General features: G+C 71.5%; 49 protein-coding genes (1 of these 49 only partly in view). 27 read left to right on the plus strand and 22 right to left on the minus strand.

Features of this window, described 5'->3' with window-relative positions:
• Positions 1 to 178: 178 nt before the first annotated feature.
• The 3 genes from ACLJQF_RS45155 to ACLJQF_RS45165 form a co-directional block, all read right to left on the minus strand.
• Entirely contained in the window at positions 179 to 1996 is a 1818-nt protein-coding gene (locus ACLJQF_RS45155; RefSeq protein WP_410616616.1) for a diguanylate cyclase domain-containing protein, read from the minus strand.
• Between the two features lie 237 nt (positions 1997 to 2233).
• Positions 2234 to 3694 (minus strand): cytochrome P450, encoded by a 1461-nt coding sequence (locus tag ACLJQF_RS45160; protein ID WP_410616526.1) that lies wholly within the window; start codon positions 3692 to 3694, stop codon positions 2234 to 2236.
• Positions 3695 to 3711: 17 nt separating this feature from the next.
• Positions 3712 to 4704: an AraC family transcriptional regulator gene (locus ACLJQF_RS45165; protein WP_410616527.1), complete on the minus strand. Its 993-nt coding sequence runs from the start codon at positions 4702 to 4704 to the stop codon at positions 3712 to 3714.
• A gap of 82 nt (positions 4705 to 4786) precedes the next feature.
• Here ACLJQF_RS45165 and ACLJQF_RS45170 point away from each other — a divergent pair, with 82 nt between their 5' ends.
• Positions 4787 to 5191: a pyridoxamine 5'-phosphate oxidase family protein gene (locus tag ACLJQF_RS45170; RefSeq protein ID WP_410616528.1), complete on the plus strand. Its 405-nt coding sequence runs from the start codon at positions 4787 to 4789 to the stop codon at positions 5189 to 5191.
• Positions 5192 to 5249: 58 nt separating this feature from the next.
• Here ACLJQF_RS45170 and ACLJQF_RS45175 read toward each other — a convergent pair whose 3' ends face one another.
• From ACLJQF_RS45175 to ACLJQF_RS45195, 5 genes are all read right to left on the minus strand, one after another.
• Positions 5250 to 6323 (minus strand): ribonucleotide-diphosphate reductase subunit beta, encoded by a 1074-nt coding sequence (locus ACLJQF_RS45175; RefSeq protein WP_410616529.1) that lies wholly within the window; start codon positions 6321 to 6323, stop codon positions 5250 to 5252.
• 83 nt (positions 6324 to 6406) lie between these two features.
• Positions 6407 to 9310 (minus strand): ribonucleoside-diphosphate reductase subunit alpha, encoded by a 2904-nt coding sequence (locus tag ACLJQF_RS45180; RefSeq protein WP_410616531.1) that lies wholly within the window; start codon positions 9308 to 9310, stop codon positions 6407 to 6409.
• Positions 9311 to 9535: 225 nt separating this feature from the next.
• A complete protein-coding gene (locus ACLJQF_RS45185) occupies positions 9536 to 10120 on the minus strand; it encodes an acetoacetate decarboxylase family protein (protein WP_410616532.1) in 585 nt (194 codons plus the stop codon).
• Positions 10117 to 10956, minus strand: a complete 840-nt coding sequence (locus tag ACLJQF_RS45190; RefSeq protein ID WP_410616534.1) for an enoyl-CoA hydratase-related protein — start codon at positions 10954 to 10956, stop codon at positions 10117 to 10119. The genes ACLJQF_RS45185 and ACLJQF_RS45190 overlap by 4 nt, the downstream gene beginning before the upstream one ends.
• A gap of 191 nt (positions 10957 to 11147) precedes the next feature.
• Complete coding sequence (locus tag ACLJQF_RS45195) at positions 11148 to 12380, minus strand: DUF222 domain-containing protein (RefSeq protein WP_410616536.1); 1233 nt, start codon at positions 12378 to 12380, stop codon at positions 11148 to 11150.
• A gap of 314 nt (positions 12381 to 12694) precedes the next feature.
• On the opposite strand from ACLJQF_RS45195, the gene ACLJQF_RS45200 reads away from it, so the two are divergent.
• The 8 genes from ACLJQF_RS45200 to ACLJQF_RS45235 are packed head-to-tail and all read left to right on the plus strand — an operon-like array spanning position 12695 to position 22556.
• Complete coding sequence (locus ACLJQF_RS45200; RefSeq protein ID WP_410616538.1) at positions 12695 to 13519, plus strand: TIGR03084 family metal-binding protein; 825 nt, start codon at positions 12695 to 12697, stop codon at positions 13517 to 13519.
• Entirely contained in the window at positions 13516 to 15210 is a 1695-nt protein-coding gene (locus ACLJQF_RS45205; RefSeq protein ID WP_410616539.1) for an acyclic terpene utilization AtuA family protein, read from the plus strand. The genes ACLJQF_RS45200 and ACLJQF_RS45205 overlap by 4 nt, the downstream gene beginning before the upstream one ends.
• Positions 15207 to 16355 (plus strand): acyl-CoA dehydrogenase family protein, encoded by a 1149-nt coding sequence (locus ACLJQF_RS45210; RefSeq protein WP_410616540.1) that lies wholly within the window; start codon positions 15207 to 15209, stop codon positions 16353 to 16355. Before ACLJQF_RS45205 ends, ACLJQF_RS45210 begins: the two co-directional genes overlap by 4 nt.
• The gene (locus tag ACLJQF_RS45215) at positions 16352 to 17950 is read left to right on the plus strand and encodes an acyl-CoA carboxylase subunit beta (protein WP_410616541.1); all 1599 of its coding nucleotides are present in this window, start codon (positions 16352 to 16354) and stop codon (positions 17948 to 17950) included. The genes ACLJQF_RS45210 and ACLJQF_RS45215 overlap by 4 nt, the downstream gene beginning before the upstream one ends.
• A gap of 7 nt (positions 17951 to 17957) precedes the next feature.
• Entirely contained in the window at positions 17958 to 19907 is a 1950-nt protein-coding gene (locus ACLJQF_RS45220; protein ID WP_410616542.1) for an acetyl/propionyl/methylcrotonyl-CoA carboxylase subunit alpha, read from the plus strand.
• Positions 19904 to 21070, plus strand: a complete 1167-nt coding sequence (locus tag ACLJQF_RS45225; RefSeq protein ID WP_410616543.1) for an acyl-CoA dehydrogenase family protein — start codon at positions 19904 to 19906, stop codon at positions 21068 to 21070. The genes ACLJQF_RS45220 and ACLJQF_RS45225 overlap by 4 nt, the downstream gene beginning before the upstream one ends.
• A 59-nt stretch (positions 21071 to 21129) precedes the next feature.
• Positions 21130 to 21963, plus strand: coding sequence for an SDR family oxidoreductase (locus tag ACLJQF_RS45230; protein ID WP_410616545.1), 834 nt, complete (start codon positions 21130 to 21132; stop codon positions 21961 to 21963).
• Positions 21960 to 22556: a TetR/AcrR family transcriptional regulator gene (locus tag ACLJQF_RS45235; protein ID WP_285990127.1), complete on the plus strand. Its 597-nt coding sequence runs from the start codon at positions 21960 to 21962 to the stop codon at positions 22554 to 22556. The genes ACLJQF_RS45230 and ACLJQF_RS45235 overlap by 4 nt, the downstream gene beginning before the upstream one ends.
• A 21-nt stretch (positions 22557 to 22577) precedes the next feature.
• Here the strand turns inward: ACLJQF_RS45235 and ACLJQF_RS45240 are convergent, their stop codons facing one another.
• From ACLJQF_RS45240 to ACLJQF_RS45250, 3 genes are all read right to left on the minus strand, one after another.
• A complete protein-coding gene (locus ACLJQF_RS45240) occupies positions 22578 to 23228 on the minus strand; it encodes a response regulator (RefSeq protein ID WP_410616546.1) in 651 nt (216 codons plus the stop codon).
• Positions 23225 to 24334, minus strand: a complete 1110-nt coding sequence (locus ACLJQF_RS45245; protein ID WP_410616548.1) for a sensor histidine kinase — start codon at positions 24332 to 24334, stop codon at positions 23225 to 23227. The genes ACLJQF_RS45240 and ACLJQF_RS45245 overlap by 4 nt, the downstream gene beginning before the upstream one ends.
• Positions 24335 to 24623: 289 nt before the next feature.
• Positions 24624 to 25943: an alpha/beta fold hydrolase gene (locus ACLJQF_RS45250; protein WP_410616549.1), complete on the minus strand. Its 1320-nt coding sequence runs from the start codon at positions 25941 to 25943 to the stop codon at positions 24624 to 24626.
• 162 nt (positions 25944 to 26105) lie between these two features.
• Between ACLJQF_RS45250 and ACLJQF_RS45255 the strand changes: the two genes are divergently transcribed.
• The 3 genes from ACLJQF_RS45255 (at position 26106) to ACLJQF_RS45265 (ending at position 28876) form a co-directional block, all read left to right on the plus strand.
• On the plus strand, positions 26106 to 26363 hold the full coding sequence (locus tag ACLJQF_RS45255; RefSeq protein ID WP_410616551.1) for a hypothetical protein: 258 nt from the start codon (positions 26106 to 26108) through the stop codon (positions 26361 to 26363).
• 75 nt (positions 26364 to 26438) lie between these two features.
• Positions 26439 to 28220 (plus strand): murein biosynthesis integral membrane protein MurJ, encoded by a 1782-nt coding sequence (murJ, locus tag ACLJQF_RS45260; RefSeq protein WP_410616552.1) that lies wholly within the window; start codon positions 26439 to 26441, stop codon positions 28218 to 28220.
• A 155-nt stretch (positions 28221 to 28375) separates the two neighbouring features.
• Positions 28376 to 28876: a hypothetical protein gene (locus ACLJQF_RS45265; RefSeq protein ID WP_410616553.1), complete on the plus strand. Its 501-nt coding sequence runs from the start codon at positions 28376 to 28378 to the stop codon at positions 28874 to 28876.
• Positions 28877 to 28949: 73 nt separating this feature from the next.
• On the opposite strand, the gene ACLJQF_RS45270 is transcribed toward ACLJQF_RS45265, so the two are convergent.
• Positions 28950 to 29909: a chitinase gene (locus ACLJQF_RS45270; protein WP_410616554.1), complete on the minus strand. Its 960-nt coding sequence runs from the start codon at positions 29907 to 29909 to the stop codon at positions 28950 to 28952.
• A gap of 219 nt (positions 29910 to 30128) precedes the next feature.
• Between ACLJQF_RS45270 and ACLJQF_RS45275 the strand changes: the two genes are divergently transcribed.
• Both ACLJQF_RS45275 and ACLJQF_RS45280 read left to right on the plus strand, forming a co-directional pair.
• Positions 30129 to 31415 carry a diguanylate cyclase gene (locus ACLJQF_RS45275; protein WP_410616556.1) on the plus strand — a complete coding sequence of 429 codons (1287 nt, stop codon included), beginning with the start codon at positions 30129 to 30131 and terminating at the stop codon, positions 31413 to 31415.
• Between the two features lie 49 nt (positions 31416 to 31464).
• Positions 31465 to 32001, plus strand: coding sequence for a hypothetical protein (locus ACLJQF_RS45280; protein ID WP_410616558.1), 537 nt, complete (start codon positions 31465 to 31467; stop codon positions 31999 to 32001).
• A 3-nt stretch (positions 32002 to 32004) separates the two neighbouring features.
• Here ACLJQF_RS45280 and ACLJQF_RS45285 read toward each other — a convergent pair whose 3' ends face one another.
• Positions 32005 to 32967: an isopenicillin N synthase family dioxygenase gene (locus tag ACLJQF_RS45285; protein WP_410616559.1), complete on the minus strand. Its 963-nt coding sequence runs from the start codon at positions 32965 to 32967 to the stop codon at positions 32005 to 32007.
• A 95-nt stretch (positions 32968 to 33062) separates the two neighbouring features.
• Positions 33063 to 33521: a nucleoside deaminase gene (locus ACLJQF_RS45290; RefSeq protein ID WP_410616561.1), complete on the minus strand. Its 459-nt coding sequence runs from the start codon at positions 33519 to 33521 to the stop codon at positions 33063 to 33065.
• Positions 33522 to 33632: 111 nt separating this feature from the next.
• Between ACLJQF_RS45290 and ACLJQF_RS45295 the strand changes: the two genes are divergently transcribed.
• Positions 33633 to 34589, plus strand: a complete 957-nt coding sequence (locus tag ACLJQF_RS45295; protein ID WP_410616562.1) for a helix-turn-helix transcriptional regulator — start codon at positions 33633 to 33635, stop codon at positions 34587 to 34589.
• A gap of 120 nt (positions 34590 to 34709) precedes the next feature.
• Here ACLJQF_RS45295 and ACLJQF_RS45300 read toward each other — a convergent pair whose 3' ends face one another.
• A complete protein-coding gene (locus ACLJQF_RS45300) occupies positions 34710 to 35804 on the minus strand; it encodes a winged helix DNA-binding domain-containing protein (RefSeq protein ID WP_410616563.1) in 1095 nt (364 codons plus the stop codon).
• Between the two features lie 39 nt (positions 35805 to 35843).
• Positions 35844 to 36467, minus strand: coding sequence for a TetR/AcrR family transcriptional regulator (locus ACLJQF_RS45305; protein WP_410616617.1), 624 nt, complete (start codon positions 36465 to 36467; stop codon positions 35844 to 35846).
• A 279-nt stretch (positions 36468 to 36746) separates the two neighbouring features.
• Between ACLJQF_RS45305 and ACLJQF_RS45310 the strand changes: the two genes are divergently transcribed.
• From ACLJQF_RS45310 to ACLJQF_RS45325, 4 genes are all read left to right on the plus strand, one after another.
• Entirely contained in the window at positions 36747 to 37319 is a 573-nt protein-coding gene (locus ACLJQF_RS45310) for a dihydrofolate reductase family protein (RefSeq protein WP_410616564.1), read from the plus strand.
• 82 nt (positions 37320 to 37401) lie between these two features.
• Positions 37402 to 38601, plus strand: coding sequence for an Ig-like domain-containing protein (locus tag ACLJQF_RS45315; RefSeq protein ID WP_410616566.1), 1200 nt, complete (start codon positions 37402 to 37404; stop codon positions 38599 to 38601).
• Positions 38602 to 38948: 347 nt separating this feature from the next.
• A complete protein-coding gene (locus ACLJQF_RS45320; protein ID WP_410616567.1) occupies positions 38949 to 40250 on the plus strand; it encodes a DUF3592 domain-containing protein in 1302 nt (433 codons plus the stop codon).
• A 140-nt stretch (positions 40251 to 40390) separates the two neighbouring features.
• Positions 40391 to 40930: a papain-like cysteine protease family protein gene (locus tag ACLJQF_RS45325; RefSeq protein ID WP_410616569.1), complete on the plus strand. Its 540-nt coding sequence runs from the start codon at positions 40391 to 40393 to the stop codon at positions 40928 to 40930.
• A 4-nt stretch (positions 40931 to 40934) separates the two neighbouring features.
• On the opposite strand, the gene ACLJQF_RS45330 is transcribed toward ACLJQF_RS45325, so the two are convergent.
• Positions 40935 to 44228, minus strand: coding sequence for a hypothetical protein (locus tag ACLJQF_RS45330; RefSeq protein ID WP_410616570.1), 3294 nt, complete (start codon positions 44226 to 44228; stop codon positions 40935 to 40937).
• A 99-nt stretch (positions 44229 to 44327) separates the two neighbouring features.
• Here ACLJQF_RS45330 and ACLJQF_RS45335 point away from each other — a divergent pair, with 99 nt between their 5' ends.
• Positions 44328 to 45149 carry a hypothetical protein gene (locus ACLJQF_RS45335; RefSeq protein ID WP_410616571.1) on the plus strand — a complete coding sequence of 274 codons (822 nt, stop codon included), beginning with the start codon at positions 44328 to 44330 and terminating at the stop codon, positions 45147 to 45149.
• Here ACLJQF_RS45335 and ACLJQF_RS45340 read toward each other — a convergent pair.
• Positions 45130 to 45546 carry a DUF6069 family protein gene (locus tag ACLJQF_RS45340; protein ID WP_410616572.1) on the minus strand — a complete coding sequence of 139 codons (417 nt, stop codon included), beginning with the start codon at positions 45544 to 45546 and terminating at the stop codon, positions 45130 to 45132. The two genes, ACLJQF_RS45335 and ACLJQF_RS45340, sit on opposite strands and share 20 nt — an antisense overlap.
• Positions 45547 to 45610: 64 nt before the next feature.
• On the opposite strand from ACLJQF_RS45340, the gene ACLJQF_RS45345 reads away from it, so the two are divergent.
• The 5 genes from ACLJQF_RS45345 (at position 45611) to ACLJQF_RS45365 (ending at position 49010) form a co-directional block, all read left to right on the plus strand.
• A complete protein-coding gene (locus ACLJQF_RS45345; protein ID WP_410616573.1) occupies positions 45611 to 46099 on the plus strand; it encodes a MarR family winged helix-turn-helix transcriptional regulator in 489 nt (162 codons plus the stop codon).
• Between the two features lie 94 nt (positions 46100 to 46193).
• A complete protein-coding gene (locus ACLJQF_RS45350; RefSeq protein WP_410616574.1) occupies positions 46194 to 46433 on the plus strand; it encodes a hypothetical protein in 240 nt (79 codons plus the stop codon).
• A 75-nt stretch (positions 46434 to 46508) separates the two neighbouring features.
• Entirely contained in the window at positions 46509 to 47708 is a 1200-nt protein-coding gene (locus ACLJQF_RS45355) for a sensor histidine kinase (protein WP_410616575.1), read from the plus strand.
• Between the two features lie 29 nt (positions 47709 to 47737).
• Positions 47738 to 48409 carry a response regulator gene (locus ACLJQF_RS45360; protein ID WP_410616576.1) on the plus strand — a complete coding sequence of 224 codons (672 nt, stop codon included), beginning with the start codon at positions 47738 to 47740 and terminating at the stop codon, positions 48407 to 48409.
• A gap of 157 nt (positions 48410 to 48566) precedes the next feature.
• A complete protein-coding gene (locus ACLJQF_RS45365) occupies positions 48567 to 49010 on the plus strand; it encodes a hypothetical protein (protein ID WP_410616577.1) in 444 nt (147 codons plus the stop codon).
• A gap of 70 nt (positions 49011 to 49080) precedes the next feature.
• On the opposite strand, the gene ACLJQF_RS45370 is transcribed toward ACLJQF_RS45365, so the two are convergent.
• Positions 49081 to 49425: a hypothetical protein gene (locus ACLJQF_RS45370; RefSeq protein ID WP_410616579.1), complete on the minus strand. Its 345-nt coding sequence runs from the start codon at positions 49423 to 49425 to the stop codon at positions 49081 to 49083.
• Between the two features lie 175 nt (positions 49426 to 49600).
• Here ACLJQF_RS45370 and ACLJQF_RS45375 point away from each other — a divergent pair, with 175 nt between their 5' ends.
• Complete coding sequence (locus tag ACLJQF_RS45375) at positions 49601 to 52846, plus strand: family 78 glycoside hydrolase catalytic domain (RefSeq protein ID WP_410616580.1); 3246 nt, start codon at positions 49601 to 49603, stop codon at positions 52844 to 52846.
• Positions 52847 to 52857: 11 nt separating this feature from the next.
• Here ACLJQF_RS45375 and ACLJQF_RS45380 read toward each other — a convergent pair whose 3' ends face one another.
• A complete protein-coding gene (locus ACLJQF_RS45380; RefSeq protein WP_410616581.1) occupies positions 52858 to 54051 on the minus strand; it encodes a hypothetical protein in 1194 nt (397 codons plus the stop codon).
• Between the two features lie 134 nt (positions 54052 to 54185).
• On the opposite strand from ACLJQF_RS45380, the gene ACLJQF_RS45385 reads away from it, so the two are divergent.
• Positions 54186 to 55034: an SCO6745 family protein gene (locus ACLJQF_RS45385; RefSeq protein ID WP_410616583.1), complete on the plus strand. Its 849-nt coding sequence runs from the start codon at positions 54186 to 54188 to the stop codon at positions 55032 to 55034.
• A gap of 9 nt (positions 55035 to 55043) precedes the next feature.
• Here ACLJQF_RS45385 and ACLJQF_RS45390 read toward each other — a convergent pair whose 3' ends face one another.
• Together ACLJQF_RS45390 and ACLJQF_RS45395 are read right to left on the minus strand one after the other, a co-directional pair.
• Positions 55044 to 55403, minus strand: coding sequence for a hypothetical protein (locus ACLJQF_RS45390; RefSeq protein WP_410616585.1), 360 nt, complete (start codon positions 55401 to 55403; stop codon positions 55044 to 55046).
• A 66-nt stretch (positions 55404 to 55469) separates the two neighbouring features.
• Positions 55470 to 56451 carry the 3' portion of a hypothetical protein gene (locus ACLJQF_RS45395; protein ID WP_410616587.1) on the minus strand. 278 nt of this gene lie beyond the right edge of the window, so 982 of the gene's 1260 nt are visible here — the last part of the coding sequence; the start codon falls outside the window, past its right edge — the gene reads right to left on this strand; its stop codon occupies positions 55470 to 55472.

The raw sequence follows: 56451 nt of genomic DNA on the forward strand, positions 1-56451 counted from the left end.
TCGCTGCTGTCGCTGCCCGGCTCAACGACCGTCCCCGCAAGACTCTGAACTGGCTTACCCCGCAGGAAAAGATCAACATGCTACTGTCCGATGTAGAGCATGTTGCAACAACCACATGAATCCACCCGGCCTTCGGTGCGTCTGACGCAACCAAGGCCGCCTTGGGGCGCTGGGGGAGTCAGGTGCGCGGGTGGCGGGCGATCATCTCGTCGACCTCGTCGCCGGTGGCCGAGTCCGACACGAACGGCCCCCGGGCCGCGAGCACGCCCAGCTGACGCAGCCGGGTCGCCTGTTCGTGCGTCCGGACGCCCTCGGCCCCCACGCGCAGGTGCAGCTCGCGGGCCCGGGTGATTAGCTGCGTCAGGTGCCTCAGGTCGGACTCCGCCGGCTCGTCGGTGTCCAGCGCGTCGACCACCGGCCCCGACAGGATCACGTGCCGGACCGGGAGGCGGTGCTGGGGGATCAGCTCCAGGTCCGCCGACCCCGAGATCGTCAGCACCAGCTGCGCACCCAGGTCGGCCAGCACCGCCAGGGAGTCCAGGACCTCGCCGCGTGGGTCGAGCATCGAGTCGCGGTCGGTGCACAGGCGCAACGCCCTGGCCGGGAGCTCGTGCTTGTCCAGCTGCTCCTTCACCAGCAGCACCAGGTCGGGGTCGATCGCCAGCCGGGCCGGGAGCCGCACGCAGACGTCCGGGGCCGCGTCGCCCAGGTGCGTGCGCCAGCGGGCCGTCGCGGCCAGCGATTCGGCGAGCAGCCAGCGGCCGAGCGGCACCGTCATGCCGGTGGTCTGGGCCAGCGGGTAGAACTCCTCGGAGCCGAGCTCGCCCTTGTCCGGGTGGTTCCACCGCAGCCCGGCGTTGACGGCGGCGAGCTCGTCCGGCCGGGCCAGTTTCACCGTGGGCTGGTAGACCAGCGAGAACTCGCCGTTCTCCAGCGCGCCGGCGATCACCGCGCCCAGCTGGTAGCGGCCGCGGTCGCGGGCGTCGAGGTCCGGGTCGAACAGCATCCACTGCGCCTTGCCGGCCTCCTTGGCCCGGTGCAGCGCGATCTCCGCCGCCCGCAGCAGTTCCGCGGCGCCGCCCTCGACGGCCGCGCGCACGACGATGCCCGCGCTCGCGCTGACACCGATGCCGTGCCCGCCCAGGTAGATCGGCTCGTTGAGGTCCTCCAGGGCGCGCTCGACCAGCCCGACGACCTCGGTCGCCGCCAGCTCGCCCCGCAGCAGCACCGCGAAGCCGTCGCCGGACAGCCGGGCGACGAACCCGTCGTGGTGGCCGGTGAACACCGCCGACAGCTTGTTCGCGACCCCGCGCAGCACCTGGTCGCCGACGCCGGCGCCGAGGCCGTCGTTGATCACCTTGAAGCCGTCGACGTCGAGGTAGATCAGCGCGATGTCGTCACGCGCGCCGGCCCCGAGCGCGGCTTCCAGCTTGGTGGTGAACGACGACGCGTTCGGCAGCCCGGTCAGCGGGTCGTGCACGTTCTGGTGCAGCAGCCGCTCCCGCAGCAGGTGCAGCTCGTTCGCGTCCGAGACCATCAGCACCGGGTAGATCGAGCCGGGGCGGTCGCCGGGCAGCCGGGCGAGCGTCACGTCGGTCCAGAGCTGCCCGTCGTCGGTGTGGTCGAGCAGCATCCGCTCCTGGTAGCGGTCGCGCCCCGCGCGCACCTGCTCCAGGCCGGCCGCGAGCCGGGAGACGTCGTGGTCGGTCGAGCCGAGGTCGGTGAGGTGCCTGCCCCGCAACCGATCCGGCGAGCAGCCGAGCAGCTGGCCGAGGGCGAGGTTCGCCTCCACGATGTCGCCGTCGGGGCCGGCGAGCGCGATCCCCATCGGCGACGCGGCGTACAGCGCGGTGAACCGCAGCAGCGCGCCGTCGTGCTGCGAGCCGGCTTGGTCGACGGCGTCGTGCGCGACCTCCAGCAGCAGAGCTTCGAGTTCCTCCGGGGGAAGCGTTACTCCTTTGGTGTCGGCCAACGTCGCCGCCCACCGCCGAGCCACGTCCAGGAGCCCTGACGCGGCACCGGGTTCAGGCACACTCCACCTCTTCACGCACAGGTATGGCCAGGTCGGACACGGTGTCGGGGATCATGAAGCCACACCAGGCAGCCTTCGCCCACGATCGATGCCACGCCATCATGTGCGTCACGGGGTGTCTACCGGCTGAACGAGTGAACGAATCTCCACAAACGGTAACTTTTCGTTACCTTGCGTACGCGGTGGTGGACAGGTAGCGGGTCAGCGCGGGGTCAGGTGCACCGGCAGACCGTCCGCGGGGACCGGGAGCGAGACGTAGTCCCAGCGCGCGGTGTAACTCTCCGGAACCGACCAGCGGTATGCCCGCAGCAGTTCGTGCATCAGCAACTTCACCTCGAGACTGCCGAAGTGCAGCCCGATGCACTTGTGCGCGCCGCCGCCGAACGGCATCCACGCCATCCGGTGCGACTTGTCCTCGCGCCGCGGCTCGGCGAAGCGCTCCGGGTCGAACGTGAAGGGGTTCGTCCAGCACTCGGGCGTGAAGTGGTTGATGGTCGGCGAGACGCCGACGAGCGTGCCCGCCGGGATGTAGTGGCCGAGCACTTCGGTGTCCTTGACGGTCTGGCGGGTCAGCGACGGCACCGGCGCCACCAGCCGCAGCGCCTCCTTCATCACCAGGTCGAGGGTCTCCAGCCGCTCCAGCGCCGCGATGTCGGGCAGGTCGTCGCCGAGGGCCAGGGACTCCGCGCGGGCGCGTTCCTGCCACTCCGGGTGCTTCGCCAGGTAGTAGGCCATGGCGCTGGTGGTGATGGTCGTCGTGTCGTGCGCGGCCATCATCAGGAAGATCATGTGGTTGACGATGTCGGTGTCGGAGAACCGGTCGCCGTCCTCGGTGGTGGCCTGGCAGAGCGCGGCGAACAGGTCGTCGCCGCCCGAACGCCGTTTGGCGGGCAGGGTTTCGCCGAAGTAGCGCTCCAGGACGCGGCGACCGTGCAGCCCGGCCGACCAGCGCCCGCCCGGCACCGGGAAGCGCACGAAGGAGGTGCCGGCCCGCACGCAGCTGACGAACGCGCGGTTGATCCGGGCCGCGTCGTCGCCGCTGGGCATGCCCATGAACACGCGGGTCGCGACGTCGAGGGTCAGCTGCTTGAGGGCCCAGTACAGCCGCGGCCGCTCGCTCGAGCCCCAGCTCGCGACGCCTTCGCGCAGCGCGGGCCCCATTTCGCCGACGTAGCCGGCCAGCCGCGGGCGGGTGAAGGCTTCCTGCATGATCCGGCGGTGCAGGTGGTGCTCGCCGAAGTCCATCAGCATCAGGCCACGCTCGAAGAACTTCTCGATGAAGAACTTCCAGCCTTCCTGGGAAAACGCCTTGTCCTTGTTGACGAGCGCGATCTGGGTGGCTTCGGGCCCGGACAGCGCGACGATCCGGCGGCCGAACCCGCCGGTCCACGACACCGGGCCGTAGAGCTCGTGGCGGCGCAGGCCGAACGCCGGGCCGAACCGCATCATCTCGAGCATGTGCCCGACCAGCGGCGGCCCTTCGTCGCCGAGCACCGGCTTGAGGCCACTGCCCGCGGGCGGCGTCGCGAGTTCCTTGACCGGCCAGCGTGACCGCAGCCAGCGCTCGTCGACTTTCTGCGGCAGGGGGAGCGCGGTCAGCGGCGGCACGCGTTCGCGCAGCGCTTCGGCGGCTCGGCTCACGGTGCCCGGCAAAGTGACCATCTCCCCGTCGAGATCGGCTATCGCTCCACGATGCCCGCTTGTTGACGACCTGACAATACCTCGGCCGCCGTCTTTTCGGGTGGTCCCTGGTGGGTGACGGCCCGCCGGTAGTCGCTCGGCGTGACGCCGCGGACCCGCTTGAACGCCGCGCTGAACCCGAAAGCGTCGGCGTACCCGACGTGGCGGGCGACTTCCGAGACGGTGGCGGTGGTCCGCTCGGCCAGCAGGTCCGCCGCGAGCGCCATGCGGCGGCGGGTGAGGTAGGTCAGTGGCGGCTCGCCGACCAGTTCGGCGAACCGCTTGGCCAGCGTCGAGCGCGACACCCCGGCGCGCGTGGCCAGCGCGGCGACCGTCCACGGCACCGCGGGTTCGTCGTGCAGCAGGCGCAGCGCGGGCCCGGCCACCGGGTCGCGCTGGGCGGTCCACCACGCCGGCGGTTCGCCGCCGGGCCGGTCGAACCACTCGCGCAGCGTGCAGACGAGCATCCAGTCGAGCAGCCGGTCCAGCACGACCTGCTGCCCCGGCGTGTCGGCGGCGACCTCCGCGGCGAGGTGGTCCAGGACGGCGTCCCCGGTGCCGCCGCCGCCGACCCGCAGCACGACGGGCAGAGCGTCCAGCAGTGGACGGCTGACCTCGCCGCCGGCCGGGTAGGCGCCGACGATCAGCGTGGTCGGGCCGTCGCCGTCGTCGCGCCAGCCGCGGCGGTGCCGTGTCCCGCCCAGTTCGGGTGCGGCGCAGTACTCGCCGCACGCGACGGGTCCGGCGACGGTGCCGATCTCGTCGACGAAGGTGAACGTCCCCGGCCCGCGCACGACGACGGTGTCGTAGGCGGTCAGCGGCTCGGGCTCGCCGTGCTCGGGGACGATCCAGCCGCCGCCGGAGAGCACGGTGCACAGGGTCAGCGGCGCGCCGTCGACGAAGTGCAGGGAGAACGGCGGCGACACAGCCGAGCTGCCGAACAGCGAGCCGTGGGCCCGCACACCGCGGAAGAGGTCACCGAAGACGTCCACGATCCCGAGGTTAGACGAACGGACAGGGATCCCGGCGCTTCACCCATGGGATCGTCCGCGCTCGGCCGGTTCAATCGGGGGTATGACCGCACTGACTCCCGATGACCTCGAGCTCCTCCGACGTCCCCTGCACGGCTTCCTGACGGTGTCTGGTGGTGAACCTCGCCCCGTGTGGTTCGAGGTGGCCGCCGACGGCACGATCCAGCTGTTCTCGGAGCCGGACGCGCCCAAGGTGCGGCGCGTGCGCCGGGATCCGCGAGCGTCGATCGTGGTCGCGGCCCCGGCGGGGGAGCGCGAGCGCTGGGTGTCGGTGGCGGGCCGGGTCTCGCTGGAACCCGAGGGCGCCCACGACCTGGCCGCGCGTCTGGCGGCGCGGTACTGGGACCTCGACGACCCGGACCGCGCTGCCGGCCTGAAAGCGACCTTGGCCGCGGACCAGGTGCGCCTGGTGATCCACCCGGAAACCGTGCGCCGCTACGCCTACTGACGTGAAGGCCACCTTGAGGAACTTGAAGTTCCTCAAGGTGGCCTTCACGAACAGTGGGTCAGTCCCAGTCGAGGGCGCCGCCCGACTGGTACTCGATCACGCGGGTCTCGAAGAAGTTCTTCTCCTTCTTGAGGTCCATCGCCTCGGACATCCACGGGAACGGGTTCTCGGTCTCGCCGAAGATCGGCGCCAGGCCGATCTGCTGCGCGCGCCGGTCGGTGATGAAGTGCATGTACTGCTCGCACAACTGGGCCGACAGGCCGAGCATGCCGCGCGGCATCGTGTCGCGCGCGTACTTGACCTCCAGCTCGCACGCCTCCTGCAGCATCCCGCGCACCTCGGCCTGGAACTCTTCGGTCCACAGGTGCGGGTTCTCGATCTTGATCTGGTTGATGCAGTCGATGCCGAAGTTCAGGTGGATCGACTCGTCGCGCAGGATGTACTGGTACTGCTCGGCGATGCCGACCATCTTGTTCCGGCGGCCCAGCGACAGGATCTGCGCGAAGCCGGTGTAGAACCACATGCCCTCGAAGATCACGTAGAACGCGACGAGGTCACGCAGGAACGCCTGGTCGGCTTCCGGCGTCCCGGTCTCGAAGTCCGGGTCTTCCAGGTGCTGCGTGTACTTCAGCGCCCACGCGTCCTTGTCCGAAATGGACGGGACCTCGCGGTACATGTTGAACAGCTCGCCCTCGACCAGGCCGAGGCTTTCGCAGATGTACTGGAAGGTGTGCGTGTGCACGGCCTCCTCGAACGCCTGGCGCAGCAGGTACTGGCGGCACTCGGGGTTGGTGATCTGCCGGTACACCGCGAGCACGATGTTGTTGGCCACCAAGGACTCCGCGGTCGCGAAGAAGCCCAGGTTGCGCTTGAGCATCTGCCGCTCGTCCTCGGTGAGGCCGTCCTTCGACTTCCACAGGGCGATGTCGGCCTGCATGGCGACCTCGGTCGGCATCCAGTGGTTGTTGCACCCGGCCAGGTACTTCTCCCAGGCCCAGGTGTACTTCATCGGCAGCAGCTGGTTGACGTCGGCGCGCGCGTTGATCATGCGCTTGTCGTCGACGTTGATCCGGGCGGCGCCGACCTCGATCTCCCCGAGGCCGGTCGCGTCCGTCGTCTCCACGTTGGTCATGTCACTCACTTCGGGCGGGTGGGGGTCGTGAGTGGTAATTCGGGTTAGAACCCTAATTACCACTCACGACCCGCGGGAGGGGCTTACTGGCAGGCTTCGCAGTCGGGGTCGTCGATGCGGCAGGCGGCGCCTTCGGTGGCGACGAAGTCGACGTCGGGCTCCGGCTTGGGCGTGGGAGCAGGCGCCGGGGCCGGCGTCGGCACGGGAGCCGGAGCCGGAGCGGCCGCCGCGGGGGCGGTGGTGGCCGAGACGGCGTTCAGCTTGCCGTCGGTGCCGCGCAGGGTGCTCTTCTCCACGTGCGTCGCGGACTGCGCCCGCAGGTAGTACGTGGTCTTGAGGCCCTTGTGCCACGCGTAGCGGTAGAGCTGGTCGAGCTTGCGGCCGCTCGGCGCCGCGATGTACAGGTTCAGCGACTGCGCCTGGTCGATCCACTTCTGGCGCACCGAACCGGCGTCGACGATCCACTTCGACTCGATCTCGAACGCGGTCGCGTACAGCGCCTTGAGGTCGTCCGGGACCCGGTCGATCTGGCCCAGGCTGCCGTCGAAGTACTTCAGGTCGCTGACCATGACCTCGTCCCAGAGCCCGCGCTCCTTGAGGCTCTTGACCAGGTGCGGGTTCACGACGGTGAAGTCGCCCGACATGTTCGACTTGACGAACAGGTTCTGGAACAGCGGCTCGATCGACTGCCCGACCCCGGAGATGTTGGAGATCGTCGCCGTCGGCGCGATCGCCATCACGTTGGAGTTGCGCATGCCGACGGTCTTGACGCGCTCGCGCAGCGGCGCCCAGTCCAGCGTCGTGGAGGTGTCGACGTCGAGGCCATCACCCTGGCGGGCGTCGATGAGCAGCTGCAGCGAGTCGATCGGCAGGATGCCCTTGCTCCACAGCGAACCCTCGAACGACTGGTACTGGCCGCGCTCCTCGGCGAGGTCGGCCGACGCCGAGATCGCGTAGTAGGAGAGATGCTCCATGGAGACGTCGGCGAACTTCACGGCCTCTTCGGAGGCGAAGGGGACGCCGATCTCGAACAGCGCGTCCTGGAAGCCCATGATGCCCAGGCCGACCGGCCGGTGGCGCAGGTTGGAGCGGCGCGCCTCCGGGATCGTGTAGAAGTTGATGTCGATCACGTTGTCCAGCATGCGGACGGCGGTGCGCACGGTCTTCTCGAGGCGCTGGGTGTCCAGGCCCTCGGGGGTGACGTGCTTGAGCAGGTTCACCGAGCCGAGGTTGCAGACCGCGACCTCTTCGGCGTTCGTGTTCAGCGTGATCTCGGTGCACAGGTTGGACGAGTGCACGACGCCGACGTGCTGCTGCGGCGAGCGCAGGTTGCACGGGTCCTTGAAGGTGATCCACGGGTGGCCGGTCTCGAACAGCATGGTCAGCATGCGGCGCCACAGGTCGACCGCGCGGACGCGCCGGAACACCTTGATCTCGCCGCGGTCGGCGGCGGCCTCGTACTCGCGGTAGCGGGCGGCGAACTCGTTGCCGTAGAGGTCGTGCAGGTCCGGGGTCTCGTTCGGCGAGAACAGCGTCCACTCGGCGTTCGCCTCGACGCGGCGGAGGAACTCGTCCGGCACCCAGTTCGCGGTGTTCATGTCGTGGGTGCGCCGGCGGTCGTCACCGGTGTTCTTGCGCAGGTCGAGGAACTCCTCGATGTCGACGTGCCACGTCTCGAGGTAAGCGCAGGCCGCGCCCTTGCGCTTGCCGCCCTGGTTGACTGCGACGGCGGTGTCGTTGGCGATCTTCAGGAACGGCACGACGCCCTGCGACTGGCCGTTGGTGCCCTTGATGTGCGCGCCGAGGCCGCGGACCGGGGTCCAGTCGTTGCCGAGGCCGCCCGAGTACTTGGCCAGCAGGGCGTTGTTCTTGTAGGCCTGGAAGATCGAGTCCAGGTCGTCGTCCACCGTGGTCAGGAAGCAGGACGACAGCTGCGGGCGCGTGGTGCCCGAGTTGAACAGCGTCGGGGTCGAGGCCATGAAGTGGAAGCTCGACAGCAGCTCGTAAAACTCGATCGCGCGGGCTTCGCGGTCGTCCTCGCGGATCGCCAGGCCCATCGCGACGCGCATGAAGAACGCCTGCGGCAGCTCGAAGCGGGTGCCCTCGTGGTGCTGGAAGTACCGGTCGTAGAGCGTCTGCAGGCCGAGGAAGCCGAAGTCGAGGTCGCGCTCCGGGCGGATCGCGGCGGTGATCTTGTCCAGGTCGAAGCGCTGCAGCTCGGCGTCGACCAGCTCCAGCTCGATCGCGCGGCGCAGGTAGGCGCGGAAGTACGCGGGGTACTCGGCCGCCATCTCGTCCTGGCTGGCCAGGCGCGGCTTCTTCGCGAGGTAGCTCAGCGCCTCGCCGCGCAGCTTGTCCAGCAGCAGGCGGGCGGAGACGTAGGAGTAGTTCGGCTCCTGCTCGACCAGCACGCGGGCGGCCAGGACCTGGGCCAGGGCCAGCTCGTCGGCACTGATGCCGTCGTAGAGGTTGCGCTTGGCTTCGGCCAGCACCGGCTCCGCCGTGACGTCGTCGAGGCCGGCGACGGCCTCGCCCACGACGTGGGACACGCGGGCCCAGTCGAGGGGGCGCAGGACGCCGTCGGTGCCCTTGACGTTCAGCGCGACCTCGGTGGTGGCCGGTTTGGCCGCCTCGCGGGCCTTGCTGCGCTCCTCGCGGTAGAGGACGTAGGCGCGGGCGACCTTGTGGTGCTCACCGCGCATGAGGGCGAGCTCGACGATGTCCTGGATCTGCTCGATGTGCAGGGCGGTCTCGGGGCCGGCGTGGCGCAGCAGGGTGGTCTCCACCTGCTCGGTGAGCTCGGCGACGACGTGGTGCACGCGGGAGGACGCGGCGGCGTCGCCGCCCTCGACCGCGAGGAACGCCTTGGTCAGCGCGACCGAGATCTTTCCGGCGTCGAACGGCGACACGCTGCCGTCCCGCCGGATGACCCGGATCGCGGTGGGTGAGGCGGTCCCGGAGGGCCGCTGACCGGTTTCGACTGACATGCGTGTCTCCAAGTTTTCGGGCGCGTTCGATCGCCACACGGCGTCATGAGGCCGTGCGCTGCGGTTTCGTGAAAGCTGCCCGGCCGCCCTCTGCAGCGGTCTCCCCGTCGCTGGGGGCTGCCGGTTCCCAGAGACTACATGTAGGGGTCGGGGTGCGCACGGGACCCCAGATGGCGTGTCGCGAGTTCACCCTGGTGGGATTGTGTGATCACCCAGAGGTGCTGCTCAAGCCCCGAAACGCAGCTCGCTGCCGGGCAGGGCGAGGCTCACGAACGGGCGTCGCCCGGCCAGGTAGCCGAGCGGGCCACGGGCGTTGACCGTCCAGTCGGCCGCGGCGAGCCGGGGCCGGATCTTCGCCCCGACGGGGGTCCGCACGGGGGTGCCGTCACGGTCCTGGAGGACGTCGAACCGGCTGGGGAGGGCGAGCGGCGAGCCGGGCCTCGGCGTGAAGGCCGCGGTGGCGATCCAGTCGTCGCCGGTCGCCGCGGTGTGGGTGCGGTCGGTGAACTGCAGGGCGGCGAGGTCCTTCGGGATGGCCCACAGCTCGCGGCCGCCGGCGAGGGAGACCGCGGAGTCGACCCAGATCTGCGTGATCGTGCAGGTGGTCCGTTTCCCGCGCACCGGGACGGCGGCGAGCAGCTCGTGGTAGCTGAGCTGCCCGGGCGCACGGTAGGCGATCCAGGCGGTGAAGACGGTGGTGTACCCGGCGACGGACAACGCGCCCGGGTGCACGTCGCGCGCCGGGACGCGCCAGACCGACAGGTGGGCGTCGGCGACCAGGTGCCAGGGCTGCGGCGGGTACGGGGTCATTTCTCCAGCCAGGGCAGGTAGTCGGGCAGGTCTTTCTCGACGCGCATGCCGAACGACGGCGGCCGTTTCTGCAGGAACGACATGACCCCCTCGACGGCGTCGGGGTTCGCGCCGAGCCCGCCGATCAGCTTCGAGTCGAGCTCGTGCACCGGGAACGGCGACTCGGCGCTCGCCATCCGGTAGAGCAGCTGCCGGGTGACGGCGACCGAGACCGGCGCGGTCGTCTCGACGATTTCCTTGGCGAGCTTGTACGCCTCGTCGAGCACGGTTCCGGTCTCGACGATGTCGTGCACCAGGCCCTTTTCTCGCGCCTCGGTCGCATCGAAGACGCGGCCGCTGATCATCCAGTCGAGCGCGGTGCCCATGCCGACGAGCCGGGGGAGGAACCAGGCGGAGGCGCCTTCGGGGTAGATGCCGCGGCGGGTGAACACGAAGCCGAACCGCGAGTCTGCCGACGCGAGCCGGTAGTCGCACGAAAGGGTGATGGTGAGCCCACCCCCGACGGCGGCCCCGTGCAGCGCGGCGATCACGGGCTTGTTCATCGTGAAGATCCGCTTCGAGCACCGGCCGGCGGGCTCCTGCCACGCCGCGTCCGGCCCGGTCGACGGGTCGAAGTCGAATCCGCCCCGAGAGAGGTCGGCCCCGACGCAGAAGTCCTTGCCGGCGCCGGTCAGCACGACGACGCGGACGTCTTCGTCGCGATCGGCGCGATCCATGGCGGCACCGAGCTCGTCGGCCATCCGGATCGTGTAGCCGTTGCGCGCTTCGGGGCGGTTCAGCGTGATCGTGGCGATCCGCTCCGCGACGGCGTAGGTGATCTCGGCGTAGTCGGCCATGCGATGAAGCTATTGCAGTCCGGCACTACTGGCAAGATGTCAATAGTGGGACGGCGGGGCCTGGGCGGATTCGGCTTACCGGCCTGAGTGGTACAGCAGGGGTGCCGGCGGGAGGCCGGCTGCTGCAGATGCGGCGTGGTTTGCGCGTGGGTGTAGGCCCGTAGCCGTGTGGCTGCGGGCCGTTCCCGTGTTCAGGCTGCGAAGGGCAGTGGTTCGTGCAGGTTGTTGCGTCTGGGTCTTCGGCGCCTGTCGATGAACGCCGGCGGGAGGAACTCCGGGAGGCCGTCGGCGGCGATGCGGGCTTCCCAGCCGGAGCGGTGCAGCAGCCGGTGGTGATGAGAACACAGCAACAGAAGATTGCCCAACTCGGTGGGACCACCGTCGAACCACTCCTGGATGTGGTGGCCCTGGCAATGCCGCGGCGGTCGCCGGCACCCGGGGAAGCAACAGCCGCGGTCCCGCAGGTACAGAGCGCGACGCAGGCCGGGGGAGATCAGACGGCGAGCACGACCGAGGTCGAGTGGTTCACTCTTCGCACCCAGCACCGCCGGAATGACTGTGCAGTCACACGCGAGCACTCGTGCTTCGGCGGCGGTCATGGTGCCGGTGTCGCCGAGGGTGGCCTTCCCGACGCCGGACTTCAGGTCCTGCAGTGACACTGCGACCATGACGTGGGCGCGTTCCCCGGCCTGCATGGGCAGGGTCGGGGAGTTCAAAGCCAGGTCGACCGCGTCGGAGAAGGCATCGCCGTAGCGTTGCGGGGTGGTGCGGAAGTCGGGGCCTTCGTCGCCGGTGCGGCGTTCGGCCAGGGCGTCGAGCAGGGCGCTGGCTCGGGTGCCGGTTTCGTCGTCGAACGTGCCGTTCAGTTCCCAGATCCCGGTTTTTTTGCGGCGCAGGAACAATTCCCGGGTGGGGGCGGCGGGTTCGGTGTTGTCGGGGGCGTCGCCGTCGGGGGCCAGGTGGGCGAGGATGCGGGCGCCGAGGGTGGCGACTTGCTTGTGCCCGGCCTCGTCGGCGAAGGTCAGCAGGGTGGCCTCGGCGCTCGGGCAATGTTCGGGTGGCACCTGGGTGAGGACGTCGGTGATCACGTCGATCATCGGGTTGCTCAACCGTCCGGCCTGGGCGGCGGCACCGGTGCCGGGTGCCAAGGCGGGGATGGGGGAGCCGTCGAGGTTGCGGCCCGGGTTCATCAACCGGGCTCGTTTGACCAGGCGTTCGGCGGTGGGTTTGGGAATGTCGGCGAGGTGTTCGAGCAGCCGGGCGGTGGAGCGGTAGCCGAACAGTTCCATGACTCCGCGTTGCTCGATTTCCACGAGCAGGGCGCCGAGTTCGGCTTCGGCGGAGCGCATGGTCGCGAGCAGCTCACCGATGCGGTCGGCGAGGGCCACCGCGTCGGAGGAGGGGTGAGCTGCGTTGTCGGTCATAGATCAAGATTACCGAGGATCGAACAGGAGTTCATCACTCGATCGGGCATGAAAGACCAACGACTGTCCCCACTTCAGAACACCGGAAAGCCCGGCAGGGCAACCGAAGCGTGAGGAATCGGCGCTGCCGACCACAACGCAACGCAACCCGTGGAGCGCCGATTTCCCACGCCACGGCGAAGCCGCATCTTGAAGACCCGACCAAAGAGCAAGTGACCCCGATCACAAGGGAGGTGACCTTAAAACAATCAGGCGTGCTTGATTTTTCCGGGAGCCGGTGCCACTCTGGGCCGAGGAACGCAAGGAGGCGGGCGATGGCGGATCTCGGCGTGATCCTCGGGGATCTCGACGCGGAGACACGGACGATCGACGACGTGGTGGCGGACCTGCCCGCGTCGGACTGGGCGCGCGCAACACCGGCCGAAGGGTGGACGATCGCGCACCAGATCGCCCACCTGGCCTGGACCGACCGCAAAGCCCTGATCGCGGCCGCGCACCCGGAAGACTGGCAGGCCGAGGTCGAGGAGCTCCTCAAAACCGGCGAAACCTACGTCGACGACGGCGCGGTGACCGGAGCGCAACGACCGCCGCAGGAACTTCTCGAAGACTGGCGTGAAGGCCGGAAACAGCTGGCCGCAGCCCTCGAAGCGGTGCCGGAAGGGCAGAAACTGCCCTGGTACGGCCCCCCGATGAGCGCCGCCTCGATGGCGACCGCGCGGATGATGGAGACCTGGGCGCACGGTCAGGACGTCTTCGACGCCCTCGGCCTGACCCGCGAGCCGACCGCGCGCATCTGGCACATCGCGCGGTTCGGCACCCGGACCCGCGACTTCGCCTACAAGGTCAACTCCCTCGCCCCGCCGGCCGAGGAGTTCCGCGTCGAGCTCGCCGCGCCCGACGGCACCACCTGGGCGTTCGGGCCCGAGGACGCCGCGCAGAAGCTCACCGGCAGCGCGCTCGGCTTCTGCCTCGTCGTCACCCAGCGGCGGCACCCCGCCGACACCGACCTGGTCGCGCACGGCGCCGACGTCGAGGAGTGGCTCAGCGTCGCGCAGGCCTTCGCCGGGCCGCCCGGGAACGGCCGGAAGCCGGGGCAGTTCGCACCGCCGACGGACTCTTCCGCGCGGAGGCGTCCGTGACGCAGACCTACCGCATCGGCAACGCGTCCGGGTTCTACGGCGATCGCTTCTCCGCCGTGCGCGAGATGCTCACCGGCGGCCCCCTCGACGTCCTCACCGGGGACTACCTCGCCGAGCTGACCATGCTCATCCTCGGCCGTGACCGGATGAAGGACGCCACCCGCGGCTACGCCAAGACGTTCCTCCGCCAAATGGAAGAGAACCTCGGGCTGGCGCAGGAAAAGGGCGTCAAGATCGTCGCCGACGCGGGCGGGCTGAACCCCGCCGGGCTCGCCGGTGCCCTTCGGGAACTCGCGCGGAAAATGAGCCTCGACGTCAAGATCGCGCACGTCGAGGGTGACGACCTCGTGGCTCGGGCCGACGAACTCGACCTCGGGAAACCGTTGACCGCCAACGCCTACCTCGGCGCCTGGGGCATCGCGGAATGCCTGAACGCGGGCGCCGACGTCGTCGTCACCGGCCGCGTCACCGACGCCTCCGTCGTCGTCGGCCCGGCCGCCGCGCACTACGGCTGGGCCCGCGACGACTTCGACGCCCTCGCCGGCGCGGTCGCCGCGGGGCACGTCATCGAGTGCGGCGCCCAGACCACCGGCGGCAACTACGCCTTCTTCACCGAGCACAGCATCGGCGTGCCCGGGTTCCCGATCGCCGAGATCGAGGCCGACGGGTCCAGCGTCATCACCAAGCACCCGGGCACCGGGGGCGTGGTGAACGTCGGCACCGTCACGGCCCAGCTGCTCTACGAGATCACCGGCGCGCGGTACGCCGGGCCGGACGTCACCACCCGGTTCGACACGGTGGCGCTGAGGGAAGACGGGCCCGATCGCGTCCGCATCTCCGGTGTCCGCGGGGAAGCGCCGCCGCCGACGCTGAAGGTCGCCCTCAACACCCTCGGCGGGTTCCGCAACGAGACGACGTTCGTCCTCACCGGACTCGACATCGAGGCGAAAGCCGCGCTGGTGCGGGAACAACTCGACGCGTCCATGAAGGACCGGCCACCCGCCGACGTCCGGTGGACCCTTGCCCGCACCGACCACTCCGACGCCGAAACCGAGCAGACCGCGAGTGCGCTGCTGCACGTGGCCGTCAAGGACGCCGACCCGAAGGTCGCCGGACGCGCGTTCACCGGCGCCGCCGTCGAACTCGCGCTGGCCAGCTACCCCGGGTTCCACGTCACCGCGCCGCCGTCGGACGCTTCGCCGTACGGCGTCTACACCGCGGCCTACGTGACCGCGGAGCAGGTGCCGCACGTCGCCGTGCTGCCCGACGGGATGCGGGTCGACATAGCGCCTTCGGCGTCCACTCGGGACTTGTCCGAAGTGGATGAACCGGCCCTGCCCGAACCCCTCGACCACGGGCCGGTGCGCCGCGTTCCCCTGGGCACGATCGCCGGCGCCCGCAGCGGCGACAAGGGCGGCAACGCCAACGTCGGCGTCTGGGTGCGCTCCGAAGAAGCCTGGCGGTGGCTGGTGCACCGGCTGACCGCCGCCGAGTTCAAGCTGCTGCTGCCCGAGACCGCCGACCTGCCGGTGACGCGCTACCTGCTGCCCAACCTCAAGGCGATGAACTTCGTCGTCGAGGGCATCCTCGGCGAGGGTGTCGCGTCGCAGGCGCGGTTCGACCCGCAGGCCAAGGCCCTCGGCGAGTGGCTGCGGTCCCGCGAGATCGACCTCCCCGAGGTGCTCCGGTGACCGACCCCTTCCGGACGCCCGAACGCGCCGAACTGCGCAAGACCGTGCGGAAGTTCGTCGAGCAGGAGGTCCTGCCGCACCTCGACGACTGGGAGCGCGCCGGCGAACTGCCGCGTGACCTGCACCGCAAGGCCGGGGACCTCGGCCTGCTCGGGGTGGCCTTCCCCGAGGAGATCGGCGGCGGGGACGGCAACTACCTCGACGCCCTGGTCATCGCGGAGGAAATGCACTACGCGGGCGGTTCCGGCGGCCTGTTCGCGTCGCTGTTCACCTGCGGCATCGCCGTCCCGCACATCGCCGAGGCGAACGACCCGGTCCAGCTCGAGCGCTGGGTGCGGCCGACGCTGACCGGGGCCAAGATCGGTGCCCTCGCCGTCACCGAGCCGGACGCCGGCTCCGACGTCGCCGGGATCCGGACCACCGCCGTGCGCGAGGGCGACGAGTACGTCGTCAACGGCGCCAAGACGTTCATCACCTCCGGCTGCCGCGCGGACTTCGTGACGACGGTCGTGCGCACCGGCGGCGACGGCGCGCACGGGCTCTCGCTGATCGTCGTCGAACGCGGGACACCGGGATTCACGGTGAGCCGCAAGCTCGAGAAGATGGGCTGGCTCTGCTCCGACACCGCCGAACTGTCCTACGTGGACGTCCGGGTGCCGGTGGAGCACCTGGTCGGCGCCGAGAACAGCGGGTTCGCGCAGGTCGCCACCCAGTTCGTCACCGAACGGCTGTCCCTCGCCGTGCAGGCGTACGCGCATGCCCAACGGGCGCTCGACCTGACGCTGGACTGGTGCCGGCTGCGCGAGACGTTCGGCCGGCCGCTCATCTCGCGCCAGGTCGTGCAGCACAAGCTCACCGAAATGGCGCGGAAGGTCGACGTCGCCCGCACCTACACCCGGCAGACCGCGATCCGGCACGTCTCGGGCGAGGAAGTCATCGCCGAAGCCTGTTTCGCCAAGAACACCGCCGTCGAGGCCGCCGAGCAGGTGGTCAACGAGGCCGTCCAGCTGCACGGCGGGCTCGGCTACCTGCGCGAGTCCGAAGTGGAGCGCCACTACCGCGACGTCCGGATCCTCGGCATCGGCGGCGGCACCACCGAGATCCTCACCGGCCTGGCCGCGAAGCGATTGGGATACACCTCGTGACTGCTCTGAGGTCCACAGTGGACGTGCGGGCCGCCGAGTTCGGCGCGAACCGCGAGGCGATGCTGGAGAAGCTCGCCGAGATCGACACCGAGCACGCCAAAGCCGTCGCCGGCGGTGGCGAGAAGTACGTCGAACGGCACCGCAAGCGCGGCAAGCTCCTCGCGCGGGAACGCATCGAGCTGCTGCTCGATGCGGACTCGCCGTTCCTGGAGCTGTCGCCGCTGGCCGCGTGGGGCACCGACTACCGCGTCGGCGCGAGCCTCGTCACCGGCATCGGCGTGGTCGAAGGCGTCGAGTGCCTGATCTCGGCCAGCGACCCGACGGTCAAGGGCGGCGCGAGCAACCCGTGGACGACGAAGAAGAGCTTCCGGGCCGCGGACATCGCCGCGCAGAACCGGCTGCCGTCGATCAACCTCGTCGAGTCCGGCGGCGCGGACCTGCCGACGCAGAAGGAGATCTTCATCCCCGGCGGCCGGATCTTCCGGGACATCACGCGAGCCTCGGCAGCGGGGTGCCCGACGGTCGCGCTGGTCTTCGGCAACTCCACCGCGGGCGGCGCGTACCTGCCGGGCATGTCGGACTACGTCGTGATGGTCAAGGAACGCGCGAAGGTGTTCCTCGGCGGGCCGCCGCTGGTCAAGATGGCCACCGGCGAGGAGTCCGACGACGAGTCGCTCGGCGGCGCCGAGATGCACGCGCGGACCTCGGGCTTGGCCGACTACCTGGCCGCCGACGAGCAGGACGCGATCCGGCTCGGCCGGAACATCGTCAAGCGGCTCAACTGGACCAAACAAGGGCCGTCACCGAAACCGGACTACGAAGAGCCGCTGTACGACGCCGAGGACCTGCTCGGCATCGTGCCGACCGATCTCAAGGTGCCCTTCGACCCGCGCGAGGTCGTCGCCCGGGTCGTCGACGGCTCCGACTTCGACGAGTTCAAGCCCCTGTACGGGTCGAGTCTCGTGACGGGCTGGGCGAGCATCCACGGCTACCCGGTCGGCGTGCTGGCCAACGCGCAGGGCGTGCTGTTCGGCGAGGAGTCGCAGAAGGCCGCGCAGTTCATCCAGCTGGCCAACCAGATCCACACGCCGCTGGTGTTCCTGCACAACACGACCGGCTACATGGTCGGCAAGGAGTACGAGCAGAGCGGCATCATCAAGCACGGCGCGATGATGATCAACGCCGTCGCGAACTCGAAGGTGCCGCACCTGTCCGTCCTGATGGGAGCGTCCTACGGCGCCGGGCACTACGGCATGTGCGGCCGCGCCTACGATCCCCGGTTCCTGTTCGCCTGGCCGAGCGCGAAGTCCGCGGTGATGGGCCCGGCCCAGCTGGCCGGCGTGCTGTCCATCGTGGCCCGCGCGGCGGCCGAAAGCCGCGGCCAGGAGTACAACGAGGAGCACGACAAGGCCATGCGCGCCATGGTGGAGGGCCAGATCGAGGCCGAGTCGATGCCGATGTTCCTCTCCGGCATGCTCTACGACGACGGCATCATCGACCCGCGTGACACCCGCACCGTGCTGGGCCTGAGCCTGTCCGCGATCCACAATGGACCAGTGAAGGGCGCCGAAGGCTTCGGCGTCTTCCGGATGTGAGCGAGCGATGATCCAGAACCTGCTGGTCGCCAACCGCGGCGAGATCGCCCGCCGCGTCTTCCGCACCTGCCGCGACGCCGGGATCGGCACGGTCGCGGTGTTCTCCGACGCCGATGCCGCCGCACCGCACGTCCTGGAGGCCGACGCGGCCGTCCGGCTGCCCGGCAACGCGCCGTCCGAGACGTACCTGCGGGCGGAGCTGCTGGTCAAGGCCGCGGCCGAGACCGGCGCCGATGCCGTGCACCCCGGGTACGGCTTCCTGTCCGAGAACGCCGCCTTCGCGCGGGCCGTCCTCGACGCCGGTCTCACCTGGGTGGGGCCGCCGCCGGAGGCCATCGAGACCATGGGATCCAAAGTGGAGTCCAAGCGGCTGATGGCCGCGGCCGGGGTGCCGGTGCTGTCCGAACTGGACCCCGCGGCGGTGACCCCGGAAGACCTGCCGCTGCTGGTCAAGGCGTCCGCCGGCGGTGGTGGCCGCGGGATGCGGGTGGTCCGCTCGCTCGGCGAGCTGGCCGAGGCCGTGGAAGGCGCCAGTGCCGAGGCCGGGTCCGCGTTCGGCGACCCGACCGTCTTCTGCGAGCGCTACCTGGAGACCGGACGGCACATCGAGGTCCAGGTGCTCGCCGACACCCACGGCACGGTGTGGGCGGTGGGGGAGCGGGAATGCTCGATCCAGCGCCGCCACCAGAAGGTCGTCGAGGAGGCTCCGTCGCCGTTCGTCGACGCTGCCATGCGCGAGGAGCTGTTCGAGGCCGCGCGCACGGCGGCCAAGGCGATCGACTACGTCGGCGCGGGCACGGTCGAGTTCCTCGCCGGGCCCGACGGCCGGTTCTACTTCCTCGAAATGAACACCCGGCTGCAGGTCGAGCACCCGGTCACCGAGAACGTCACCGGCCTCGACCTGGTCGCCCTGCAGCTGCGGATCGCCGAGGGCGAGCGGCTCCCGGCCGACCCGCCGCCGACCGTGGGCCACGCCATCGAGGTCCGGCTCTACGCCGAAGACCCGGCGGCAGGCTGGCAGCCGCAGAGCGGCACGCTGCACACGTTCGAAGTGCCCGATGTGGACCGTTCCTTCATGCACGGACCAGGGCTGCGGCTCGACTCCGGCTTCGAGACCGGCTCGGTGGTGGGCGTCCACTACGACCCGATGCTGGCCAAGGTGATCACCTGGGCGCCGACCCGGGCCGAGGCCGCCCGGCGGCTCGCCAAGGCCCTGGCCGGGGCGAAGATCCACGGCGTCGTCACCAACCGCGACCTGCTGGTGAACATCCTGCGCCACGAAGCCTTCCTGGCGGGCGAGACCGACACGGCCTTCTTCGACCGCCACGGCCTCGACACCCTGGCCGCCCCACTGGCCACTGTGGACACCGAACGGCTGTCCGCGCTGGCCGCGGCGCTGGCGGAGGCGGCGGGCAACCGGGCGTCGGCGACCACGCAGAGCCGCCTGCCCAGCGGCTGGCGCAACGTCCGTTCGGCCGGGCAGCGCAAGGTCTTCTCCGTGGCGGACCGGGAGTACGAGGTGAACTATTCGCTGACCCGTGACGGCCTTCGCGCCGAAGGGTTCGAGGCCGAGCTGGTGTCGGCCGAGCCGAACCGGGTCGTCCTGGGTGTCGCCGGGGTGCGGCGCACGTTCGATGTTGCGCGACACGCCGGAGTGTCCTATGTGGACTCTGTGCTCGGCTCGGTGGCGCTGAAGGCGCAGCCGCGGTTCGCCGATCCGGACGCGGGCCTGGCCGCGGGGTCGCTGGTCGCGCCGATGCCGGGCACCGTCGTCCGGCTCGCCGTGCAGGCCGGGGACGTGGTGAAGGCCGGCGATCCGCTGTTGTGGCTCGAAGCGATGAAGATGGAACACCGGATCGCCGCCCCCGCCGACGGCGTGGTGGCGGAACTGCCGGTGACGGTCGGGCAGCAGGTCGAAGTGGGCACAATTCTGGCTGTGGTGGGAGACGAAGCATGAACGCGATGAACTTCATCGAGCCGGAGGAGCGGATCGCGCTTCGCAAGGCCGTCGCCGAGCTGGGCGCCAAGTACGGGCACGAGTACTACGCCCGTAAGGCCCGCGCGGACGAGAAGACGCACGAGCTGTGGGACGAGGCCGGCCGGCTGGGCTACCTCGGCGTCAACATCCCCGAGGAGTACGGCGGCGGGGGCGCGGGCATCGCCGACCTCGCCGCGGTGCTCGAAGAACTGGCCGCCGCGGGCTCGCCGCTGCTGCTCATGGTCGTGTCGCCGGCGATCTGCGGCACCGTGATCTCCCGCTTCGGCACCGAAGAACAGAAGAAGCAGTGGCTGCCCGGCATCGCCGACGGCACCAAACGGATGGTCTTCGCGATCACCGAGCCGGACGCCGGGTCGAACTCGCACAAGATCACCACGACCGCGAAGCGGGACGGCGACGGCTGGGTCCTCAATGGACGCAAGGTCTACATCTCCGGCGTCGACGAAGCCGACGCGGTGCTCGTCGTCGGCCGCATGGAGGACTCGAAGACCGGCCGGCTCAAGCCCGCGCTGTTCATCCTGCCCACGAGCACCGAGGGCTTCGAGTACACGAAGATCCCGATGGACATCGTCGCACCGGAGGACCAGTTCTCGCTGTTCCTCGACGACGTCCACCTGCCCGCCGAAGCGCTGGTCGGCGAGGAGGACGCGGCGATCGCGCAGCTGTTCGCGGGCCTCAACCCGGAACGCATCATGGGCGCGTCGTTCTCCCTCGGCATCGCCCGGTACGCGCTGGCCAAGGCCGTCGGCTACGCGAACCAGCGGCAGGTCTGGGGTGTCCCGATCGGCAGCCACCAGGGCCTCGCGCACCCCTTGGCGGAGATCAAGATCGAGCTGGAACTCGCGAAGCTGATGACGCAGAAGGCGGCGTCGCTCTACGACTCCGGCGACGACTTCGGCGCGGGGGAGTCGGCCAACATGGCCAAGTACGCCGCCGCCGAGGTCGCCATCCGGGCGACCGACCAGGCCGTGCAGACCCACGGCGGCAACGGCCTGGCCACCGAATACGGCCTCGGCACGCTGGTGACGGCGGTGCGGCTGGGCCGGATCGCGCCGGTCAGCCGCGAGATGGTGCTCAACTTCGTCGGCCAGCACAGCCTCGGCCTCCCGAAGTCCTACTGACTACAGAACCGGAAGCGTCACTTTCACGTGAAAGTGCCCTTTCGACGGAGGGAGCCGATATGTCTGCTTTGGATGGTAAGACGATCATCATGTCCGGCGGCAGCCGCGGCATCGGCGAGGCGATCGCCCTGCGCGCGGCGGCCGACGGCGCGAACGTCGCGCTGCTGGCCAAGACGGCCGAACCGCACCCGAAGCTGCCCGGCACGATCTACACCGCGGCCGAGGCGATCGAGCGGGCGGGCGGGCACGCGCTGCCGATCCTCGGTGACGTCCGCGACGACGACGGTGTGGCCGCGGCGGTGGCGAAGACGGCCGAACAGTTCGGCGGCATCGACATCGTCGTGAACAACGCCAGCGCGATCGACCTGACGCCGACCGACCAGGTCAGCATGAAGCGCTACGACCTGATGCAGGACATCAACGCGCGCGGCACGTTCCTGCTGTCCAAACTGGCCATCCCGCACCTGCGCCGGTCCGCCAACGCGCACATCCTGACGCTGTCGCCGCCGATCAGTCTCGACGAGAAGTGGTTCACCGCAGGACATCTCGCCTACAGCATCGCCAAGTACTCGATGAGCCTGGTGACCGTCGGGCTCGCCGCCGAACTGAAGAAGGACGGCGTCGCGGTCAACTCCCTGTGGCCGCGCACGACGATCGACACCGCGGCCATCCGCAACGTCGTCGGCGCCGAACTCGCCGACCGCAGCCGGACGCCGGAGATCATGGCTGACGCCGCGTACGCGATCCTCACCAAGCCGAGCCGTGCGGTCACCGGGAACTTCTTCCTCGACGACGAGGTGCTGCGGGCCGAAGGCGTCACCGACTTCGCGAAGTACCGCGTCGGCGGCTCGGAAGCGGACCTCCAGCTCGACTTCTGGGTGGAACCGGCTTGACCGGCATCCGCGAACCCCAGCAGGAACGCAGCCGCACGACGCGGCGGCGCCTGGTCGAGGCCGCCCTCGACAGCTTCGGCGAGCGCGGCTGGCACGGCGTGACGGTGGCCGGGATCGCCGAGCGGGCGGGCGTCTCCCGCGGCGCGGCGCAGCACCACTTCCCGGCCCGCGAGGACCTCGTGGTGGCGGCGGTCGACCTGCTCGGCGAGGCCCAGATCGACGAGCTGCGCGCCCAGGCGGCCGGCCTGCCGAGCGGGGCGTCCCGCATCGAGCGCGTCGTGGAGATGGTGCTGAACCTCTACACCGGCCCGCTGTTCCGCGCGGCCCTGCAGCTGTGGTCGGTGGCCGCGACCGACGAGGCGCTGCGGGACGTGCTGGTCCCGCTGGAGGCCCGGGTGGGCCGCGAGGCGCACCGGGTGACCGTGGAGCTTCTCGGCGTCGACGAGTCCCGGCCGGGGGTGCGGGAGCTGGTCCAGGCCACGCTGGACCTGGCCCGCGGGCTCGGGCTGGCGAACCTGCTGACCGACGACACCCGCCGTCGGCGCCAGATCGTGCGCGAGTGGGCCCGGACCCTCGAACTGCGGCTGACCTAGGCGTTCGGGGAGCAGTTCGGGTCAGCGGTCGGCCACGAGACCGTGTTCGTAGGCGTGGATCACCAGGTGGACCCGGGTGCGCAGCCCCAGCTTGGCCAGCATCCGGGCCACGTGGGTCTTGACCGTGCCTTCGCCGACGACGAGGGCGCCGGCGATCTCGGCGTTGCTCATGCCCTTCGCCACGTGCAAGAGCACCTCGAGCTCCCGCGGGGTGAGCCGGTCGGGACCGTCCGGCGCGCGCCGGGGCGCGGGGGCGGCGAACCGGCGGAGAGTACGGCGGGTGACCTGCGGGTCGAGCAGGCCCTGGCCCTTCGCCGCCGCGCGGACGGCGTCGATCAGCAGCGCCGGTTCGCTGTCCTTGAGCACGAACCCCGCCGCGCCCGCCTCGAGCGCTCCGAACAGGTACTCGTCGACGTCGAACGTGGTCAGCGCGACGACCGCGGGCGCCGGGTTGACCGATTCGCCGATCCGGCGGATGGCGGCGATCCCGTCCAGGCGGGGCATACGGAGGTCGAGCACCACGACGTTGACGCCGCCGTACCGGGCCTTCTCGACGGCTTCGGCGCCGTCGGCGGCTTCGCCGACCACCTCGATGTCGTCTTCGGCCTCGAGCACCAGGCGCAGCGCCCAGCGGACCGGCTCCTGGTCGTCCGCGAGCAGCGTGCGGATCATCGCGGGAGCCGGGCTTCGACGCGCCAGCCGGCCGGCGCGTTGGGCCCGATGTCCAGGGTGCCGCCGAGCAACCGGGCCCGCTCCCGCATACCGCGCAGGCCGCTGCCTTCGGCCGGGGCGCCGGGGGTGGTGGAGCCGTTGTCCGCGACGGTGATCACGACGGCGTCCGGCCGGTGGTCGACGGCCAGGTCCACGCGGGTCGCGTCGGAGTGGCGCAGGACGTTGGTGAGCGCTTCCTGCGCCACCCGGTAGCCGGCGTGGTCGAGCAGCGGCGGCACGTCCGGCGATCCGCGCCGGGTGAGGGTGACCGTGCGGTCCGGGCCGGTGGCGCGCTCGACCAGAACGTCCAAATCGGACAGCGAACTGCCGGTTCTCGGCAGCACGGCCCGCACTTCGGCGAGCGCGGTGGCCGAGGCCTCGGCGATGGTGGCCAGCGCCCGGTCGGCGGTCGGCGGCAGCGCGCGGGTGACGTGGCGGACGGCGGTGGCCTGCAGCCGGATGACGGTGAGGTGGTGCCCGACGGCATCGTGCACCTCCCGGGCGACGCGGGCGTGCTCCTCGGCGACGACGCGCCGGGTCTCCGCCCGGTAGAGACGTTCGGCGTGCTCGGCGCGGTCCCGGTGCAGCCGCAGGGCGTACCCGGCCGCGACCGGCGCGACGCCGAGGAGCACGAGGTCGGTGTAGGTGGCGGCGCCGGCCGGACGGACCCCGGCGACGGCCAGGACGACGAGCCAGCCCACGGAGCAGCCGAGCACGCGGAGCCCCGGCCGGTGGTAGGCGGCCGACCCGAACGCGGCCATCGCGACCAGCCGGCCGGGCCAGAGCGGCAGGGCGATGACGACGGCGGCGCAGAGCAAGGCGGCGGTAAGCGGAAAGCGGCGGCGAAGCAGCAGCGGCGCGGCCACCGCGGCGGCGGCCGCGCCGACGGTGAGCGGATCGGCAGCGGCCGCGTCGACGGCGAGCGGAGCGGCGCCGGCCCGTTCGGCCAGCCCGAGCACCAGCACGACGACCGCAGCGGCGGCGGTGACGAGGAAATCGCCGGCGGCGGTGCGGAGAAAGGCCGGCGTCTGCCACGGTCCCGGGCCGGTGGGGCGGTCGATGGCCATGTCCACGTTGTACACGTCCGGTCGGTTGGTGGTGCGGCTTCGAGCTGAAGCCGGGGTGCGGCGAGGGGTGTGCTGGGTGGGGCGGGGGTTTCGGTTGGGTTGGGCGGGCTGGGTTTCGGGGTGGCTGTGGTTGTGGTGTGGCGGTGGGTGGGTGGGGTTCGCCCGGCGGGGCGGGGTGTCGGCCGGGCGGGCGTGAGTTCGGGCGGCTGTGGCTGCGATGTTGCAGCGGGCGGCAGGCTTCCGGCGGCCGTGGAGCCGTGGCGGTAAGGACCGGGCAGCCACCCGCCGGTCACCCCGCGCCTCCGCAGCGCGCCCCCGCCGGCGGCAGCTCGCCGTCCCACAGCCACCGGTGCACGTAGCCGCGCACGCACGCGTTCCCCCGCAGGTACAGCGCGTGGTTCCCGGCCGAGGGCAGGTAGCTCCCGTGCAGCTGCGCGGCGACCCGGCGGCCGTGCTCCGCGGGCGTCAGCGGGTCGTCGTCGCCGTTGGCCACCAGTACGCGGGGCATCGGGGGCAGGCCGGCCGGTGGGTCGAGTCCGGTCCGGGGCAGCCCGGCGCACTGTCCCGACACCCGCCACGGGTGGGCCGCCCAGCCCAGCCGGGGCGCCGCCGCCCGCAGCTCGGCCTCGACCCGTTCCGCGGCCGGAAACCGGGCCGGGGCCGGGAAATCCGTGCAGAACGCCGTCCGGGCGAGGCGGGTGTCGGGTGGGGCCGGGCGGGGTGTCATCGCCGAGGTGTCCCCGGCTTCGGCCGCGGCCAGGCCCGCCGTCAGCGCGGGCCAGCTCCGGTCGTCGCCGATCCGGGCCGCCGCCCACGCGATGACCTCCGGGGTCGCCAGCCCGTCCCACACCGCGAGCACGTCGCGGCCGTGCAGGGCGCAGGCCGGTTCCGCCGCGCACCAGCGGGCCATCCGGAACAGGTTGCGTTCGGCCGTCACCGCGCCGGTCCGGGCCCACGCCGCCGGATCGGACCGGGTGTGGTCCAGCACGCTGTCGAGGTACATGCGTCCGACGCGGGAACCGAACAGCGCCGCGTACTCCTGCCCGTACACCGTGCCGTACGAGCTGCCGAAGTAGTTCAGCCGGGGCTCGCCCAGCCGGGCCCGGATCGCGTCCATGTCGCGGGCGACCTGGCGCGCGCCGAGGTGACCGGGGGCCGCCGTGCAGTCCGCCGCGAACTTCGCGTTGGCGGCCGCGTAGGCGTCGTACGCGCTTCTGGTCAGCGCTCCCGCCAGGGCGGCGGGCACCGGCCCGGGGCACGTGACGTCGAGGCCGCGCGGGTCGAACACCACCACGTCGAACCGGGCGGCCAGGTCGGTGAACTGGTCGCGGAAGCCCGGCACGGCGAAGAGCGGGATCGACTGCGCGGGACCACCCGGGTTCACCAGCAGCGTGCCGAGTTTCCGTTCGCGTGCGAGGATCCGCAGCAGCGGGACGGTGACGGTGGCCGCACCGGCCGGGTGGTCCCAGTCAGCGGGCACCTCGATCTCGGTACAGGACAAGCCGTCATGACAGTCTCGCCACGCGGGTCCCTCGGCGGCCGTGGCGGTTCCGGCCCCGGTCACCAGCAGCACGGCCACCGCGGCCACGTGCTTGAGCAGTGCTTTCATGCCTCGATTCGAGCAGCCGCCGGCGCTCCGCGCGTCTGCCTCGCGACAGACTTTTCCGCTCGTGGAACCTCACCCCCGCCCCGCACGTCATAGTGCCGTAAGTAACACAATCGGCCCAACGGGCGAATAACCCCTTGTAGTGGCGAAGAGAAAGGCAGTCCGGTGTCCGGTTCAGGAGTCGAGCTCACCCATCGCGCGATGGCCATGCTGAGGGCGGTGGCCGCGGGTCGTGCACAGATGTCGTGCAGCTGCGAGCCCGACCTCTTCATCGACGGATTCGCCTGTTGCGATCAGATCACCGCGCACGCCCTCGCCCACGGTGGCTACCTGCGGCCCGCCGTCGAAGGCGGCACCGGGCGCGTGGCCGCCGAGCTGACCGAGGCCGGGCGGGCCGCGCTGGAGATCACCGTCGCCGCCTGAGCGTCACGGAGCGTCGCGGTTTCGAACAAGTGTTCGGTCTCCCGTGCGTGCCCCTGACCTGGCAGGCTTGTCCCCATGGCGGAGCACCCACCACCGGCGGACAACGAGGCGACGGTCTTCCTCCCGAGCGAGCTACGGGGCCCGCACTGGCCCACCCGTGACCCGGACGTCTCGCGGCGGGCCTACGACGAGTTCGCCGGCCAGATCGTCGCGCGGCCGCCCGCGTCGCCGGTCAGTGCCGGGCGCGGGGAGGGTGCCGGCTCCTCACTGGCCCGGTCCAGCGGCCGGATGGCGGTCGCCTCCGCCGTCAGCCGGGTCACCGGGTTCGTCGCCAAGCTGCTGCTCGCCGCCGTGGTCGGGACCGGCGTCGTCAACGACTCCTTCACCGTCGCGAACACCCTGCCCAACATCGTCTTCGAACTGCTCTTCGGCGGCGTCCTCGCCAGCGTCGTCGTGCCCCTGCTGGTCCGCTCGCAGGACGACCCCGACGGCGGCCGCGCCTACACCCAGCGGCTCATCACGATGGCGCTGGTGCTGCTCGTCGTCGGCACGGCCGTCGCGGTGGCGATCGCCCCGCTGTTCACCGCGCTCTACGTCGACAAATCGTCCGCGACGGCCAACCCGGCGCTGACCACCGCACTGGCGTACCTGCTGCTGCCGCAGATCCTCTTCTACGGACTGTTCGCGCTGCTCTCGGCCATCCTCAACGCGCAGAACGTCTTCGGCCCGCCGGCCTGGGCGCCGGTGCTGAACAACGTCGTCGTCACCGGCACGCTCGTCGTGTTCGCCGTCGTGCCGGGGGAGCTGACCCTCGACCCGGTCCACATGAGCGATCCCAAGCTGCTCGTGCTCGGCTTCGGCACCACGCTCGGCATCGTCGCGCAGGCGGTCGTGCTGATCCCGGCGTTGCTGCGCACCGGGTTCCGGTTCCGCTGGCGCTGGGGCTTCGACCCGCGGATCAAGGAGTTCGGCGGGCTCGCCGCGTGGATCCTCGGCTACGTCGTGGTCAGCCACGTCGGGTTCGTCGTCACCACCCGGGTGCTGACCGGCGGCAACAGCGGCGGCGTCACGGCCTACAGCTACGCGTCCCTGCTCTTCCAGCTGCCGTACGGCATCCTCGGCGTCTCGCTGCTGACCGCTCTGATGCCGCGGATGAGCCGGGCCGCCGCCGACGGCGACACGGTGTCGCTCGTCGGCGACCTCTCGCTCGCCTCCCGCATGTCCACGGTGCTGTTCGTGCCCATCTCGGCGGTGCTGGCCGTGGTCGGCACCCCGATCGGCATCGCGATCTTCACCTGGGGCCGCGGCACCCTCGACGACGCCGAGCGGCTCGGCCAGACCCTGGCCGTCTCCGCCGTCGGGCTGCTGCCCTTCGCGCTGGTCATGCTGCAGCTGCGGGTGTTCTACGCGATGAAGGACGCCCGGACGCCCACGCTGATCATGCTCGTGATGACCGCGGTGAAGATCCCGCTGCTGCTGCTCTGCCGCGGGCTGCTCGACGGCGAGCATGTCGTCTACGGCGTGATGCTCGTCAACGGCGCCGGGTTCGTGGTCGGTGCCGTCCTCGGCCAGGTCTGGCTGTGGGTCCGGCTCGGGCACCTGCGCAGCAAGCGGTCGTTGCGCGTCGGGCTGATCACGCTCTCGGTGAGCGGGCTCGGCGTGGTGGCCGCGGTGCTGGCCGGGCGCGCGGTGCCCGCGTCGCTCGGGGTGATCCCCGGAGCGTGGGTGAAGCTGCCGGTGCAGGGGCTGCTCGGGATGGCCGTGCCGTTCGGGTTGCTCGCGGTGCTGAAGCTGCCGGAGTTCATGCCGGTGACCCGGCGGGTGGCCGGGTTGCGGCGGCGGTTCGCCGCTCGTTGACAGCTACGGCCGGGAACGCGATCCGGTTGTCTCGAAACGGTAACGAGAGCGCGGCGATCAGCGCGTTTACAATTCCCCCAAGGGTTTCTAGGATCCACCGGGATCATGCGGCCGCGGGCGAGCGCGGCTGTGGGGGAATCAGGTGGAGGTCGTGCATGACGCGCACTGCGCGCAGGCGGCGGGATCGGGTCACGGTCGACGAGTTGCTCCGGCAGACGGGGGCGCGGCCACGCAGGCCGGGCTCGCGGGCGGCCGAGCTGGCGGCGCGCCGGGACGTCGAGCCCGAAGCCGGGCCCCGCGGGGTGGCGCGGATGGCACTGGCGTCGGCGGTGATCGTCGTGCTGGGCGGGCTGGTGATCGTGCTGGCGACCCGGCCGGACCCGGTGCCGGGCTCCACGCAGTTCCCGCAGCTGCAGCCGGCCACCGCCGCCCCGGCGTCGACCGCACCGACCGCGCTGGCCGTCCCGACCGAGACGAGCACGCCGTCGCCGGTGGTGATGAACGCGCGCCGGACGCCGAAGCCGACCCCGACCCCGACGGTGACGATCGACCTGCCGCCGCCGCCGTCGTCGACGGCCAAGCCGAGCCCGTCGCTGCCGCCGTGGAATCCGTACCAGTGCAACCCGTACTACTGCGGTGGCGGCCGGCCGCGCTGACCCGCGAAGGCCCCCTCACCGACCCCGATGCCGGTGAGAGGGCCCCCGACAGCCCCACTACGGGTCCGGTGCGTCAGCCGGTGTAGCCGGCGACGATCTTGGTGAACGCGTACTTGTCCTGGCTGATACCGCTGCACTCGCCACCGCCGCTGCAGTCGCGGTTGGTGGCCCAGAACGTGAAGCGGGCCAGGTGGTGGCTGGTCGCGTAGCTGCGGATGGAGCTGAAGTTCGCCACCGTGACCGTCTCGCCCGCGTTGTCGGTCTTGCCGTTCATCGAGGAGAGGCCGCTGTGCCGGTAGGCGGTGTCGTCGTTCCAGCCGAACGTGGTCTTGAGCTGGTTCTTCAGCCCGTCGACCGCGGACTTCGTGTGGGCGGCCATGTCACCGCCGCTGGAGAAGTCGAACGGCATGACCGACCAGACGTCGACGCCCGCGCCGATCGCCTTGGCCTGGTTGATCAGGCGCTTGCCCCACGAGTCGGGGCCGGTCGTGGTGGTGCCGATGGTGATGACGACCTTCAGGTCCGGGTTCTTCTGCTTGGTCAGCTTGACCGCGTTGAGGATGCGGTCCTGGACCGTGTTGTTCTGGAACTCGTCGGTGTTCTCGATGTCGAGGTCGATCGCCTTGAGGCCGTAGGCGTCGATCACCTTCTGGTAGGCACCCGCCAGCGCGGAGGCCGACGTGCACTTCGAGCCCAGCTTCGTGCCGGACCAGCCGCCGAAGGAGGGGATCACGTCCCCGCCCGCGTTGCGGATGTTCTGGATCATCGTCTTGTCGGAGCCGGTCAGCGATCGGCTGCCGTCCCACTTGGGGTTGCAGGTCCCGTCGGACAGGACGAACGCGAGCGTAAACGCTTTCACGCCGGTCGCGGACATCGCGGCGGTCGGGCTCTTCTGTCCCGCCCACTGGTACAGGTACGGGGACGCGAGCACGGGGTCGACCGCGGCCATGGCCTGCGGGGCGAGCCCGACCGTCGTCGCCAGCGCGGCCGAAGCCGCGGCCGCGAGGGTGAGGAGACGGCGCACTGATTTCATAGGGGGTCCTCCGAAACGCGCAGGTGGAGCACCTCCGGTTTGAGGCGGCGGGATCAACCCGGGAGGAGTGCTGTGTGCCATCACACAGTGGACTAGACCAATGTTGCGTGTCAACCCTCCGCCGGTCGGAAAATGACCCACGGTGCCGCGGTGCCCGACGATGTTAAATTCCCCTGAAGGCGGAGTGACAGGAGCCGGCATTCCGGCTACTTTGCCGAAATGGTGGGGGATTCCACGGTCGCCGCCGGCGGGGAACGCCGCCCGGGCCGGTTCCTGCCCGCCCTTGCCCTGGGGCGCTGGGCCCCGCGGCGGTGGGCGCTGTGGCGGCTCCCGCGCCGTGGCCGGATCTGGTACCTCCTCGGGGTCGACGTCCTCGCCATCGCCGCCGTCGTGCTCGCCGCCCTCCGCTTCCCGCCGCTCGCCGCGATGCTGACGCCGTTCGCGCTGCTCACGGCCGGGATGCTGGTGTCGGCGGAGCTCGCGCGGCCGGTCGAACGCCACCGTGAGGACACCCTCCTCGGCCCCGGCGTCGACACGCCCTGGATCTTCGCCGGAGTGCTCGTGCTCCGGCCCGGCCTGGCCGTCGCACTGGTCGCGCTCTCGGCGCTGCACCAGTGGTTCCGGGTCCGCAGAAAACCCGCCCACCGGCAGGTGTTCGGCGCCGCGGCGACGGCGCTGGCCGGCCTCGCCGCCGGCGCCTTCCTCACCGCGACCGGCACCCGGCCCCTCGGCGAGGTGCTCGACGCCCGGACCGTCCTCCTGCTGACTGCCGCCGGGCTGGTGTTCCTGGCGGTGAACGCCGCGCTCGTGACCGGCGCCGACGGGCCGCGCCGCCCCCGCGAAGCCGTGCCGGGGCACGCCTTCGACGCCGCGATGACGGCGTTCGGCCTCCCGCTCGCCTGGGCCGCCGTCGCCGCGCCGCTGCTGGTCCCGGTACTGGCCGGCGCCACCGTCGTGCTGCACCGCGGCGGGCTGGGCGGCGGCCGCCGCGACCACGTCACCCTCGATCCGGGCACCGGCGTGCTGACCGCCGCGTCCTGGCGCGGCGCCGCCGAGGCCCGGCTGGACCGCGTCGGCGGCCACGGTCCCGGCCCGGCCGTGCTGCTGCTCGACCTCGACCACTTCCGCCTGCTCAACGACCGCTACGGCGCCCGCATCGGCGACGCCGTCCTGCGCGCGGTCGCCGGCACCCTGCGCGACGAGGTCCGCGCCGCCGACCTGGTGGGCCGCTCCGGCGGCGAGGAGTTCGCGGTGCTGCTGCCGGGCACCGGCCCCTTCGACGCGATGGCGATCGCCGAGCGCATCCGCCTGCGCATCGCCTCGACGCTGGTGGCCCTGAAGGCCTCGGGCGACGGCCCGCAGTTCGTCGGGGTGACGGTGTCGATCGGCGTGGCGGGCTGCGCGGACGGGCTCCTCGGCGACGCCCTGCTGGCGGCGGAAACGGCGCTGCTGCGGGCGAAGGCGGCGGGCCGGAACCGGACGGTCTGCGCCGAACCGGAGTCGTGACCTTCCCGTTAGGAAAGGCGTGCAACCGGCAATTCGCCGGAGCGTCTTGATGGCTGTGAAGACGGTGAGGGCCGTCAATGAACGCAGGGGGAAACAAATGTATTCGAACGCTCATTTCGCGCGGGCCGGGGCCGGTATCGGAATCGTCGTGGCGGCGGCATTCGTCCTTTCGGCCTGCAGTGGGCCGCAGAATCCGCCGAACGGCGCACAGGCCGCGCTGCCGGCGCCGGCCACGACCGTGACGGCGACGACGGCCACCAAGGCGCCCGCACCCGTGCAGGTGGCGGAGCCGGTGCCGGCCAAGGCGAGTACGCCGCCGAACGCCTGTGCCTCGGCGACCAAGGCCACGCTGGAAGCCGCGTTCAAGGCGAACAAGCAGGCGTCCGAGGCGCTGGTCGTCGACAGCAAGGGCCTGCAGCGCATCAAATGCGAGGCGCCCTGGGCGTTCGCGCACTTCACCAACGAAATCGACGGCGGCCGCATGCTGTTCGTGCACCAGAACGGGAAATGGGTGATGCGGAACGGTGGTACCGGGCAATTGTGCGAGGACGTCCCGGCGGCGATCGCCGAGCGGATCTGCGACTGAGGGTCAGCTCATCGTGATCGCGTCCAGCTTCTCCTTCAGGTACTGCGACGCGATCACCTCGGGGTAGCTCCGGGTGCCCAGCGGCGGCGCCAGTGACGTGATCCGCGCGTCGTGATCGGTCTCGTAGAAGAAGATCAGCGACACGAGGTCCTCGTCCGGCGCCGTCGCGGCCGGGGGGAGGACGCGGTGGCGGGTCGAGCGCCAGCGGTCGCCCGTCCAGCGGGCCATCAGGTCGCCGATGTTCACCGTGAACGCCTCCGGGTGGAACGGCGCGTCCTCCCAGCCGCCGTCGGCCGTGCACACCTGCAGGCCGCCGACGCCGTCCTGGCGGTCGAGCACCGTGACCGTGCCGAAGTCGGTGTGCGGGCCGATACGGAACTGGTCCGGCTCCGGCGGGCCGACGTGGGTCATCGGCGGGTACCAGTTGATGTTGAAGGTGTACGTCGGGTGCCCGGTGTGCCGGGTGAAGTGGCTCTGGGCCAGGCCGAGCGCCGCGGCGAAGATCTCCAGCAGGTGGTCCGCCAGCGCCCGCATCCGGCGCATGTACTCGGTGGCCACCTCGCCGAGGCCGGGCACCTCGTGCGGCCAGACGTTGGGCTGGAACCAGAACCCGTCGACCTCGGCGACGCCGGTGCGGGTGTCCGCGCCCGCCGAGTAGGACTCCTTGAGGTCCGGCGGGGTTTCGGTGCCCTCCGCGTAGCCGTTGGCCTCGACGCCCGGCGGCAGCCAGCCGCGGCCGCCGACCGTGACGGCGTAGCGCTGCTTGACGTCCTCGGGCAGCGCGAAGAACTCCCGCGCCAGCTCGCGCGTCCGGTGCCGCAGGTCGTCCGGCACGCCGTGCCCGGTGATCAGCAGGAAGCCGGACTCCCGTAGCGCGCCGTCGATCCGGGCCGCCACTTCGGCCCGGCCCTCGGACGTGCCCGCGAACCACGGCGAAAGGTCCACGAGCGGAACGGATGACGGCATACCGGCTCCTGTAAGGCTTTTTTGCGAAACTGTCCTATTCGGACTCTGTCTTGTCGAACGCTGTCTTGTCGAACACTGTCCTATTCAACACTGTCCTATTCGGACTTCTCGACTCCGATGTCCTCGAACCACAGGTCCGGGCGCGCCTCGATGAACTCCGTCATCAGCGCGGTGCAGCCGGGATCGTCGAGCAGGGTGATCTCCACCCCGAGCCCGGCGAGCCAGTCGTGACCGCCGTGGAACGTCTCGGCCTCACCGATGACGACGCGCCCGATACCGAACTGACGGACGAGCCCGGAGCAGTACCAGCACGGCGAGAGCGTGGTGACCATGATCGTGTCGCGGTAGTGCGGGCGGCGGCCGGCGTTGCGGAACGCCGCGGTCTCGGCGTGCATCGACGGGTCGCCGTCCTGCACGCGCCGGTTGTGCCCGCGACCCAGCAGCGTGCCCGCGGAGTCGAACAGTGCGGCCCCGATCGGCACGCCCCCTTCGGCCTTGCCCAGCTCGGCTTCTTCGCGGGCGACGGCGAGCAGGGTGTGCGGATCGATCGGCATGCGTCACTCTTTCCGGCCGGGGTGGTGCCTGGCAAGTGTTTGACGGCCGTACTGCACCATCCGGCGGATCGCGGACAGAAACTGTCCGCGATGTCTGGCACACTGCGTGCCATGCATGGCACTTCGGAACGGCTGCTCCGGCTGCTTTCCCTGTTGCAGGCGCGCCGGGACTGGCCGGGTGCCGACCTCGCGGCCCGTCTCGAGGTCGACGTCCGCACGATCCGCCGCGACGTCGAGCGGCTGCGGTCCCTCGGGTACCCGGTGCACGCGACGCCGGGGGTGGCGGGCGGCTACCGGCTGGGCGCGGGCGCGGCGCTGCCCCCGCTGCTGCTGGACGACGACGAGGCGGTGGCGGTCGCGGTGGGCCTGCGCACGGCGGCGAGCGGCACGGTCAGCGGCATCGAGGAGACGTCGGTGCGCGCGCTGGCGAAGCTGGAACAGGTGCTGCCGGCCCGGCTGCGGCCGCGGGTGGGCGCCCTCCAGGCGGCGACGGTGTCGCTGCCCGGGTCCGGCCCGACGGTGGACGCCTCGGTGCTGACGGCGATCGCTTCGGCCTGCCGAGACCACGAGCGGCTGCGTTTCGGCTACGGCGACCGGTCCGGGGCCTCGACGGAGCGGTCGGTCGAGCCGCTGCGCCTGGTCCACACGGGGCGGCGCTGGTACCTGGTCGCGTTCGACCTCGACCGCGCGGACTGGCGCACGTTCCGGGTGGACCGGATCGCCGGGGTACCGGTGGTGGGCTTCCGCTTCCCGCCGCGCGAACCCCCGGCTCCGGACCTCGCGGAGTACGTGTCCCGCCAGATCTCGACGGAGGTCTACCCGCACCGGCTGGTCCTGCGGGTGGCCGCCCCGGCGGCCGCGCTGGCCCGGCGCATCCCGCCCACGGCGGGGGTGGTCGAGGAGATCGACGAGGGCAGCTGCCGGGTGCGGACCGGGACGAACAACCTGGACGCGGTGCCCTACCACCTGGCCCAGCTGGGCTACGACTTCGTGGTCGAGGAGGCGCCGCCGGGGCTGGTGGAGCGGCTGCGGGAGGTGGCGGAGCGCTTCACTCGCGCGGTGGGCTGAGCCGCCCAAGCGCCCCAATGTGGCCTTCGGTGCGTCAGACGCAACCAAGGCGGCCTTCGGTGCGTCAGACGCAACCAAGGCCGCCTTGGGGCGCTTGGGCCGGGTCGTGAGCGCTGGAGCTCACCAGGTTGTCTCCACCCGCATCCGATCGCTTTCGCCGTCGCTCAAGAACGCGGCCAGTGCGCTTCCCTCGGCCGCGACCTCGCCGAGTTCGGACGGCGTCAGCCGCCGCAGCGGCCGCACCACGACCGTTCCCTCCGTCACCGTCCACGTCGCCGAGACCCGGCCGTCGACCAGCGCCACCCGCTCGCCCGCCACCGACAGGCCGCGGTGGGCGTCGTCGATGATGCGGGAACGGTCGTCGTAGCCGAGGATCGCGTTGTCGAACGCCGGCAGGAACTGCACCGGCGCCGGGGTGTCCGGGTCGGGTCGCGGGGCTTCGGGCAGGTCGAGCAGCTCGCGTCCCCGCGCATCGCGGAAGACCACCAGTTCCGCGCGCACCGCCTTCACCGCGGCCGGCAGGCCGGCCAGCCCGGACCACGCGCGCAGGTCCGCCGTGGCGGCCGGGCCGAACGCCGCCAGGTAGCGCCGGACCAGCGTCCGCCCGACGCCGTCGCCGGAGTCGAGCGGGTCGGCGTCGCGGCCGAGCCACGCGGCCAGCGGCAGGTTCCGCACGCCGGCCTTGGTGCGCCACAGCCCGCGCGGCGGCAGCTGCGCCGACGGGATCAGCGCGGCGATCAGCAGTTCCCCGAGCGGGCGCGGTCCCGGGCCGGGCCACCGATCGGCGACCGCCCGCGCGAGCTCGCCCATCGAGCGCGGCTCGCCGTCGGCCAGCACCGCCCGGCCCGCCGCGGCGAGCTCGGCGAGGTCGACCCCCTCGAGCTCGCGGCGGTAGGTGGTGACGACCCGCTGCCGCAGCATGGCGTCGAACCGGCTCCGCCACGCGAGGACGTCGCCGGCGGCGAGCAGGTGGACGGTGCGGCGCATGAGGTGGGTGCGCACGACCCGCCGTCCGGTCAGCAGGGCGTCGAGCGCGGCCGGGTCGAACGCGCGCAGCCGCGACCACAGCCCGGTGAACGGTTCCTGTGGCTCCTGCGCCTGCAGGCCGCCGAGGTGGGTGACGGCGTCGAGGACGCCCAGGTCGGCTCGCTCGAGCAGCAGCTGCCGGGCGAGGGTGGCGCGGTTGAGGGCCCGCGCGTCGAGGACGGTGTGCACGAGGCCACGGTGCCAGAAATAGCGGTCAGGATGTGTCCGCTACTCCGCGGACATGCCGACGCCGAGCATGCGCAGCACGAGCCCGCCGTACTCCTTGCCGAGCGCGGCCGGTGTCTGGCGGGCGCGCTCGCTGTACCAGCGGGCGACGTCGACGCCGAGCGAAAGCACGGCCCGGGCGGCGACGTGCGGGTCGGACACCGTGAACACGCCGCTCTCGACGCCCTCGGCGATGACGTCGCGCACGATCCGCTCGATCCGGCGTCGCAGCGCGGCGACCACCTCGAACTCCTGCTCGGGCAGCGCCTGCAGCTCGTACTGGACGACCCGCGCGACGGTGTGGCGCCGCGCGTGCCAGGCCACGAAGTCCTCGACGATCAGCCGGATCCGCTCGACCGGATCGGACTCCTTGGCGACGACGTTCTCGACCAGCGCGAGGGTCTGCTCGTGGCCGTACCGGCTGATCGCGAACAGCAGCGCGGCCTTGGAGGGAAAGTGCACGTAGAGCGCGGCGGGCGACATCCCCGCGGCGCCGGCGATGTCCCGCGTGGTGGTGGCGTGGTAGCCGCGCTGGGCGAAGGCCTCCACGCCGGCCAGCATGAGCCGCCGGGCGGTCTCCGGCTGCACGTCCGGCCAGAGTTCGGCCGACAGTGACATCGACGGCATCGACATCCGGTGATCCTCCCCGCTCGCCCCGCCCGCCCGGCTTGGTTGCGCTCATTGTAAGCGGGCGCTTTGTGCGGGGATCCGGGCAGGACACCCGACTCGAACACCAGTTCGAGAATGGGGTAGAGTGTGCGCTCGGGTGGTGGTGCGGCCGCAGGGGAAGTGCGGTCCGCGCCACCACCTTTGCCGTCCGGCCGGGTGTCGATTCCGGCGTCGCGCGATCGACGCAGGGGGGAGGGCGGTTTCACGCCGGGTCGCCCGGAGGCAAGGGGACTGAAGATGACCAGGACGCCACTGCGGCTGTACATGTCCATGTCGGTCGACGGGTACATCGCCGGACCGGACGACCGGCCTGGCCAGGAGCTCGGGCGCGGCGGGGGCCGGCTGTTCGACTGGCTCGACGACCGGCTGTCCGAGGGGATCAACGGGCAGGTGTACGCCGAGGCCTCGGCGACCGGCGCCGTGATCTCCGGGCGCCGCACGTTCGAGCTGGCCGGGCGCTGGAACGGCGACCACCACGACGGCGTGCCGATCCACGTGCTCACCCACGACGTCGACCCGGCCGACGAGCCGCCCGGCAGCGCGAAGTTCCACACCGACGTCGACGAGTGCGCCGCCGAAGCCCGGGAAGCGGCGGGAGACCGGGCCGTGCTGGTCCACGGCGCGGGGGCGGCGCAGGCCCTGCTCGCGGCGGGTCAGCTCGACGAACTCGAACTGCACCTCGTCCCCGTCCTGCTGGGCGGCGGACGGCGGCTGTTCGAGCCGGCCGGGCTCGGCCGCGTCGAGCTGGAGCTCCTCCGGCGGCTCGAAGGCCGCGGCGTGACCCATTTGCGGTACCGCATTGCCACCTGATGGCCCATCGAGGCGGCCGGTGGCAGGAGATCGGATCGTGACACAACTCGGGAGGGGGGTGACACGTCTTGGGGTCGTGAGAATGATCCGCATTGCCGGGCTCGGCCTGGTCGTCTTGGTGCTGGCAGCGTGCAGTGGGCAGACCGAGACCGGAGGGGCCGCGCAGGCCGTCGGAGCGGCCGGGACGGCGACGACGCCCGGGGTGGCGGCCGCGACCGTGAGTTTCGGAACCGGGGACCAGCTGAGCCCGAAGGACCCGATCGTCGTCAAGGCGTCGGGTGGCACCTTGCAGGCGGTCACGGTCACGAACCCGCAGACCGGCAACGCCGTGGAAGGCGACCTTTCGCCGGACAAGGCGACGTGGACCAGCAAGGACCACCTCCGGTACGGGGCCACCTACCAAGTGGTCGCCACCGCGGTGAACCAGGCGGGGGCCGCGTCCGAGCAGCGCGGGGAAGTGCGCACGCTCAAGCCGGCCGGGGTCGCCACCCCGGCGCTGTTCCAGTCGGCGTCGGGCGATTTCGGTGTCGGCCTGATCATCGGCCTGAAGTTCGACCACGACATCACCGACAAGGCCGCGGCGGAGAAGTCCTTCAAGGTGACGTCCTCGCCCGCCCAGGACGGCGGCTGGTACTGGGTGGGCAAGCGCGAAGCGCACTTCCGGCCCAAGGAGTACTGGAAGCCCGGCTCGACGGTGAAGCTCGAGACCACGACGTTCGGCTCGCCGATCGGCGGCGGCGTGTACGGCGGCCAGGACGTCTCGGCCACCTACAAGGTGCACGACTCCTGGATCGCCAAGGCGGACGGCAAGACGCACCAGATCAAGGCGTACCACAACGGGCAGCTGGTGCGGACCGCGCCGACCAGCATGGGCAAGACCGCCGACACCCCGCCGCGGGGCGCGACGCCGACCTTCAACGGCACGCACACCGTGCTGGGGAAGGAGGCCAGCAAGATCATGGACTCCTGCACCTACGGCGTGTGCGAGGGCGACCCGGGCTACTACAGCGCGCCGGAGAACTGGAACGTCCGGATCTCCAGCGACGGCGAGTACCTGCACGAGAACCTGAAGACGGTCTCGGTGCAGGGCAGCGCCAACGTCTCCAACGGCTGCCTCAACATGAACACCGAGAACGCCAAGTGGTTCTTCGACAATTTCAACGTCGGCGACGTCGTGGAGGTCACCAACTCGGGCGGCCCGCAGCTGGCCATCAACAACGGCCACGGCGACTGGGCCATCAGCTGGAGCGCCTGGCAGGCCGGCAGCGCCCTGCGCGGCTGAGTCTCACAGGGGGTCGTAGGCGTCGCCGGCTTCGGTGAGCACCACGTGGCCGGGCGACAGCTCGGTGAGGCAGAAGCTCAGCGACGTCAGCAATTCTTCGAGGGGACCTGGCCGAGTTCCAGCTCCGCCGCGAATTCGTCCGGGGGTCTCGTCCTCGTGCCTCCCCAGGTTCGTGAAGGCCACCTTGAGGAAGTTTAACTTCCTCAAGGTGGCCTTCACGAACGTTCCGAGCCCGCTGCCCGGTGGGCATTGCTCCCTTGCACGCTTGGTGAGCCCGGTCGGTTGCCTGCTGCCGGTGTCTGCTTCATCGCAGGTCACGGCGTGAATTTCGGGTTTACGCTGAGGCGATGACGCTGGGGATGGACCGGGATGCGACCAAGCATCGCCGGTGGCAGAACACTTTTCTGGCCGGGGCGATCGTCTTCGGCTTGGCCGCGCTCGGTGACGCGGCGGGGATGGTCTACACGCTGACCGCGCCCGGATACGTCCTCGATGACGGCGAGCTCGTGGGCGAGGTCATGGTCTTCGTCCTGGCCACCGCACTGATGCTCGGCTGTGTCGCCCTCGGGCGCCGGCATGACCGGCGGCGCGCCGCGCTGGTCGCCGAGCACGAGCGCTGGCTGCCGGCGCTGAGCGAACGCGACGGCCAGGGGCAGGTCGACCTCGACGTCGAGACCGCCCGGCTGCGGCCGCTGGTGCTGCGTTCGGTGGGCCTCGTGCTCGTCTGGTTGGTCGTGCTCGCCGGGGTGGTCGCGGGATTCGTCGCGATGAGCGCGTCGGCCGACCACCTGCTGAAGACCGGGGCGCGCGTGACCGGCGAAGTGCTGGGTGTCTACAAGCACAGCCGGAGCGACGACACGATCCACGTGTCGTACCAGGTGAGCTACGGCGACCTCCGGTTCGCCGACATCGTCTGGGACTCCGGCCGGCCGTACACCGAGGGGCAGCAGATCACGGTCATCTACGACAGGGCCGACCCTGACCGGGTGCGCACGCTGGACGAGACCAACGACGACCAGACCTGGATGTGGGTGCTGGTGATCGGGATCGTCGCCGGGGTGAGCGGGCTCGTGTTGTCGGTCATCGCCGTGGTGAACTGGCGGCGCCGGTACCGCGCGGTGCTCGCCACCGGCTGGCGGATCGCGTCGGTGACCGTCGTACCGGACTACCCGGTCCGCCGGAACAGGCACATGCCGGACATCGAGGTCGCCTACCGTGACGGCACCCGGCTCACCCTGCGTGCGGCCACCTCCTCCCACGGCTCGGTACCGCTGAAGCACGAGCCGAACCGGCGGGCCTGGGTCGGCGGCACCGACCGCGACATGGTGGTCCTGTTCCCGCACGGACGTTGGCGCGAGCCGCCCTACGCGGTTCCGGCGTACGCGCTGAACGAACGGACCGGCGCGAAGACCGTGGCGGCGCCCGTTCCGGAGAATCCGGAGCAGACCGCGTTCGTGAAGCGCAAGCTGCGCGGGTTCGTGGTCGCGATGGTGGGCTGGTACGCCGTGCTGATCGCGGCCGCGGTCGTGTTGCTGCTGCTGGACTTGCTGTGGCCCTTGTTCTTCGTTGCGGTGGTGGGCTCGCTCGCGCCCATTCCGCTCGCGCAGATCTACTTCACCCGGGTGCGGGCGGCGCTGGAGGAAAAATGATCGCGGCGGGACGTACCGGCGCCGCCGTTCGGTCGACACCCGGACGGAGCAGGAACTTTCCTTTCGTAACAAGGAAAAGTCGCCGGCCGACCTGAGGGGTGGCGGCGCACCGGGCGCCGCCCTCGCCATGGGGAGATGCCGTGATCGACATACCTGTCACCTACATCGCACAACCTGACGAACACCTTTGCTGGTACACGGCACTGCAGATGATCGTCGAATACCGGCGCGGAGCCGAGGCCGCGGTCGTCGGGCATCCGGCAGCGCTGACGCAAGGCGCGGCGCAGTCGCTGGTCCGCGCCGGGATCAGGGCACAGCAGGTGCAGATCGGCATCTCGGCGACCCGCAAGGCGCTGAGCAGGCAACCGCCCCGGGGGTTGGAGGACGGCGAGACCGCGGAAATGGCCCAGCTCAACGGGATGCGGGAAGCGGCCACGCCGGCGGGTGGCTGGACCGCCGCCTCGCTCGAGCAGGCACTGCGGGACCACGGCCCGCTGTGGTGCGCGATCCAGCACGATCTTGCGGCCACCCAGCACGTGGTCGTCGTCAAGGGGGTGAACGCGGCCGGGCAGGTGGTGCTCCACGATCCGCAGTTCGGCCCGAACCTGCCCTGGGAGGTGCCGAACTTCACCAAGCGGCTGCTCACGCTCCCGAACTCCGTCCTGTACCTCCCCGCGTAGCGGGCTACTCGGGAGCGAAGGCGAGGTGCGACGCGCGTTCGCGGACGTCGGCGTCCGGGTGGTCGCGCAGCGCCAATACCAGCTCGCGCCACGGACGTGACCAGCCGGCGTGGGGGCCGGCCGCGCTCGCGATGCTCGCTGCCAGCGACGCCTCCGCCGGGCCGGCCGTGAGAGCCCGAGCGGTGTCGAGCAGCTCGGGGCGGCCCGGGTCGTGGCCGGCCAGCCAGGTCGCCAGCCGGTCCGCTGCCTGCCACGCCGGTGCGGGCCGGTCGGCGAGGGCGGCTATCCGGCGGAGGGCCGGCAGCAGTTCGCCGCGGTGGGGGAGGGCGGCGATGGCGAGCATCAGCGCGTCCGTTCGGTACTCCGCCCAGTGCGCCAGCGTCGTCGACAGCCGCTCTGCCGCGTCGCGCAGGGTTTCGCCGTCGGTGTCCAGGCGGAGCGCGAGACGGACGGCGAAGTGGCGCAGTCGTTGCCGCGCCGGCTGGTCCCGGCCGTCGGCGATGACGTCGTCCGGTTCGGCGAGCGTCGTGACCACGGCGTGCAGCGGCGCCGGATCGCCGGTGACCGCGCCCGCCGCGAGCACCGCCTCGACCGCGGATCGCCAGGTCGCGGTGCTGGTCAGGTCACCGATCAGGGCGACCAGCGCCGGGACTCCTTCGCGGTCCCAGGCACTCCACGCCGGCCAGGCGGCCAAGCCGGTTCGCGCGGTGTCCGGGTCGGCGCTGCCCGCCACCGTCCGCACCAGTGCGCCGTAGCGCGCCCGGTGCCGCTCGGCGAGGGTCAGCGGGTGGGCTTCGGTGACCGCCGTGGCTATCGCGTCCACAGTGGACGCCTCGGTGAGCCAGTGCCAGGCCCGGTCGTCGTCGAGCAGCCGGCGCGCGGCCGACACGATGGCGCGGCGGACGTCGCGGTGCAGCTCCGGGTCCGCCCACAGGGTGGCCAGTTCGCCGGCCGCGCCGGGCACGCCGTGCTCGGCGAGCAGCCGGACCGCCTCCTTGCGCGACGTCACCTTCCGGCCGGCCAGCGCGGGCCGGAGGGCGGCACCCAGCTCGGCCGGCGCGATGGTCCGGGCGGCCCGGCCGGCCGCGTACACCGCGACCCGGGCGCGTTCGGTGTCGGCGTAACCGAGCAACGTGCCCAGCGCGTCGCCGGGCCGCTCGGTCCAGGCCAGCCCGGCCAACGCGGCCTCGACCACGGCGACGTCGTCATCCTGGAGGAACGGCTGCAGGTCGTCGGCGGCGGCGCCGGGCAGGCTCGCCAGGCGGTGCACCGCCGACACCCGTTCCCAGACCGGCTTGCCGGGCGCGGTGGCGAGGCCGGCGAGCAACTCGGCGTACCGGGTGACCTGACGCGGCAACCAGTGCCGCACCGATCCGCCGAACGTCGGGACCAGCCGGACGCCGCGCGCGACGAACCGGCCGTGCGGCGGCCGGTCCAGCACGCGGTCGAGCAGATCGGTCCGGCGTCCGCTGATCGCGTCCGCGACCGCGGCCACGGTGATCGTGGACGGGTCGTGGCGGAGCACGGCTTCGACGCGATCGTCCCGGGTCGCGGGTGGAGCCAGCCACAGCTGGAGTGCCCGCCGGACCGTGCCGTCGTCGGCCGCGGCGGTCGCTTCGCCCACGGCGGCCTGGAGGCCGGGCATCGTCCACGCGCGCCGGCGCAGGCCCGATGCCAGGGCCAGGACCAGGTCGTGGCGGCCGGCGCGGGCGTCGGCGGTGATGCGTGGCCGCAGCGCGGACCACACGGCGTGCTCGGCGCCGCGAGGCAGGGCCTGGTCGAGGCGGTACAGGGTGAGGGTGTGCGCGTGGTCCCCGGCCTGCTCGAGGATCCGCAGCCCGCTTCCGACCAGGTCGGGCCGGCTCGTGAGCGTTCCGTGCCGGACCAGGGTGACGGCCAGCGCGGCGACCTCGTGGCGAGTGCCCCAGGACGCGTCCCTGGCTTGCACGGCCTCGGTGGCCAGCTTGACCAGGGCGGCCGGATCGGCCGACTGCAGCAGCCGGCCCGGGATCGCGGCGAGGGCCGCGAGCGCGGCGTGGCGGACCGGGTCCTGCTCGTTGGGCAGCCGGGTCAGCGACCCCAGCAGGCCGGCGACCACGGCCGGATCCCGGGTCGCGGCCGCCGCGCCGATCAGCAGCGGGTAGGCGAGGGCACGTTCCGCGCCGGCCGGCCGGGCGGTCGCCGCGCGCAGGACGGGCTCGGCTTCCGGCCACGGCAGCCGGGCGGCCGCGGCGCGCCGCAGGTCGGGGTGGTCGGTCACGGCGCGGGTGGCGAGCAGCCGGCGGGCGTGCTCGTGCCGGACACGCCACGGCAGGACGTCGAGCAGCGCGATCGGCAGCCCGCCCTGCTGAACGGTCCGCTGCCCCAGCGCTCCATTGAGGACGGTCGCGCGCCGGGCGGGCGGCAGGCCGCGCAACAACGCCGTCAACCCGGTCACGTAGCTGAAGGACGTGCGCGCGAGCGAGGTCAGGGACTCGTCCGATGCCCGCCGCAGAGCGCGCTCCGTGCTCCGGCCCGGCCGGAACCGGATGCGCCGGGCGGGATCGGCGAGGATCGCCACGACCCGGTCCGCGTCGGCCGCGATCGCCGTGGCCAGCCAGCGGTCCGAGCTGGCCGGCAGCCCGGTCAGCGGCCCCGAGCGCGCGAGCAGGTCGACGACCTGGACGGGGTCGTGCTCGAGCAGCTGCCGCAGCGCGGGACCGAACTGCGCCCACACGGCTGCACGGCCGACGTCGCCGGCTTCGGTCAGCCGGCGGCGCAGGTGCGCGAGCACGGCGGCGGGGTGCCGGCGGGTCAGCGCGGCGAGGTTGGGTACGGCGAAGTCCAGTTCCGGCAGCAAGGCGGCCACGGTGCCGGCTTCGCAGGCCGGGAGGACGGCGGCGGCCTCGTGGTCACCGAAGCGTGCCCGCACCGAGGGCAGGAGAGCCTCGGCCCACTCGGTGGCCCCGGTGGCGCGCACCGCGCGGTAGAGGGTGTGCCGCCAGGCGAGGGGTGCGGTCGGCAGCGCCGCGGTGAGGACGTCGAAGTGCCGGCCGCGGCGGGCGCAGTGGTTCATCGCCAGGCCGGCGATCCGGGCGTCGGCCGCGGCGAGGCAGTGGCGCAGGTGCGCGTCGTCGCCCGCGATGACGGCCATCGTCGCGGCCCAGGCGCGCGGAAGTCCGGGGACGGCGTCCAGTTCCGCGAGCAGCGCGGTCAGCTCCGGGGAACCGGCCAGCGCGCGTGCGGTCCCGGCGAGGACTCGCCGTCGTTCCGGCGCGGCCATGGGATCGATCCGGGCGAGAAGGGCACGCAGGTCCATTTCGGCGATTGTTCCCGATCATGGAGCTCGGACCAACGCAATTCCGCCCGGGGACGCCCGAGCTGGTGATCGGCGCGGCGGTGCGGTACAACCGAGAGCGTGGCCGAGCGCGTCCGGCGTCCTGACCCGCACGTTTCCGTCGAGCGTGACGTGCTGGTGCGGTACCTCGACGCGTGGACGGCGACCGTGCTGCGGTCGCCGCGGGGCGGTACCTACGTCGAATCCGGCGGGTTCGCCGCCGATGCCTTCCGGGTCTTCGGGGAGTTCGCCGACCGGCTGGCCGAGCACCACCTGGAGGCGATTCTCGTCGGCCGGGCGACGCCGGCTGGGGCGCCGGCCGGGCTCGTCGTGCGGACGGTGGACGACCTCCGGGATGTCGACGTGCCCGGGCCGATGCTGGCGCACCTCGACGGTGCCTGGCCGGCGTCCCTGGTGCGGGGCAAGGCGCACGAAGTTCTGCTCGACACGGTGCCGGGCGGCGACCACCGAGCCCGGCTGCAAGCGGCCGGGCTGGGGTGCGCGGTGGCCGTGGATCTCGTGGCGGACAACGGAAGTGCGCGGACTTTGCTGTTCGCCACGGCCGACAGCCGGCACCTGACGACGTTCAAGAACGAACTCTGGGCCGCGGACGAGTTCGCGGGCATCCGCTACCGCGACCCGCGGGACGCCGAAGGCACGCTGGTCGACATCTCGCTCACCCCACAGCTGCTGCCGCTGCGGCGGGCGCTGCTGGCGGAACTGGGCCGGCGAGGGCCCGCCACCGTCGCCGACCTGCAGAAGTTCACGCTGCTGGAGACGATCTACCGTGCCGAGGACGCCGCCGGTGCGCTGAGCGCCGCCGTCACCGCGGGGCAGGTCACGCGGGAACCGGAGAAAGGCCGGCTCACCGCACGCACGGTGCTCACCGCTGTTCGGTCATGACCGGCTCGGCAACCGGGGACAGCGTCGGGCGCAGTGCGGTGACCACCGCCGTGGCGACGACCAGGTGCATGAGCATCAGGCCGACGACGTTGGCCGCGGTGGCGCCCGCGGCGAACAGCAGCAGGTCCGGGACCCAGGTCAGGACGAGGACCGCGGGGACGACCACGCGCAGGGCCTTCGGTGCCGTGCGGGCGAGCACGAACCAGCCGATGGTGCCCAGCAGCAGTCCGACGGCGGTGAGGGGCAGGTAGGCCACGGGGGCCAGGCCCATGCCGATCCCGCCGTCGTCGAGCGCCAGCGCCGCGAGCGCGATGACGGTGTTCGCCGCGGCGGCCGCCACCAGGGCGAAGCCGAGGCGGATGACGGTGGTCGCGGTCGGTTTGGGGATGGTCGTCATCGCTCCTCCTTGGGTTTAACACGCAACTCAAACGGTAGGTTGGGTTGCGTGTTAAAGTCAAGAGGTGAGCGAGGAGGAGCCGGTCCGCTGGCTGGGCGAAGACGAACGGCGGGCGTGGATCACCCTGGCGAAGGTCCTGCTCACGCTCCCGGGCGCGCTGGAGAGCCAGCTGTTGCGGGACGCCGACCTGACACTGCTGGGGTACATGATCCTGGCCCGGCTGTCGGCGTCCCCGGGGGAAAGCCTGCGGATGAGCGAGATCGCGGAGATGGCCAACGGGTCGCTGCCGCGGATTTCGCACGCGGTCGCGCGCCTGGAAGACCGGGGGTGGGTGACGCGCGAGGTCTGCACCGGCCAGGGCCGCCGGTTCACCACCGCGACGCTGACCGCGGCCGGGCGCGCGCACCTGGCGGCCTCGGCGCCGGGGCACGTCGCCACCGTCCGCCGGCTGGTGGCCGATCCGCTCGGCGACGACTTCGTCCGGTTCGGTGACGCCGTGGCGCGGATCGTGGAAACCCTTGGCCTGCCCACGGAAATCCTCGAACCCGAGTAGTTCCGTCGCGGGTGTGGAGTTCTCCGCCCGGCCGCGCCACACTGGTCTGCGGTTCCGGCCGGAGAACTCCACACCGCCCGAGGAGGGGTGAGGGATGCCCACCGCGATCGAATACGCAGTAGCCGCGCCCTGGCACGGACAGAACGGGTGCGGTGGTGGTCCACCGGCCCAGAACTTCCACGGTGGCGGGGCGAGCCTGGCCGGCTCGGTGGTGCACCCGGACGTCGTGCCCGCGCCGGCCGAAGGGTTGCTGCTCACCGGGTTGCCCGTGGCGCTGCTCGTCGCGGCCGTGGTCTGGCGACGGCGGCGCGGGGGCGGGACCCCGGCCGGATAGCGCGTCAACTCCGGCGGTACCGAAAGTCAACCCTGGGCGCATGACGCACCGCAGCCGGGCGGATACGGTGACCCGGTGCGGGCGGCGTGGACGCGGGTGTGGCGGTACCGGGAAGCTCACCCGCTACTGCTGGACGCCTTGGTGTCGTGGCTGGTCGTCACCGGTGTCGTGCTGGCCGCCCGCTACGACTACGCCTCGCACGGCCGGGTTTTCGGTCTCCCCGGTGTGCTGCTGACGGCCGCGGCCATCCTGCCGATCACGCTGCGCCGCCGGGCCCCGGTGACGGTGCTGCTGCTCTGCCTGGCCGGGTCGTTGGCGTCAGTGGTCGCCGGCTACTGGGACGCGCTGAACAACTTCGGCCCGCTGCTCGCCCTGTACACCGTTGCGGTGCAACGATCCCGGCGCGTTTCCCTGGCCGCTGCCGCGCTGGCCACCGTCGTGCTGGCGGCCGGGACGACCGCCGCTGAGCTGGGGCCGCTGTGGCTGCTGGCCGTGCTCGCCGCGCTGGTGAGCACGACCGCCTGGGCCGTCGGCGACATCCGCCGGATCCTCACCGAACGCAACGCCCGCCTGGAGGTCCTGACCCGGGAGCTCGAACGGGATCGGGAGGCCCGGGCCCGGCGCGCCGTCACCGAGGAGCGGATGCGCATCGCCACCGAACTGCACGACGTGCTCGCGCACCACATGTCGGTGATCGCCGTGCAGGCCGGGCTGGCCGGTTATGTGCTGGAGTCCGACCCGCCGACCGCCGCCGGCGCGCTTGGTGCGGTCGCCGACACGAGCCGCCAGGTGCTGGACGAACTGCGGCGGCTGTTCGTCCTGTTGCGGATCGGTTCGGATCCCGTTGTCCCCGCCGACGATTCTTCGCCGGCGTTCAGCCTCGACCGGATCGCGGTGCTGGCGGACCGCGTGCGGGCGCTGGGCATCCCGGTCGAGCTCGTGGTCGACGGGGTCGTCCGCGCGCTGCCGGACAGCGTCGCCCTGTGCGTGTACCGGATCGTCCAGGAATCGCTGACGAACGTGGTGAAGCACGCCGGCGGAGCGGGGGCGCGCGTCCGATTGGCCTATGGCGACGCGGTTTTCGTCGCACAGATCACCGACGAGGGAAGAAAACGCAGTGTCCCCGCGGATTCCGGTGGGCACGGCCTGGTCGGGATGCGGGAACGCGCAAGGCTTTACGGCGGCACGCTGACCGCCGGCCCGCGCGCCCGCGGCGGGTTTGAGGTCGTGCTGGCCTTGCCGATAAGCTCGGCGGGAGGAACGCACAACCACTGACGCGGACAGCCCGGGGGAAGCGATCGCGGATGGTTCGGGTGCTCGTCGTCGACGACCAGGAGTTGATCCGCGCGGGGCTGGCGGCGCTGATCCGCGCCACGCCGGGGTTCGACGTCGTGGGTGAGGCGGGCAGCGGGGAGCAGGCGGTCGCCGTCACGGCGGAGCAGCCCGTCGACGTGGTGCTGATGGACATCCGGCTGCCCGGGATGAGCGGAATCGCGGCCACCGCCCGGATCCTGGCCGAGGCGGGCGCTCGGCCGAAGGTGCTCGTCCTCACCACCTTCGACCTCGACGAGTACGTCTACCAGGCGCTGCGGTCGGGCGCCTCGGGCTTCCTGCTCAAAGACGCGTCACCGGACCAGATCCTGGCCGCGATCCAGGCGGTCGCCGCCGGCGACATGCTGTTCGCGCCGGCCGTGACCCGGCGGCTGGTCGAGGCGTTCACCCCACCCGCCGAAAACCGGGTGCCGGCGCTGACCTCGTTGACCGAGCGGGAAACCCAGGTGGTCCGCCTGGTCGGGCACGGCATGTCGAACACCGAGATCGCCGGCCGGCTCACGGTCAGCGCCGGCACGGTGAAGACGCACCTCAACCGGGCCATGGGCAAGCTCGGCGTGTCCAGCCGCGCCCAGGCGGTCGTCGTCGCGTACGAGTCCGGGCTGGTCGTGCCCGGGGCGGGCAGCCGGTACACCGGCGGTTGAGCCCGGGCTGCCGCAACGGTGCACCCGGGCGGTTCCGGCTGCCGCGTGATTCACGCCGGGAACAAAACCGGCGGGAGATGTCCATTTCCCTTGCGGTCGCTAGATTTCCTTCTGCGCGCGCATCGAAATCCGAACGAAAACCACGGAGGGGAAAACCATGGGCAGGATGTTGACGCGGATGATGCTGATCGCACCCGTGCTGGCGCTGGGCTCGGCCGTGCTGGCGGCCACTCCGGCTTCCGCCACGGTCGACGACAGTTTCACCGTCTCCACGACCGACGGCTGTGGCGCGGTGGATTTCGTCGACTACGGCGCGGGAGCGCCCGGCGGCGGCAACAACGACGACTACGCGGTCGTGCACGACTACTGCGGGGACGGGCACGGCGTGAAGGCGTGGGCCTGGCTCGACGGCGTTCTGATCGGGTCGAAGTACAACGGCAACGGGCTGGCCGGGGACCCGGTCATCTGGGATCCGTTCCAGGCCTACGGCAACGTCATCGCCGGTGACTCGGTGGGCCTCAAGGTCTGCCTGGTCGACGGCAACGGGGACACCACGCCCGCGCGGTGCGCCTCGAAGACCCGCACCAGCGTGGACGGCTGAGCGCCGAGGTAACGGAAAGCCGCCCGGAGACGTCGTCAGCGTCCCCGGGCGGCCTTCGCGCGCGCGGGGGCTACCGGTTGGTCAGGTGGACGATGTCCGGGATCGCGATCAGCAGGGGGACCGTGAGCCAGTAGATCGTCTTGTCGAGGGCCGGGGCGCGGAAGGCGAACAAGGCGTTCAGGCCGAACGCGACGAGTGCGGCGAAACCCAGGGCGGCGAGGCCGAGGAAGATCACCGTTCCCGCGCCGTCGTCGACCACTGTCGGGTCGATGTCGGCCAGGCCCAGCTCGCCCGCGATGACCTGGAACGCCAGCAGGCCCATCGCCACGGGGTAGTAGCACGGGATCGCCAGCAGCAGGTTGAGGGGAACGCCGATCAGCCAGACTTGATGCGGGCGAAGTTGACCACGGGGCACGCGATCATCATGCCCGAGCCGGCCGAGGGGGTGCGGGCATTCGATGGATTCGCCCGGCGGGCCCGTTCGCGGCGGTTGACGGCCGTGACCGCGGTCACCTAACCTCCTAAAAGTCTCACTCGGTTGAATCGTTTCAATCACTGGGAAGTCCGCCGTGGCTGGAAGGCAGCGCCGCATGAAAGCCCCTCGCACCGCACAGAGCTTGCTGGCCGTGGTCCTCGTGGTCCTCGGTCTCCTGCCCGGCACCGCCGCCACCGCGGCGAGCGCGACCACCCTCGACGGGCTCACCACGAACGGCCGGGTCGACCCCTTGGGAATTCCCGGCGCCGACCCCGTCTTCGGCTGGAAGATCTCCTCGCCGCGGCGAGCGGTCACCCAGACCGCCTACGAAGTCGAGGTCGGCCGGACGCCGGGCGCCGCCGACGTCTGGCGCTCCGGCCGGGTCGGCTCGGCGCAGCAGGTCGACGTCGCCTACGACGGGCCGGATCTCGCCTCCGGCGTCCGGTACTTCTGGCGCGTCCGGATCCGGGACGACCAGGGCACACCCAGCCGCTGGAGTCAGCCCGCGTGGTTCGAAACCGGACTGCTCACCGCGGCCGACTGGGGCTCGGCCGCCTGGATCGGCAAGCCCGCGCCGTCCTACGACCAGTGGACCGACTACACCGTCACGGAGACCTTCCGGCTGAACAGCCTGGCCTTCGGCACCTTCCTGCGTGCGCGGGACGCCGGCAACGCCTACATGTGGCAGCTCAACGTCGGCGACTCCGCGACGTCGGTGCCGTTGCTGCGTCCCCACCTCCGCGTCAACGGCGGCTACTCGGTGCTGGCCGAAGTGGACCTGCGGCCGTTCGGGTTCACCCGCGCCGGCCTGCTGACCGGGACGCACACCGTGGCCTACACCGTGGAGGGCAGCACGATCCGGACCAGTTTGGACGGTGTCGTCGTCGACACGCGCACGGTTTCCGATTTCCCGAGCGGGCGGGCCGGCCTGCGCACCTTCGGGACGGAATCGGTCACCGTGCAGAAGTTCGCGGTCACCAAGCCGGACGGCACCGTGCTGGCGAACCCCGAACTCGCCGTCCCCAACCCGTTCACCGGCGGCAGCGTCGACAACCGCGAACTGACCGTCACGGGGAGCACCGACGCGCTGTGGACCGGCAGCGACTCCTCCGAGCCGCTGCTGCGGACGTCGTTTTCGACCACGCCCGGGAAGCGCGTGGCACAGGCCCGCGTCTACGCGTCGGCGCACGGCGTCTACCAGCTCACGCTCAACGGCCGCAAGGTCGGCGACCAGTACCTCGCGCCGGGCTACACCGAGTACGCCAAGCGGATCCAGTCCCAGACCTACGACGTCACCGGCCTCGTCCGGGCGGGCGCGAACGGGTTCGGCGCGGCGCTCGGCGACGGCTGGTGGGCCGGGAAGATCGGGCTCGCCGGGAAGGGCCAGTACGGCACCGACCTGGCGCTCGTCGCGCGGCTCAAGATCACCTACGCCGACGGCGGCGTGCAGTGGGTCGACACGACGCCGGGCTGGAAGTGGCGCACCGGCCCGTTCGCGGCGACCGACAACCAGCTCGGCGAAACCTACGACGCCCGGCTCGAGCGGCCGGGCTGGGCGACCGGCGGGTTCGACGACTCGGCCTGGGCGCCGGTCGTCGCGCGGCCCTCGGACACGGCCAAGCTGTCACCGCAGCCGGACGAGCCGGTGCGGGAAACCCAGGTCCTCGCCGCGATGGCGGCCACCCGGCCGGCTCCGGGCGTGACCGTCTACGACCTCGGCCAGAACATGGTCGGCGTGGCCCGGGTCAAGATCACCGGCAAGGCGGGCGAGACGGTCAAGATCCGGCACGCCGAGGTGCTCGACCCGGACGGCACGATGTACGTGGCGAACCTCCGGGCCGCGACCGCCACTGACTACTACCGGTTCGCCCACGACGGCACGCTCACCTACCAGCCGACGTTCACCCAGCACGGCTTCCGCTACCTCGAGATCAGCGGGCTCGCCACGCCGCCGGCCGTGGCGGACGTGCAGGGTGTCGTGTGGGGTTCCGACCTGCGTCGCACCGGCACGCTCGGGACGTCCGACGGCATGCTGAACCAGTTGCTCAGCAACGTTTCCTGGGGCGCGCGGGGCAACTTCCTCTCGATCCCGACCGACACCCCGGCGCGCGACGAGCGGCTCGGCTGGACCGGCGACATCAACATCTTCGCGCCGACCGCGAGCTACCTCAGCGACACCCGGGCGTTCCTCGGGAAGTGGCTCACCGACGTCCGCGACGAGCAGAAGAGCAGCGGGTCCATCCCGGCCGTCGTCCCGGCCACGAACGGTTCGTTCGACGAGAGCGGCGTCGGCTGGGAAGACGCGCTCATCACCGTGCCGTACGCCCTGTGGCACGCCTACGGGGACGCGCAGGTGCTGCGTGACAACTACGACGCGATGAGCCGGTTCTTCGCCTACGCCCGCGCGAGTGCCGGGCCGGACAACCTCGAGACCGGGCGGCTGACGTTCTTCACCAACGACTGGCTGAACCTCGACGACCCCCCGGACCAGGGCGTGCTCGGGACCGCTCTCTGGGCGCAGGACGTCCGGATGATGGCGGAGATGGCCGGCGCGGTCGGCCGGACCGCCGAAGCGGCCGAGTACACCGAGCTCTACGGTGCCGTCCGCGCCGCGTTCACCCGGGCCTACGTGGCCGCGGACGGGACGGTACTGGGCAACTCGCAGACCGGGTACGCCCTCGCGCTCGGCATGGACCTCGTCACCGATCCCGCGGTGAAGGCCAAGGCGGGGGCGAGGTACGTGGCGAAGCTCGCCCAGAGCGACAACCACCTCAAGACCGGGTTCATCGGGACGCCGTGGCTGCTGCCGGCCCTGACGAACATCGGCCGCGACGACCTCGCCTACACGTTGCTGTCCAAAAAGGACTACCCGTCGTGGGGTTACGAGATCGGCAAGGGCGCGACGACCGTCTGGGAACGCTGGAACTCGATCCAGCCCGACGGCACCTTCGGGCCGGTGGACATGAACTCGTTCAACCACTACGCCTACGGCGCGGTCGCCGACTGGATGCACCAGTACATCGGCGGCATCCGGATCAAGGAGGCCGGCTACCGCAGGAGCGTGATCGAGCCGCACATCGGCGGCGGGCTCACCCACGCCGAAGGCGCCATCGACACCGTCTACGGACGGCTGTCGGACGCGTGGGCCGTCACCGGTGCCGGGCTGACGATGACCGTCACCGTGCCCGCCGGCACCACCGCCGAGGTGGTGATCCCGTCGGGCAACGCCGGGTCGGTCACCGAGTCGGGCAAGCCGGTGCGGTGGGCCGACGGCGTTCTGAGCGTCGCTTACGACGCGGGGAAGAAGGCCACCGTCGCGGTCGTCGGGTCCGGGCAGTACCGCTTCCGGGCCCCCAGGTAGGCCGGGCTTCCTCAGTGTTCCGCGGCGGGCGGCGGAACACCGAGGAGCCGGCCGAGGTAGAGGTCCCTGGCCACCAGGCTCACCGCCAGGTGGTCGGCGAGCGGGTCGAAGAAGGCGCTGCGGTACTTGGCGTCGGTCACCGTCGAGGCGGCGAAGTACAGGCCGGAGAACGCGGCGATGAACAGCGAGACCTGCAGCAGCTCCTGCGGGATCGGCAGCTGGATGCCGAACAGCGTGCCGCTCACGGGGTCGCGGCCGACCCAGGCCTTGATCACCGCGTGCTGCACCGCGACGATCCCGAAGACCACGAAGAAGACGAACACGAGGGTGGCGAGCACGAAGGTCTGCAGCACCTGGGTCAGGACCAGGACGAGCACCATGTTCGCCCGTTCCAGCTTCGTGAGCGGGAGCCGTTCGGCGGGGACGTCGTCCGCGAGGAAGCCCGCGAGCGGCGTTTCGCGCAGTTTGTCCAGGCCGACGGGCGCGGTGCGCGACTGGGTCAGCCGGGTGACCTCGTCCTTGAGCATCGCGAGCAGGAAGGCCACGGCGACCAGGGCGAGGAGCCCGACGACCAGCCACATCCGCTGCCGCGGCAGCGCGGCGCCGACCTGCCAGATCTCGGTGGTGAAGAACCCGAAGACGGTGAACAGCAGCAGGAGCGGGAGCGCCCGGGTGATCAGTTCGCCGAGCAGCCGGGTCTGGCGGTACGCGGCCCGCAACGCCCAGCCGACGATCGAGCCGACCCCGACGAAGGCGGCCGCGAACAACCCGGTCAGGATCGCGAGCTGGGTGAGGAAGCCGAGCGGCAGCGAGTCGCCCGCGACGACCCGGTCGACGACGGGCACGACGACCACGAACCCGGCCGCCATGATCGCCGCGGTCCCGGTGCCGCCGCGGTCGACCAGCCTGCGCCGCACCCACCGCGCGGTGAGCCAGGAGCCGAGGGCGGGGAAGACGACCAGGCTCAGCAGCAGGCCGGCGTAGCCGAGCGCGAAGAGGTCGTTCTCCAGGAGCCGGTCGAAGTCCGCGTCGGTTTCGCCGTCCACGGCGGACAGCAGTGCGGTGAGCACCTGCCAGGCCGCGATGAACACGACCGCGGGCGCGATGCGGACGAGGAGGTGCGCGGGCCGTCCCCGGACCACGGCGGGCAGCCCTCGCCGCCGGAACCACTGCTCGACGGCTTCGACGCCGCGTTCGTCCGCCATCATCGCCTCCCGATCGGCGCGGCCGCCGCCGGGATGCTAGCGCGGACCCGGGTCCGCGCCGGGGCCCGGGTTTGCCTCGTGGCGGGTGCGCCGGAAGGCCCCACGCCGTACCGACTGGCTGGTATGTTGACGGCGTGATCGAAGCGGCGCGCCGGACCTGGCGACTTCTCGAGCCCTACCACGGAATGATCTACTTCGCCCCGGAAGCCACGGCCGCGTACGGGGAACTCGGCCTCACCGGCCGCGCCGGCTATTTCGCGTCGAGGTCGGCGGCGCTCGGAGCGGTCCCGGCCCCGGTCGTGATCGCGACTTTCTACAACTTCAACCCGGCCCTCGTCCGGGAGTCGATCACCGCCGCCTGGTCCACCACCGACCCGGCCGCCGTCCTGGCCGCCCGCCACGCCGCGGCCGACCGGGCGTTGCGCGGCATCCTGGGCGACGCGATCGGCTCCCCGGAGATGCACCGGGCCGCCACGCTGTCGCGCGAGGCGGCCGAGACGGTCACCGACGACGTCGTCGGCCGCCCGCTCTTCGCCGCCCACGCGGCGTTGCCGTGGCCCACCGAGCCGCACCTGGTCCTGTGGCACGCGCAGACGCTGCTGCGCGAGTACCGCGGCGACGCCCACGTCGCGGCGTTGCTGACGGCCGGTCTGAGCGGCATCGAAGCCCTCGTCACCCACGCCGCTTCCGGCGCCGTCCCCGCCGCGACGTTGCGCACCTCCCGCTCGTGGTCCGAAGAGGACTGGAACGGGGCCGTCGCCGGCCTCCGCGAGCGGGACTGGCTCACCGGCGACGCGGACCCGACGTTCACGCCCGCGGGCGCGGCCCGCCGGGCGGACATCGAGCAGGCGACCGACGAGAACAGCGTGCCGCCCTACGCGCACATCGGCGAGGCCGCCTGTGGCGAACTGCAGGAACTGGTGAAGCCGTTCAGCCGGGCACTGGCCGAAAAGCTGATGCCGTGGGCACTCGCGAGGCAGTAGCGGCGAGGCTCACTGGCCGTAGGAGAAACGAAGATCGGCGAACAGCAGGTGGTTGAGCCGTCGCCGGAGGTGTCCGGTCTTGCTCTGGTCGGGGGCTTCGTGGGGAGTGAGCAAGGTGAATCTCAGTAAGGTCCCTCCGTCGTGCGTGGCCGTCAGCGCGAACTGGACCTGATCATCGGGCCGGCTCGGCCACAACGACGACCACACCACCCGGCTGGGCTTCTCCGCGGTCAGGACGCCGGGATCGACTTCGTCGGCCAGCAAGTGGAGCCACGGGCGGGCACCAGGGCGACGAGGTTCCACGAGCGAGCCCCAGACGACAGCCGGCGGTGCCGGTAGTGTGCGCGCCCGCGAGCCGATCTCGATCACCCGAGCAGAGTACGTCGAACTGCTGTCAGCCGGGTGCGGCAGCGCGCCGGAACACCGAAGACCGCGTCACCGGTGCTTGCGCGCCATCCACTGCCAGACGTGGGTGCCGTCGGCGCTCGGGTCGTTGCGGGCCACGTAGATCCACGACCAGTGGCCCGGGAACCGGTGGCCGTTCCAGGTGACGTCGTCGTAGAGCGTCACCTGCGAGCGGGGGATGAGTTCGTGCGCGTGGACGGTGTTGGCCTGCGGGTCCACCGTGTCGTCGTCGCGGGAGGCGACCAGCCACGTGGGTGTGGTGATCGCGGTCAGCTCGGCGTCCGGAACCAGCGGTGGGTCGCCTGCCTTCCGGGCGGCGACGACTCCGCAGATCGGTACCGACGCGGCGAACGTCCTCGGGTAGACGGTGGTCATCTTCAGGCTCATGTAGCCGCCGTTGCTGCAGCCCGCGACGTGGACGCGTCCGGGGTCGACGGGGCGCGTGCGGCTCACGTCGCGGATGATTTCGTGGATCAGCGGGGCGAAGCGGGGACCGTCGTCCATCCAGGCGGACGTGCTTTGCGGGACGACGACGTAGGCGCCGTCGAAGATCGCTTGTGCTTCCCGGGTGGCGAAGCCCAGTGCGCCGCGGTTGGCGCGCAGGGTCGTCTCGTTGTCGTAGTAGCCGTCGGGGAGCGAGGCGCCTTCGCCGCCGCCGTGGAGCCAGACGACCAAGGGCCGCCGGCCGTGGCGTGCGGCCGGGGAGTACAGCCGGTACTTCATTCCCGAACGGGCGGTGTGGTGGGTGAAGGCGTCGGCTTCCGCGTTGACCAGCCGGCCCTGCGTGAACCCGGTGAGCGTGACCGGGCGGCCGTTCCGCAGGCGGACGGGGGCGTTCTGGTTGATGGTGTAGACCAGGTCCAGCCGGACGTTGCGGCTTCTGCTGGTGAGGTAGCCGAGGGTGTTGCCGCCGGTCCGGCCTTCGGCGTGGCTCAGCTCGAGCACGATGTCGCCGTGGTGGTCGAGCCGCGCGGCGGTGACGGGCCGGTCGAGGTCGTAGCCGATGTCCTGG

Source organism: Amycolatopsis sp. lyj-109, assembly GCF_046548995.1.
GTDB lineage: Bacteria > Actinomycetota > Actinomycetes > Mycobacteriales > Pseudonocardiaceae > Amycolatopsis.

Bases quoted from the DNA above. Each gene is read 5' to 3' on its own strand.
- ACLJQF_RS45330 (WP_410616570.1), bottom strand. From the start codon at position 44,228: ATGGACCTGCGTGCCCTTCTCGCCCGGATCGATCCCATGGCCGCGCCG.
- ACLJQF_RS45295 (WP_410616562.1), top strand. From the start codon at position 33,633: ATGCATGGCACTTCGGAACGGCTGCTCCGGCTGCTTTCCCTGTTGCAG.
- ACLJQF_RS45320 (WP_410616567.1), top strand. From the start codon at position 38,949: ATGACGCTGGGGATGGACCGGGATGCGACCAAGCATCGCCGGTGGCAG.
- ACLJQF_RS45200 (WP_410616538.1), top strand. From the start codon at position 12,695: ATGGCGGATCTCGGCGTGATCCTCGGGGATCTCGACGCGGAGACACGG.
- ACLJQF_RS45190 (WP_410616534.1), bottom strand. From the start codon at position 10,956: ATGGCCGACTACGCCGAGATCACCTACGCCGTCGCGGAGCGGATCGCC.
- ACLJQF_RS45245 (WP_410616548.1), bottom strand. From the start codon at position 24,334: ATGGCCATCGACCGCCCCACCGGCCCGGGACCGTGGCAGACGCCGGCC.
- ACLJQF_RS45275 (WP_410616556.1), top strand. From the start codon at position 30,129: ATGGTGGGGGATTCCACGGTCGCCGCCGGCGGGGAACGCCGCCCGGGC.
- ACLJQF_RS45265 (WP_410616553.1), top strand. From the start codon at position 28,376: ATGACGCGCACTGCGCGCAGGCGGCGGGATCGGGTCACGGTCGACGAG.
- ACLJQF_RS45185 (WP_410616532.1), bottom strand. From the start codon at position 10,120: ATGACCCCGTACCCGCCGCAGCCCTGGCACCTGGTCGCCGACGCCCAC.
- ACLJQF_RS45225 (WP_410616543.1), top strand. From the start codon at position 19,904: ATGAACGCGATGAACTTCATCGAGCCGGAGGAGCGGATCGCGCTTCGC.
- ACLJQF_RS45180 (WP_410616531.1), bottom strand. From the start codon at position 9,310: ATGTCAGTCGAAACCGGTCAGCGGCCCTCCGGGACCGCCTCACCCACC.
- ACLJQF_RS45160 (WP_410616526.1), bottom strand. From the start codon at position 3,694: ATGGTCACTTTGCCGGGCACCGTGAGCCGAGCCGCCGAAGCGCTGCGC.
- ACLJQF_RS45365 (WP_410616577.1), top strand. From the start codon at position 48,567: ATGGGCAGGATGTTGACGCGGATGATGCTGATCGCACCCGTGCTGGCG.
- ACLJQF_RS45195 (WP_410616536.1), bottom strand. From the start codon at position 12,380: ATGACCGACAACGCAGCTCACCCCTCCTCCGACGCGGTGGCCCTCGCC.
- ACLJQF_RS45315 (WP_410616566.1), top strand. From the start codon at position 37,402: ATGATCCGCATTGCCGGGCTCGGCCTGGTCGTCTTGGTGCTGGCAGCG.
- ACLJQF_RS45240 (WP_410616546.1), bottom strand. From the start codon at position 23,228: ATGATCCGCACGCTGCTCGCGGACGACCAGGAGCCGGTCCGCTGGGCG.
- ACLJQF_RS45250 (WP_410616549.1), bottom strand. From the start codon at position 25,943: ATGAAAGCACTGCTCAAGCACGTGGCCGCGGTGGCCGTGCTGCTGGTG.
- ACLJQF_RS45350 (WP_410616574.1), top strand. From the start codon at position 46,194: ATGCCCACCGCGATCGAATACGCAGTAGCCGCGCCCTGGCACGGACAG.
- ACLJQF_RS45380 (WP_410616581.1), bottom strand. From the start codon at position 54,051: ATGGCGGACGAACGCGGCGTCGAAGCCGTCGAGCAGTGGTTCCGGCGG.
- ACLJQF_RS45305 (WP_410616617.1), bottom strand. From the start codon at position 36,467: ATGCCGTCGATGTCACTGTCGGCCGAACTCTGGCCGGACGTGCAGCCG.
- ACLJQF_RS45230 (WP_410616545.1), top strand. From the start codon at position 21,130: ATGTCTGCTTTGGATGGTAAGACGATCATCATGTCCGGCGGCAGCCGC.
- ACLJQF_RS45175 (WP_410616529.1), bottom strand. From the start codon at position 6,323: ATGACCAACGTGGAGACGACGGACGCGACCGGCCTCGGGGAGATCGAG.
- ACLJQF_RS45310 (WP_410616564.1), top strand. From the start codon at position 36,747: ATGACCAGGACGCCACTGCGGCTGTACATGTCCATGTCGGTCGACGGG.
- ACLJQF_RS45220 (WP_410616542.1), top strand. From the start codon at position 17,958: ATGATCCAGAACCTGCTGGTCGCCAACCGCGGCGAGATCGCCCGCCGC.
- ACLJQF_RS45340 (WP_410616572.1), bottom strand. From the start codon at position 45,546: ATGACGACCATCCCCAAACCGACCGCGACCACCGTCATCCGCCTCGGC.
- ACLJQF_RS45170 (WP_410616528.1), top strand. From the start codon at position 4,787: ATGACCGCACTGACTCCCGATGACCTCGAGCTCCTCCGACGTCCCCTG.
- ACLJQF_RS45280 (WP_410616558.1), top strand. From the start codon at position 31,465: ATGGCTGTGAAGACGGTGAGGGCCGTCAATGAACGCAGGGGGAAACAA.
- murJ (WP_410616552.1), top strand. From the start codon at position 26,439: ATGGCGGAGCACCCACCACCGGCGGACAACGAGGCGACGGTCTTCCTC.
- ACLJQF_RS45290 (WP_410616561.1), bottom strand. From the start codon at position 33,521: ATGCCGATCGATCCGCACACCCTGCTCGCCGTCGCCCGCGAAGAAGCC.
- ACLJQF_RS45360 (WP_410616576.1), top strand. From the start codon at position 47,738: ATGGTTCGGGTGCTCGTCGTCGACGACCAGGAGTTGATCCGCGCGGGG.
- ACLJQF_RS45270 (WP_410616554.1), bottom strand. From the start codon at position 29,909: ATGAAATCAGTGCGCCGTCTCCTCACCCTCGCGGCCGCGGCTTCGGCC.
- ACLJQF_RS45375 (WP_410616580.1), top strand. From the start codon at position 49,601: ATGAAAGCCCCTCGCACCGCACAGAGCTTGCTGGCCGTGGTCCTCGTG.
- ACLJQF_RS45285 (WP_410616559.1), bottom strand. From the start codon at position 32,967: ATGCCGTCATCCGTTCCGCTCGTGGACCTTTCGCCGTGGTTCGCGGGC.